We start from the raw sequence: 57671 nt of genomic DNA on the forward strand, positions 1-57671 counted from the left end.
GCGCGCCTTCCCTGGGGCTCCCCCCCGGTGTGGTCGAGCTGGAGCGGCTTTTCCAGTACTGCCTGATCGCCCGCAAACCCGACTGCACGTCGCGCCGGCTGCTGAACATGAACCTGTCGCGCTACGACCGCGGGATCGATGATTTCAAAGCGGTGGTCGTGGTAGACGATCTCCGCCTGGCGCTGGAAACCGTGCATTCCGGTGGAGGGATAGCCTTCGTTTCACGCAGCATTGCGGCACGGGAGCTGGAGTCAGGGGAGCTGCTGCAGCACGACGTAGCCGGATTCGAACACTCGCGCCGGCGCAGCGTGGTGGTGAAGAGCGAGCGCAGGCATGACCCGGCCGTGGTGGAGTTTCTTGGCTGTATCGACGCCGGCTTTCCCCTTAGAGACTCGTGCTGACCCCTCGTTGAACGGCTGGTCCAAAGACAAAGCGGGCTTGGTCACCCTCGGAAAAGAGGGTGGTTCCAAGCCCTTTCTTGTTTTTACGATATACTTTGGCCTGTTTTGGTTGCAGCCGTTCAACCAAAGGAGGCCTTATGAGAAGGGTAAGTGTGGAAGAAGAAATCCTGAAGGACAGGCCGGTGGTGGTAAAAGATGCGACGGAGGTGTGTGCCATTTGCGGCTCCCCGCTGCAAAGGGACAAGGAGAGCGGTGAACTCCTCTGTCCGCTGTGCGACATCGAGGACGTTCCGTGATGCGGTTATTCCCCCCCACGCAGTAAGGCGCCGGAGCCCCCCGGGGGTGCCGGTTGTAGGAGGATGAAATGGCGGAGAAATTGGAAGGCGATCAGCTTGAATTCAGAAATCTGCTGGCCGAGTACAAGCGCCGGCTCTGGGCCGATCTGCGCGAAGAGCTATTTTCACAGACGGGGGAGGACCTGGCGACCCAGTACGACATTCCGCAGGACCCCGGCGAGAAGAGCATGCTCGACGCGCTCTCGGACGCCGGCCTCGCCGTCGCAGACCTCCGGCGGCAGCAGCTTACCGCGTTGGAGGAAGCGCAAAGCCGCGTGGAGTCGGGGACCTACGGCACGTGCGAGGGGTGCGGGGAGCCCATCGGATTGCCACGATTGAAATTGATGCCGTTCACCGCGTTGTGCGTGGAGTGCCAGAAGGAACAGGAAGGCCCATCGAGACCCCCGGGAAACAAGATTTAGAGGCGGGGCTAGGGACTGGGGACTGGAAGCCAAAGAGTAAGGGAGAGAAACGTAGAGACGCAGGGGCTGGGAGCTTGGGATCGGGGGTGTTTTCACTAGCCCCTAGACCCCAGCCCCTAGCCCCTGTTTTTGTACTTACAGCAGCGCGTCGATGGCGGAGAAGTCGACGTCCTTTTCGGCGTTGGCCATGATCCAGTTCAGCTTCTCCTGGTCTTCATAGGTGATCTTGGCCACGTCGTCGGAGAGCGCGGTGAAGACTTCGGCCGTGGTTTCCTCCACCCGGATGTACGGGATGTGCGAGTCGTGCAGTATCTGCTGGGTCACCTCGGAAACCGGCGCATGGCCGGAAATGACGAGGCCGGCGATCCTCTCCTTGTAGGCCGGGATGTGGTACAGCGACGAGAGCGTCACGATGAGTTCGTCCCTGGAGCTGGTGACGATCATCAGGGTCGAGTCGAGCAACCCGTCGACCACCCGCTGCGATGAGGCCGCGCCCAGCTGGATGTTGTGGATGATCCGGCTTTTCTGGTTCAGGTCCCCGTGTAACGGGAGATCGAAAAGCTTGGAGATGTGGCTCAGGGTCGGGTTGGCAAGGACCGGCGAGTAGTTGAAGCCGTCGATCACCTTGATCTGCGGCTCGAAGGCGCGTTTCAGGTACTTGCTGGTGACCTCCTTCTTGCTGGGCATCATCTTGTTGACGATGATCCCCCTCACGTCCGCTCCTTCCCGCTCGTAAAGCGCCAGGTTCAGGTGCACCGCGTCGATCACCTTGCCGATGCCGCTTTCGCTCACGATCATGACCGGCGCTCCGATGAGCTTCGCCACCTTGGCGTTGGAGAGCCCGATCACGGCACCCACGCCCCCATGTCCCGCCCCCTCGATGATGAGAAAGTCGTATTTCTGCTCCAGTTCCCGCACCGCCGCGAGGATGCAGTCCGTCAGGGAGAGGTCGTCGAGCTTGCCGGCCAGGTAGTCCTTGGTGAAATCCCGGTACAGCGCCACCGGCGACATGAGCGCGATGTCCTCTTCCAGACCGAAGGCCTTGGCCATCAATAACGCGTCCATATCCACCATGAAGTCGTCATAAAGGAGCACTTTCGGGCCGAACGGCTTCACGAAGCCGACCCTTTGGTACTTCCTCCTGGCCTGGTGCATGAGCGAAATGCTGATGGTCGTCTTGCCACAGTTTTGTCCGGTCGCCGCAACGAAGATCTTTTTCGCCATGTGCATGCCCCTGTTCGATTGAATGGCGTATGTTTACACCATCACGGAGTATGCCGTCAAGAAAAGTAATACGGCGGGGGGGCGGTCAGGGGATGAATTTGAGCAGGAGCATGGAGATGTCGTCTTCGAAGCTCGCGCTCCCCGCGAAGGCGCGCAGGGCGTCGAGCACGGCGTCGATGATGGCGGCCGAGGGTTTGCGGTGCTCGCGGGCCAGCACCCCCTTCAGCCGCTGCACGCCGAAGAGCTCCCCGGCGTGGTTCTGCGCCTCGGTGATGCCGTCGGTGTACAAAAGCAGCAGGTCCCCCTTTTCCACCTGCATGACCGGCTCGTCGAAGGCGACCCGGCGCTGCACCCCGAGGATGAGCCCTTCCGCGTCGAGCTGGAAGAAGCGCTCCTCGCCGGGGCGGTAGAGCAGGGGAGGGGGATGGCCGGCGTTGCTGTAGCTCAGCTTGCCGGAGGTCCTGTGGTAGCTCAGGTAGGACATGGTTATGAAGAGCTCGGCGCGGGAGAGGTCGTCGTGCAGGATCTCGTTGAGGGCCGCCACCACCTGGGCCGGGCCGTCCAGTGCCGGCATCTGGGCCCGAAGCACGCTGCGGGTCTCCACCATGATGAGGGCAGCCCCCACGCTGTGACCCGAGACGTCGGCGATGACCAGGTCGAGCCTTTCGCCGTGGAGCAGTATGTCGTAGTAGTCGCCGCCGATGTGGCTGGCGGGGACGCAGCGGCCGGCGCAGTCTATCCCGGTCAGCAGCGGCGGCGCGGCGGGAAGGAGCGAGAGCTGGATCTGCCTGGCGATCTCCATCTCCTTGCGCATGCTGGTGTTCTGCAAGAGCGCCTGTTCGGCAAGCTTTCGCTCCGTGATGTCCTGCTTGATGCAGATGAAGTGCCTGATGCGGCCGTCCTGGTCCAGCACCGGCGTGATGGTCTGCTCCTCGGGGTACAACTCGCCGTTCTTCCTCCGGTTCACCAGCTCGCCGTGCCAGATTTTCCCTGCCATGATGGTCGACCAGAGGTCCCGGTATAGTTCGGGGTCCTGCCGTTCGGACTTCAGGAAGCTCAAGTCCCGCCCCGCGGACTCCTCGAGCGTGTAACCGGTCATCCTCGTGAAGGCGTCGTTGACGGAGAGCACCACGCCGCTACTGTCGGTGATCACGATGGCATTGGCCGCCGCCTCCAGGGCCGCACTCTGGACCCGCAGCGACTCCTCCGCCTGCTTGCGCTCGGAGATGTCCGAGATGAGGCCGTCGTAGGCGACCAGGTCCCCCTGCTCGCTGTAGCGCGGCACGACGGTGTTGATGACCCAGCGCAGAGAGCCGTCCTTGTGCCGGATCCTGTGCTCGAGCGAGGGGATCTCGTTTCCGGCCCTGAGCTCCTCGGTGAGGCTCGTCACCGCGGCGCGGTCATCCTCGTGGATCATCTGATACCAGAGGAAGGGGTTTTGCTGGTACTCCTCGTCGCTGTAGCCGGTGACCGAGAGGCACCCCGGACCGTGCGAGGTCTTGACGACCTCACCCTCCTTGATGGTGACCGTGTAGATGTAGTCGGTGACGGCCGCCACCAGCCTCTTGTAGCGCCGCTCGCTTCTCACCAGCGCCGATTCCGCCTCGCGCTTCTTGCGCCGCACCTGCGCTTCCTGCATCTCGCGCTCTATGGCCGGGATCAGCCGCGAGGTGTTCCCCTTGATCAGGTAGTCGTTGGCGCCTTCCTTCATGGCGCCCACCGCGGTGTCCTCGCCGATCTTGCCGGAAACGATGATGAAGGGGATGTCCAGCCCCGAATCGCGCAGGACCTGCAACGCCTCGAGCCCCGTGAAGCCGGGGAGGACGTAATCGGAAACCACCAGGTCCCAGTCCTCCTCCTCCAGCGCCTTGCGCATGGCCTCGGCCGTCTCGACCCGCCTGGAGACCGGCGCGTAGTTGCCGCGTCGCAACTCGAAGATGAGGAGCAGGGCGTCGTCCTCGGAATCCTCAACAATCAGCACGCGGAGCGGTTTACCCATGAAAACACCTTCTGTGGCAAGCACATGATACGCCGGGAGGGTGGCCGGCGCCCTTATGCCGGAAATGCCCTGTCAAGCTGGGTGTTTAGAGTATAGCACAGTTCGTTGGCCGGAAAGGGGCGGGGTGTTAATTAGATGGGGCGGGGACGTCGTGGACCGGCTCCAGGCTGAACTCCTTGAGCCAGTTCTCGAAGATGCGCACCTTCTCCTGTCCGAAGCGCAGCAGGTCGACTCTCACCTGGTCCGTGCTCTTCTCCAGGTCGAGTTGGCCCCCCTTCTTGGAGTAGAAGAGGTCTGCGAGGGCCACGATCCGCTCGCAGTCGGTGACCGGCGACATCTCCCGCGGCGGCAGACGCAGTTTCTGCTCGGCGATGTCCCGGGCGCTGAGCCCCACGCCGATGTGGCGCTCGCAGACCAGGGCGTGGTGCGGCAGCCCCTCGGCGTCCAGTATCTGCCGTCCGATGACGCCATGGCAGATGTAGGGAGCCTTGCCGAAGCAGTTGAGCTTGGGAGCGTAGATGCGGGCGACGCCTATGTCGTGGAGCAGCGCCGCCTCCTCGATGAAGCGCAGTTCCTGCTCGTTTCTCCCGGCGCGCGCGGCGATCGCCAATGCCTTGTCGGCCACGTTGCGGCTGTGATGGTAGACGATCTCCAGCCCTTCGGGGTTGTCGTGGAAGTGTTTTTCAAGGAGTGCTCTGGGATTCAAAATTCGCCTCCGGATGGGGGGTGGTCGGGCTCAAGGGTATAGATTATGCCGATTTGCCCTCCGATTGCAACCCCGCAACTGCCAGGCGTCGAGGCCGCTTCCCCTGACTGCACGGGGAGGTGCATCAAGAAACAGTTGAATATCGGCACGTGACCGGATATGATGTGAATCCTTTAAATAGACCGTTCTATCCCGGGTGACGAGATGAAAGCCACAACGACCACACAACAACACACGCTGCTCGTGGACGACGAACCCGGTATCCTCACCGAGGTGTCGCTGCTGCTCGCCTCGAGCGACATCCCGGAGGTGGCGGCCATCTCTGACAGCCGGCAGGTGCTTCCCTACGTGCGGGAGCACCGGGTGCGCGCGGTGATCCTGGACTGGGTGATGCCCAACGTGACCGGCGCGGAGATACTGCAGAGCCTGACGGTGGAATTTCCGGAGATCCCGGTGATCGTAATGACGGCGATGGGGGACGTCGAGACGGCGGTTACCTGCATGCGCCAGGGCGCCTTCGACTTCCTCACCAAGCCGGTGGACCCCAACCGCCTGGTGGCGAGTGTCAAGAAGGCGCTCCAGGTGAGCGAACTGGGGCAGCAAAACCGGATGCTCAAGGATTACCTGCTGGCGGACACGCTCGGTAACCCCGACGCCTTCGCCGGCATCATCACCACCTCCAAGAAGATGCGGGGCATCTTCCAGTACATCGAGGCGATCGCAAGCTCGAGGCTGCCGGTCCTGATCACCGGGGAGACCGGGGTGGGGAAGGAGTTGCTGGCCCGCGCGGTGCACGACGTCTCCGGCGTCCCCGGCCCCTTCATCTCGCTCAACGCCGCGGGGCTCGACGACTTCATGTTCTCGGACACGCTCTTTGGCCACAAGAAGGGAGCCTTCACCGGCGCCGACAGCAAGCGCGACGGCCTCATCAGCGCCGCCGCCGGGGGAACCCTTTTCCTGGACGAGATCGGCGACCTGAACCTCGCGTCCCAGATCAAGCTGTTGCGTCTTTTGCAGGAGCGCGAGTACTACCGGCTGGGGTCGGACCTGCTGCTTAAAAGCGACGCCCGCATCGTGGCGGCGTCGAACATGGATTTCGCCGCGCTGCGTGCCGCCGGGACCTTCAGAAACGATCTGTATTACCGTCTCTGCGCGCATGAGTTCAAGGTGCCTCCGTTGCGGGAGCGGCTGGATGACATGGAGGCGCTGGTGGACTACTTCGTGCGGCAGATCGCGTCGCAACAGGGGAAACCGGCGCCCAGGGTGCCGCAGAACGTGATCGCCGCGCTGCAGCAGTGCAGGTTCCCCGGGAACGTGCGCGAGCTGTACAACATGGTTCACCACGCCGTCACCTGCAACGAGGGGGCACCCCTTTCGGTGGCCGATTTCCCGGGCGTCGCGGCGGCTCCGGCGCGGGTGGCGCCCCCCGTGGACTGCGCCAATCCGCTGTTCTCCCTTTTCGGGAAGTTCCCGACCGTGCTTCAGGTCGAGGAATACCTGATCGCCGAGGCCATGAAACTCACCAGCGGCAACCAGACGCAGGCGGCCGAGCTGTTGGGGCTGACCCGGCCGACTCTCAACAAGAGGCTGAAGCAGGAACGTCAGTAGGGGGGTGCCGCCGCCTGGACGAATGTGCTCTGGGCGGTGGCCTTTTTCCGGGGGGCGAGATAGGTTAAGTTTTGCAGCACGCTTTTCTCAAGCGTGGCATCGTAGAATGTGCGCCTGCAGTCCACCTCGGTCAGGGAGTTCCCCTGCAGTTTGCTGACGAAACGGCAGCCGCCGAAGCAAAGCGGGAGATAGCTGCAATCCAGGCAGGCATCGACCTGCCAGTTGCCGATCCCGTGTGACACCCGGTAGTCCTGCAACCCCTCATCCAGGCTGCCGACGCTCATCCCTTCCCACCCCATGAACGCCGGGCACTTGTAGAACTTCCCCGTGCAGTCGATCACCAGGTTGTCCTCGAGTTCCACGATGCAGGCGGACGGCTTGAGCGTGGGGGCGCGGTAGCCCCTGGCCAGGGTCGCTTCGCGCAGGAACGGGACCGCCTCCATGAGCCATGGTTCCTCGGAAAGGGCGCAACCGGAGCTCAGGTCCGAACACCCCCCCGTGGAAACGACAGGGGTGAACATCACCGCGGCAAGCTTGTCGGGGGTGATGCCGTAACGGGGGAGCAGGTCGAGCAGGCGCGGGAACTCCCGGTAGTTTTCCGGACGGTAGTTCGCCCCCAGCTGGATGGAAACAAGGTCGCAGACCTGCGCGAGGTTCCCGACGATGATGTCGAAACTCCCCGCGCCCGACGCGTAGGGGCGCTGGGCATCGTGGATCTCCGGGGGGCCGTCAACGGTGAACTTGGCACCCTGCAGTCCCAGCGGTAGCAGCTGCAGGGCCGTGTTCCGGTCCAGCAGCGTTCCGTTGGTCACCAGGTTGAAGGCGTACTTCACCCCGTGGCTGCGGGCCGCCTCCCGCAGTCTTTGCGAGATGCCGCGGATCAGGTCCTGCGACAGCAGCGGCTCTCCGCCGTAGAAGGTGACGGTGACGTCCCACCCCTGCGAGATCCTGTCCCGCACCAGCTTCTCCACCAAAAGGTCCGCAGTGGCGTCCGACATGTACTGCCCGCAGCGGAACTCCCCCTCGAAGCAGTAACCGCAGTCCAGGTTGCAGTCCAGATTGAGCACAACGGAGGCTTTGAAGTGCCGCGTGCGTCCGTTGGCGCGGGCAATGAGCTCGCGCATCTGTTCTCTTTCCGCGTCCGGGTCCTCTATCAGCATCCCTAGACGCCTCAGCGCCTCGCACCCGTCATCGGGGAGCACGCCTTCTTGCAGTGCCGCGAGCGTTTCGGCCGGTATCGCCGCGATGGAACTGCGCAGGGTTGAATAGAGGAGCACATGACCGGGGCGGTCGGGGGAGGGGAAAACCTTCAGGTAGCGAGAGAGTTTCATGGGAGCTATAACCTATTCCTGGCTGCAGGCGCGCAGTCATAAATGCTGTCTTAACGGCAATGGCGGAGTCTCGCCTTCCTTTAAGCAAGGAGGGCGAGACTCTTTCGACTCATACCCAGCCGGCCCAGATGTACATGTAGATGCAGCAGCCAAATCCGTCAGTCATTTCCGCGTTGTTGTTGCCTTCATCTAGAATCTCCACTGCCAAATTTTCCTTTGTCATTGCGCTTTCCTCCTGTGGTGGGTGTGAAAACCTTGGACATTTCTAATAGGCTGTGATAAGTTAACACAACCTTATTTTGCTTGCAACAATAAATTTGAATTTTTTTATGAGGAGGTGCCGTGAGGAAAATGCCCGCAGCTTTGTCAGTGCTTGCCACAGTGAAGCTGGTGCTGCTGACTGTGGCGCTCAGTCTGCTGACAGTTGCGCCCGCGTGGAGCGATGACGACCTCAGTTCAGTTCAGCTTTTCAATGGGGGGGAGACGGAGCTTGTTTCAGCGAGCCGGTCGCCGCGCCCCGCATCGCAGACGGCTGAGAACATAACGGTGATCACGGCTGAGGAAATCGCAGCGCTGAACGCGCACACCCTGCCGGATATCCTCTACGCGGTGACCGGGATCCAGCTGGAGATAAACGGAACCCCGGGCACCAACACCAACATAGAAATACAAGGCTCCGATTTCGACCATGTGCTGGTCCTGATCGACAACGTCCCGATCAACAGTCTTGCAGACAACTTTCCCGATCCCGGCTCCATCCCTGCCCAAATCATCGAGCGGATCGAGATTGTAAAGGGCGCCGCTTCCAGTTCCTGGGGGAGTGCCCTGGGGGCGTTGTCAATGTGATAACGAAGATGCCGCAGCAGGACCGCGTCATAGATGGCACCGTTTCTGGCTCCTTCGGGACCAGGGAGACCGTCGACGGACGTGTCGAAGCGAGCGGCACCGTTGACCGCCTGGGGTATTATCTTTACGGCGGGAAACTCCGCTCGGACGGCCTCTCCCCCAACAACCGCTCCGACCTTAAGAACCTGTACGGCAAGCTGCACTACGAGCTTCCGGTACGCGGAGCGCTCACCCTTTCAACCCTGTACACCACCAAAGAATCGGGGCTTAACGCCAACATCAGCGACCAAAAGCACGAACTGGTCTCGTCGCTCGCCCTGCAGTTGCCGCTGGAGAACCGCCTCACCCTCGACGCCTCCCTGAGGACGCACCAAAACGACATGGATATGTTCATCGTCGGCCTCCCCTTTAGCCCTCTCACCGCCTCGGAGAAGGACCGCAGCAGCGGCGGAAGCATGAAACTTTCCTGGCTCGGGGAGAGCCAGCTGGTTGTCGCGGGGGTGGATTACGACCATGTCAAGGTGGGGCTGCGGGGGGGGCTGTTTCCCGGCGAGATAAGCGAAGCAGCCAACCGTATCGGGCTCTACGTGAACGACACCATCACGGCCGGCAACTTCGCCATAACGCCAAGCGCCCGCTTTGACTGGACCGGTTTCGGGGGGAACCGCTTCAGCCCCAGCTTCGGCATTACCTACGCGTTGAGCGAGAACAGTCTCCTGCGCGGCTATACCGCCCGGGGGTACAGTCTCACCTCGTTGAACCGGGCGGATTCCACCGAGAAGGTGTGGACCTCGCAATTGGGGTTCGAGTCGGGGGAGATTCCCTATCTGTGGCTCAAGGCGACCCTGTTTAGAAACGACACCTGGGACGTCCTCAGCAACGAATCGGGCGCCATCGTCAAGGAGCGACAGCTCAAGCAAGGGGGCGAATTGGAGCTGCGCACCGCCCCGCTCTTCAACACCTCACTTTCCACCGGATACACCTACATACACGCCAGCGGCGGGAATGACGGGGCCGCACCCCAGTACATGCCAGAACACACCCTCAAGCTCGGGCTGCGTTACCGGGACCCGTCACAGCTGCAGGCGCAGCTGACCGGGTACTACATCGACTGGAACACGCCGACCGGACGGAGTGGGGGGATACTCTGGGACCTGCACCTGGGCAGGACATTCGAGTTGTCCGACTCGGGTTCCGTGGAGATCTTCGGCTCGCTCAGGAACATCTTCGACAACAAGCAATACCTCTTCGCACTCTACAAGAACACCGGGCGCTGGGCTGAAGTGGGGGTGAGATGCCACTTCTGAGAGTCCTGCTCCTGCTGTTTTTCACCCTGATACCCACCCTCGCCCTTGCCTACGATGTCCTCGTGCTCCAGTCCATGCACGAGAAGGGATACGACGAGGCGGTGCGAGGCTTCAAGCGCGACTGCCGCGGGTCCGTGCGCCGCATCGTGCTCACCGATTTCGCAGAACTCGACCTGACCCGCATCATCCGCGAGGAGCACCCGAAGCTGATCGTGGCCGTGGGGGACCGGGCACTGGAAGTGGCGCAGAGGCAGCATGGGACCCCGGTACTCTACATGATGGCATTGAACGCGAAGCCGCGCGGGGCCGCGGGAGTGAGCATGCTCCTGGACCCGGGGCGGTACATCTCCGTCTTCGAGGAGATGGGGGTGGAGCGTGTGGGGGTGCTGTACGATCCTGCCCGCAGCGGCGCCTACGTGAAACGCGCGCTTGCCGCTGCCGGGCGCACCCGCGTCCGGCTGGTGCTGCGCGAGGTGCACGCGCCCAAGGAAACACCGGCCATGCTCGCCTCCCTCAAGGGGAAGGTCGACGCGCTCTGGATGCTTCCCGACGCGACGGCGGTTTCACCGGGCTCCACGGAGGCGTACTTCCTCTTCTCCCAGGCCGAACGCGTGCCGGTGGTGACCTTCGCCGAGGTCTACCTCTCCATGGGAGGGGCCGTCGCGCTCACCATCGACCGCTACGATATCGGCAGGCAGGTGGCCGAACTGGCGCAACGCATGCTGGATGGCAACCCGACGGATGAGGGGGGAGCCCCCGACAGGCGCGCGGTCACCAGGACCAACGAGGGAGTGGTGCGCCAGTTGAAGCTGAACGGCGTGGTGGGGCGCTGACATGAGAAAAAGAAAACTGCGTCTCCCACCCTACGCCAAGAGCTTCCGTTTCCGGCTCTACCTGATATTCACCGGCACCATCGCCTTGCTCACCGCCGCTTTCGTCACCTTCTACGTCATCACCGAGTTGAACGCCTACCGCTCCACCATGGAGCGGGAAGGGAAGCTGCTCGCCACCATCCTGGCCCAAAACGCGCGGCTGCCGCTTTTCGCCGAAAACAGGGAGGCGCTCGCCACCTTGGCCGAGGGAACTGCGCGTTACCCCTCGGTGCTGTCGGTCTCCATCGTCGACCGCGAAGGGAGGCTCCTTGCCCAGCAGGTGAAGGCGCAGACGGTCGCCGGTGACGTGATCGACATGCGGGTGCCCATCAGCTCCCCCAGCGGAGTGCTCTCTCCCGAGTCGGCGCTGCTTGGGCAGCCCCAGGGGAACGAGCAGCGGGTCATCGGAGAGGTGCGCCTGACGCTCGAGATGTCCGCTGCGCGCGAGCGGCTGGTTACCCTGGTGGCGGCTTCCCTGGCCATCGGCACGCTGTTCTGGATCGTGGTGTCCCTGCTTTGCTACCAGATCCTCAAGAGGGTCACCAACTCCTTCAACCTCCTCATGGGGGGGATCGAGAACATCGGAAACGGCACGCTCTCCGCCCGGGTGGATCTCGACGGGGACGACGAGCTGGCCCGCGCCGCCAACGCGATCAACGCCATGGCCGCCTCCCTGGAGTTGCGCGAGCTGGAAAACCAGGCGCTGCAGGACGAACTGCTCCGGGCGATGAGGCTCGAGGTGCAGGAGGAGAAGAAGCTGGTCATGGCGCGCCTGATCCAGACCAACAAGATGACGTCGCTGGGGCTGCTCCTTTCCTCCATGGCCCACGAGATCAACAACCCCAACGCCTCGATCCGGTTCTCGGGGCACATGATCGGGAAGATGCTCTTGGACGCGCTGCCTCTTCTGGACGGAGTATGGCAGGAGGAGGGTGAATTCTATCTCGGCGGGGTGCCGTATCAGAAGGCGCGTCAGGTGCTCACGGAGAACGCCGGCAAGATAGTCGAGAACTCCGAGCGCATCGCCCAGGTGGTGCAGGGATTGAGGGATTACGGGGTAGGGGGAAGGGGGCAGCTGCGCCAGAGGCTGGAGATAAACAGCGCGGTTTCCGCGGCCCTTTCGGTGCTCGCGTGCCAGATGAAACGGGATGTGCAGCTGCAGACGTCGCTGGAGACCTCGATACCGGCCGTCGCCGGGAGCCAGCAGCAGATCGAGCAGGTGCTCATCAACCTGATCCTCAACGCCATGCAGTCCTATGCGGGGGGGCGCGGCGAGGTCCACTTGTCGACCCGTCACGACGCCGCCAGGGGCGAGGTGGTGGTCGAGGTACGCGACCATGGCGCCGGCATCGCGCCGGAGATCATGGCGCGTCTCTTCGAACCCTTCTACTCCACCAAGCTCGACCTCGGCGGCAGCGGCCTCGGGTTGTACATCTCGCAGTTCATAGTGTCGGAGCACGGCGGCCGGCTGCAGCTCTCCTCCACGGCGGGGAAGGGGACTGTGGCGACGGTCACGCTCCCGGTGGCCGGCGCCTCAGTGGTGGGCGTGCTCGCCTCCCAGCACGGTCAGCATCCCTCCGATCCGGTCCATCAGGTCGGTTAGGGCTTCCCCCTGCGACCCTTCGCCGCAGATCCTGCGCATCTGGTTCAAAAGTCCCTCGAAGACGTCTTCCCCGCAGGCCCCCGTGACCATATCGTTGGTGAGCCGGTCGTTCAAAAGCAGCCGCTTCATCTGGATCAGCTGTATCTCCACCCGCAGCTTCTTGATGGTAGGCAGGTCGCTTTGCTTTAACAGCTGGAGGCATTGATTGATGATGCTGTACTGGTGGTCCATGGTTTTCTCCCCATCGCATTGACATTGGAACACCATGGGTGTTTCCAATATCCGTGCCAAAAATGCCGCAGAGAAAACACGTGAAAATAGCCAGTTGCACAGCCGGAATTTTCACGGGGAGGGGGGTGGGTGTGCGTTTTTTTACAGCGCGTACCCGCCGCTGGAGGAAGCGTCGGAAACACGGGATGTTAGCCGGGCGCTGTAAAAAAAAGAACTGTTCGTTTTTTTACAGCGCTCCCGGCGCGGCTTTCACCGGGCGAGCGCCGCGCGCACCGCGTCGGTGATCTGTCCCGGCGTGAAGGGCTTCAGGATGTAGCCGTTGGCCTTCGCCTCGTCCACCAACTGGCGCATCTCCCCCTCGCTCTTCGAGGAGAGGAGCAGGATCGGGATGTCCCGGCTTACCTCGTTCTCCTTCAAAAGCTTCGCCTTCTTGTTGCCGTCCAGCATGGGCATCATGATGTCCATGATGATCAGGTCGGGCTTGTCCTTGGAAAAAATGAAGCGGTTCGCCTCAATGCCGTTGGTGGCGGTCACCACCTGGTAGCCGGCCTGGTCAAGAGCGTCCTTGGCCATGGCAAGTACCAGTTCGCTGTCGTCGATGATGAGGATCTTTTCTCTCAAGGCGCATCTCCTTTCTTGGTCAGTCGTGCGGCGCCAAGGCGCCGGGTTCGGGTTCGGGGCGTTGCGCCGCGAACAGCTTGTTCAAAGCGGCCGGTATCAGATCCAGGGGGACCACCTGGTCGGCCGCGTCGAGGGTGATGGCGGCCTTGGGCATCCCGAAGACCGCGCAGGATGGCTCGTCCTGGACGATGGTGGTTCCGCCGGCCTCCCGTATGTGCAGCATCCCCTGGGCCCCGTCGCGTCCCATCCCGGTCAGGAGCACGGCCACCACGTTGTCACAGCGCTGCCGGGCCAGCGAGTCGAAGAAGACGTCGATGGAGGGACGGCAGCAGTTCATGGGAGGGGCGTCGTTGAACCGGATCGTCCCCTCGGCCAGGGTCAGGTGCGTGCCGTCGGGGGCGATCAGCGCCTCGCCCGCCCGGAAGGGGGCGCCGTCGCGGGCGAGCTTGACCGGAAGTGCGCATTCCCGGTCCAGCCAGCTGGCGAACCCTGCCGCGAACCCCTGCGCTATGTGCTGCACCACGAATACGGCGCCGGGAAAATCCGCCGGGAGGGACTTCAAAAGCCGCATGACCGCCTTGGGGCCGCCGGTGGAGGCGCCGATGGCGAGTATGTTGTGTCCGGAACCGCCGGGAAGGGGGGCGAGCGCCTCTCCGGCGCGCAGCTTGCGCCGCGGGTGCCTGATGACCCGGATCCTGGAGAGGAACTGGACCTTCTCCCGCAGCGTGGCGGCGAACCCTTCCAGCGACCCGATCCCGTCGAGAGCCGGCTTCTCCATCACGTCCAGCGCCCCCCTCTTGATGGCCATGAAGGCGCGATCCACCTCGCTTGCCTCCACCGCCGCCGAGAGGACCAGCACCGGGGTGGGGCAAAGCGCCATGATCTCCTCGATGGCGTCCAGGCCGTCCAAAACCGGCATCAGGAGGTCCATGATCACCAGGTCGGGCTTGAGCGCCTGGGCCAGCTCGACCGCCTGCCTGCCGTCGCACGCAGCACCGACCACACGGATGTCGTCCCTGGCCTGCAGCATGTCGGTCAGCAGCTGGCGCGCGAGGAGGGAATCATCGGCCAGCACAACCCTCGTGGTCATAGAAACTTTCCTTCCTTGGCGTGAGGCGGGCGCGTGCCCGCGTGAAACCGTCCCGCGGCGTCAGCCGATCAGCATCTGCACCGTTTCCAGTAAAAGCCCCTGGTCGAAGGCGCCCTTGACGATGTAGGCCTGCGCCCCGGCCTGCAGCGCCTGGCGCTTGTCCTCGTCGCGCGACAGCGACGAGACGATGATCACGGGGATGTCGCGGTACTGCTCGGAGGCGCGCAGGGCCCGGGTCAGCTCGAAACCGTTGATCCCCGGCATCTCCACGTCGGAGATCACCAGGTCGAACTGCTCCTGCGCGCTCTTCTCCAGTGCGTCCTCGCCTGAGACCGCCGTCACCACCGCGTACCCCTGGCTCACCAGGATGCTCTGCTCCATGGTGCGGGTGGTGATGGAGTCGTCGACCACCAGCACCTTGAGGCGCCGTTGGGCCGCCTGCGCCTCCTCGGCCGAGAGCGTGGCGCGCCGCACGCCGCGCCCTGACTCGAACAGGTCCGGGACGTTCAGGATCAGGGCCGGGTTGCCGTCCCCCATGATGGTGGCGCCGAACAAGAACCGGACGTTTCTGAACTGTTTGCCCAGCCCCTTGACCACCACCTCGCTGTAGCCCAGGTGCGCGTCCACGATGCAGGCGATGCGCTGGTCGCAATGCTTTAAAACCACCGCCGAGAGCGTCAGGTCCCCCGCCTCGCGCCGATCGGTGAGCCCCAGCATCCCCGGCAGGCTGTACAGCGGCGTGGTCGCGCCGCGCACCTTGATCACCTCGCCGCTCCCAAGGGTGTCGATCTCGCTTGCGCGCACCTTGACGATCTCCTGCAGGTACGTTGTGGGGATGGCGAAGGTTTCCCCCCCGCAGGCGACGATCAGCGCGTCCAGGACCGACAGGGTGAGCGGAAGCTGCAGGGTGACCTGGGTGAAGCTCCCCGGCACGCTGGCGAGGGTCACGCTCCCCTTGACCCGCTCTATGTTCTTCTTCACCACGTCCATCCCCACCCCGCGCCCCGAGACGTCGGTGACGATGTCGGCGGTGGAGAAGCCGGGACGGAAGGTGAGGTAGAGGGCCTCGTCGTCGCTGAGCGCCTCGGCCTCGCGGGGATCGAGCACGCCGCGCGCGACCGCGGCGGTCTTGATGCCGGCGGGGTCCATGCCCCGGCCGTCGTCGCGCACCTCGACCAGCACCGAGTTCCCCTGGTGGCGGGCCGAGAGCAGGACCGCGCCCTGGCGCGGCTTCCCGGCGGCCGCGCGCGCCTCGGGGCTTTCGATGCCGTGGGAGAGGGCGTTGGTCAACAGGTGGATCAGGATCGGTTTCAATCCATCGAGGAGCACGCGGTCCATCTCGATGGCCTGCCCGACGATCTGGAAGCGCACCTCGCGCCCCAGTTGCTGCGCGAGGTCGCGCACCAGGCGTTCCAGGCCGTCGGAGATGGTGCGCAGGGGGAGCATGCGCAGCCCCATCGCTTTTGCGTGCAGCTCCTGGATCAGGTAGTCGAGGTAGAGGACGTCCTCCTCCAGCTCCCCGCGAAAGGCCGCAAGCTCCGTGACGTGACCGGCGGGGAGCGCGCCGGTTATCTCCTTGAGGCGGTCCAGCTTCGATTCCAGGCGCTTCTTGTTGATGATCAGCTCGCCAACCAGGTTCACCAGGTGGTCCAGGGTCTTCACGTCCGCGCGCACCGTGTCCGCAAGCGCCGCCTCGGGCTGGCTCTCCCGGGGCTCGGTGTGGAGCTGCTGCCCAAGTTCGCCCCGGTCGTACTCCGCGACGAACCGCTCCACGTCCAGTTCCGGCTTCTCGCCGCGCATCAGGGCCGAGGTGATGAGCGCCACCGCATCGGCCCCCCGTAACAGCAGGTCGATGCCCCGGGCGTCCACCTTGCGCTCGCCGCTCTCCATCCCCTTTAACTGCTCCTCCATGGTGTGGGTGATGGCGCTGATGTCGGCGAGCCCCACCATGCGCGCCGACCCCTTCAGGGTGTGCGCGTTGCGCAACAGCTCGTGCAGCAGGTCGGTGCGAGCCGGGTTCTTCTCCAGGACCAGCAGGCCGCTTTGCAGCGAGGCCAGGTGCTCCTCCGCCTCCCGGCAGAAGATCTCCAGGTAACGGTTCCCCATCTAGGCCTCTTCCTCGGTGATCTCCTTAAGCCGCTCGGCGAGTTCCAGTATCTCGGCGATCGCCTTCTCGGTCTCGTGCGCCGAGAGCGCCACCTGCTGCGCCACGTCGCGCACCTCGGTCATGGTCTCCGCCATCTGCTCGCAGGCCGAGGTCTGCTGCTGCGTGGAAAGGGTGATCTCCTTGGCGGTGCGGGCGGTCTCCTGGGCGGTGGACATGATGGAGGCGAAGGAGAACTGCACCTTGTCGACCAGGTGGGAGGCCGCGTCGACCGCCTTGGTCCCCTCCTCGGTGACCATGATGGTGTTGTTGGTGGCGCGCTGGATCTCGCCGATGAGCCCCTTGATCTGGCGGGTCGCCTCGACGGTCCGGTCGGCCAGGCGCTTCACCTCCTGGGCCACGATGGCGAAGCGCTTCCCCGCCTCGCCGGCGCCCGCCGCCTCGATGGCCGCGTTGAGCGCGAGGAGGTTGGTCTGGTCGCTGATCTCGTCGATGATCTCCACGATGCCGCCGATCTTCTGGCTGTTGTCCCCAAGCTCGAGCATGCTCTTCGCGATGCTCTGCACCTGGCTTCTGACCTGTCCCATCCCGTCGATGGCGTTGGTGACGTCCTCGCGGCCGCTGTTGCAGTTCCTGGTGGTGTCCTCGGCGACCGCCTCCACGCTCTTCGAGTTGCCGGTGATCATCTTGGCGGTGATGGCGATCTCCTCGCTGGTCGTCGTCACCTCCTGGACCGCGCTCGCCTGCTGGGTCGAGCCCGACGCCTGCTGCGCGCTGATGGCCATCATCTCGTTGGCGGCGCTGGAGAGCTGGATCACCGCTTCCTTCACCGAGGCGATCAGGCGCCCCGAGCGCCCGATCTCGTCCTTCAGGTCCCTCACGATCACCGTGGTCATCACGTTGAAGGCCTCGGCCAGTTCGCCGATCTCGTCGTTGCTCTCAACGGGGATGGTTTCGTCCAGGTCCCCGCCGGTGATCTTGTGCGCCTTCTCGGTCAGCTTGCGCAAAGGCTGCACCGCGCGGCTCACCACCACCAGGATGGTGATGCTCGCCACCAGGAGCATGATCGCCATGCTCCCGACGATCTGGTTTCTAAGCTCGGCCCCCTTCTGCTCGGTCTTCACCATCGAGAAGCCGATCCGGAAGGAGCCCCAGTGTTTCCCCTTCACGTAGACGGGGGCTGAGAGGTCCCACATGGTCTCGCCTGTGTCACGCTGGTAGACCTGCTTCAGTATCGGCTCCACGTTCTTCGACGCCGCGACCCCCACCGGGTCGTTGAACATCCGCTTGGTGCGGTTGTTGAGCTTGTCCTTCTCCCGGTCGCCGGTGAGCGGGGCGGAATACTTGCTGTTGTGAGTCGGGATGTAGCCGTTTCTGTCGGTCAGGACCGCGAACACGATCTGGTCGTCCTTCAGGAACTCGTCCTCGAGCGCCTGCACCGCCTGGTCCGTGAACCGGTCGAACTGGGTGTGGAACTTCTGGGGCTCCGTGTTCGGAATCGGGATGTAGCGCTCGTCGAAGAGCTGGTCCTGGGTGAGGGTGCCGTTGGCCACCGCCTCCTCCATGATCCGTTCCATCGACCTGGCCCCGGTCTGCGCCAGGATGCGCCCCTTGGAGAGGAGTTCCTCCTCCATGTTGGCGCGTCGCGAACGGACGAAATAGACCGAGAAGGCGGTCATGATGACCACCATGACCATGATGAGAACGCTGACGATCTTTACCGATAGCTTGTTGGACATGTCGAAACCCCAATATCTAATTTTATGTTCGAAACTTCCTTATCCTCGTGCGAAGCCTGCCCCGCGCCCCTTCACGCCTCGCCGGCGACCAGCTCGGGGTCTGCCAGAAGCGTCTCCATGTCGAGCAGGATCACGTTCCCTTCCTCGAGGTTGAAGTGTCCCCTGACGAACTGCGCCTTCATCCCGGAACCGGAGGCGACCGGCTCGAAGCCGTCGAAAGAGAGCCCCTGCACCCCGTGGGCCGCTTCCGCGAGGATGCCGGTGGCGAAGTTCTCCCCCCGCACCACCAGGATCCTCCCCGTGGGACCGATCTCGGGCTGGGGAAGTCCAAGCATGGGGCGGATGTCGATGGCGGCGGTTATCTCGCCGCGCAGGTTGAAGATCCCCCTGATCAGGCTCTGCACGGCAGGTACCCGCACCAGCTTTGGGACACGGATCACCTCGGAGGCGTAGTGGGTTTCGAAGGCGTAGCGCTTGCCACCCAGGGTGAACACCAGGCATTCAAGGGTCTCTTTCGCCTCGCTCTCCTCCCCGGCGAGCGCCTGCCAGTATTCTTCCCGCATCTGGCTCAGGATGGAGCGGATGTCGTAGCTGTTGTCGTCTCCCATCGCAATACCTCTCGTCACGGCGACGGCGGCCTAGGCCACCCGTGCCAGCGTGTTCTGCAGTTGCAGCATGCAAACGGCCCTGGTGAGCCCCCCGGAGAAGGGGACGGTTTCCTCTTCGCGGCTGCGCGACAGGATCTTGATGCTGTTCCTGATCTCCCGTGCCCCGTCGGCGATCCGTCCCTGGCGCAGGTGCAGCCGTCCCATGTGGTAGCGCGGCATGATGAAGTCGTGGTCCAGAAGAAGCGCCTTGCGGTACTCCCGGGCCGCCTCGTCCAGCCGGTCTGCAGCGTCAAGGAGCACACCCTTAAGGAAGTAGGCCTCGGGGAGCAGGTCGTTCAGCGCCAGGACCCGCTCGCTCGTCTCCAGCGCCTGATCCAGAGCCCCCTTGCCGGCCAGGATGAACCCCTTGAGCACCAGGGCGTCGGGAAGGTCGGGAGTGCGCTCCAGCACCAGTTCCAGAAGCTCCTGGGCCGGGTCGAATTCCTCGCGGTCGAAAAGTTCGCGCGCCGCCTGTAAAAGCTGCGCGTCGTCCGGTGCCGCGTCGCGGGGCTCCGCGGGGCACGGCGCGGCGGGTTGCGGCTGCCGCGGCTGCGGCTCCGTCTCCGTCTCCGTCTCCCCCTGCCAGGGCGTCTGCTCGCTCAGCCACGCGGCCGCCAACCGGAGCTGTTCGGCGGTGAGTCCGCAGGGATCGTCGCCTCTTCGCTCCTCCGGGGGGAGGGGGGCGATGACGGCCGCAGGCGCGACGCAGGCGCTCCTCACGTAGTAGAAGCTTTTCTCTTTGCGCTTCAGTTCGAGGTCCAGGCCGCGCTGCAGCAGGGTCTCCGAGTGTCCCAGAAAGAGAAGCCCCGAAGGTTTGAGCGCCCCGGCGAACCTCTCCAGCATCCCCGCCGCGGTCTCGGGAGTGAAGTAGATGAGGACGTTGCGGCAGAAGATGGCGTCGAGGTCCCGCAACTCGTCGCAGACCGGCTCCCGGCAGGGGACGGAGAGGTTCAGGTGGGAGAACTGCACCAGTTGCTTCACCTCGTCCCGGATGAGGAAGCTTTCGCCGACCCGCCTGAAATAGCGGGCGGACTGTTCCGGGGTGGTGATCCTCATGGACCACGGGGAGTAGACCCCTTCGCGCGCTCTCTTCAGCGAGCGGTTGTTGATGTCGGTCGCGATGATCCGGATGTCGCGCTCCCTCCAGTCCGGAAGCGCCTCCATGAGCGTCATGGCGATGGAGTACGGCTCCTCGCCGGTGGAGCACCCCGCCGACCAGATCCTGATCGGGCCGGCGCCGGCGAAACGGGCGGTGCAGTGCTCCTTCAGCACCTCGAAGTGCGCGGGATAGCGGTAGAAATAGGTCTCCCCGACGGTCAGGAACTGAAGCAGCTTCTGGAGCTCGTGCCGGTCCTCGCCGTGCTCTTTCAGGTACTGCAGGTACTCCTTGAAATCGGTCAGGCGCAGTGCCGCCATCCGCTTGAGCAGTCCGCGCGTCAGAGCCGCGCGGTTGCGCTGGTCGAAGTGCAGCCCGCTTCGGGAGAGGATGTGCCGGGAGAATGCTGCCGCCACGCGCGGCTCGAGTTCCTGCTCTTGCGGGGGGACGTCCTTTCTGAGCGTCACCGCCGTGATGTCGTCCATGAGGCGCTTCACGTCCAGGGGCTTGCCGATGAAGTCGAAGACCTGCAAAAGCTCCGCCTCGAGCCTCAGGCACTCCGAGATGACGATGACCGGAACGGAGCGCGGCCCCGACGGCGTCTGCACCCTGTGCTCTATGGCGAGAGGGGGGATTTTCGCCGCATCCAGGGCGAGGATGATCAGATCCGGTTTCTGGCGCCTGATGGCGGGAAAGGCCTCCTTTTCCTGCGCGACGCAACGGATGGTGTGCCCGGCATCCCGCAGCAGCTCACCCAGGTAGGTGGTGAAGGATTCGTTGTCGCTGATGATGAGGATTTGCAGTGGCAAGTGGCTGTCCTCTCCCTGCGTATCCTGGGGGCCGGGTTGAAGCGCCAGAGGTGGCGGAAAGATCCGTGTACATCGTAATAAAACGGTCTGGTAAAAGGTAATAGTCCGAAATCACAACAATACTATTGGTTTAATCTAAACAGGTCAACTAAAATTAATTTCATCCGTAAAATAATGTTCTGATGATTTATCTCCTTGAATTACCATGCAAGATTGCAATCACGGGTGTCGATGTTAAAAACTTACAATGTTTTGCCAGCCCCGAAAAATAACCGCGACAGCGGCTTGACCCGCCTCAGTCTTGGGGCGCTGGTTCACGAGGATACCCATGAACGTCCTGCTGATTGCCGGTGCCAGACCAAATTTCATGAAAATCGCTCCCATCTACCGCGCCTCGCTCGCCTGCCGGTCGGTACGCTGCAGCATCGTTCACACCGGCCAGCACTACGACCAGGAGATGTCCGGCACCTTCTTCGAGGAGCTGGAGATCCCGCAACCGCGCTACTCGCTGAATTCAGGTTCCGGCACCCACGCCGCCCAGACCGCTGCCGTCATGGTGGCCTTCGAGGAGGTCTGCCTCAAGGAGCGCCCCGACCTCGTCCTGGTGGTGGGGGACGTGAACTCGACCCTGGCCTGTTCCATCGTGGCGAAAAAGTGCGGCATAGCGGTGGCACACGTGGAGGCCGGGTTGCGCAGCTTCGATCTGGCCATGCCCGAGGAGATAAACCGGATGGTGACCGACGCCATCTCGGACCATTTTTTCGTCACCGAGGAGAGTGCCGTCGACAACCTGCTCAGGGAGGGGAAGCCGGCCGGGCGGATCCACGCGGTGGGGCACGTGATGGTCGACAACCTGCTGCACCAGGTGGAGTGCCTCTCCCGCCAGGATCAGACGCTCCTCAAGGGGTTCCCGCTGAAGGAGCAGGCGCACCCCTACCTGTTCCTCACCCTGCATCGTCCCTCCAACGTCGATTGCCGCGCGACCTTTTCCGGCATAGTGGAGGCTCTGAACCAACTGGCCCAGAGCCGGACCATTTTCTTCCCGGTGCACCCGCGCACCGCGAAGATGATGCAGGAGCACGGTATCCTCCTTTCCGACAAGGTGGTCCTGTTGCCGCCGCTTGGCTACCGTGACGCACTGTTTCTCTGGAAGGACGCCGAGGCCGTGTTGACCGACAGTGGCGGACTACAGGAGGAAACCACCGCCCTCGGTGTTCCCTGCGTGACCATCAGGGAGAATACGGAGCGTCCCATCACCGTCGAACTTGGTAGCAACGTCCTCGCGGGGACCTCGCCGCAAGGGATCCTCAACGGGTTCCGGGAGAGCCTGGCCAAGAAGGAAACGGCGCGTGTACCGCCGCTTTGGGACGGGCGGGCAGCGCAGCGCATATGGAAAGTGCTTACCGAAGGGTAGAGGAAACGATCATCCCTTGACAGGAAATTATTGCGGATATAGTATATGCAAAAATTTGAATATGAGTAAGACCAGGAGAGACACCATGCCCATTTTCGAGTACGTTTGCAACGACTGCGGTACCCGGTTCGAGAAGCTGCAAAAAGGGAACGCCGCCGAGGAATGCGGTTGTCCGGCCTGCGGTTCGGCCGCGGTGAAGAAGGCGCTATCCACCTTCGCGGCGGGAAGCGGGGCGGCGACGAAGTGCCACAGCGGCGGCTGAAGGGTATGATCGGCCGCCCAGTTGGGCGTCGCACGAAGTGAGAAGGGGAGGTCGCAGGCGACCTCCTTTTTTTTTACCTGCCTCTCCAGCTCTCCCCCTCCCTTGACCCAGGCCTATACAACGGGAGGGGCAGGGGGTGGGTGAACCTGCCATGAGCACGAAGGTGGCACCTACCCCCACCCCCTGACCCCCTCACGCGAGGGGAGGGGGACTTATCCGGATAGTGCGACATCCTAACAACAACGCTGACTTTGGCGCCGCACCGGCGGGGGGCGCCGAGCGTGTTTCCGTAAACAGAGGAATTATCTTGACATGCAAAAAGCCGAATGTGTATTGTGCCGTGGCATGAGGCGCGGTCGAGTGGTCGCGTCTTTTGGGAGGGGCATGTGGGAAAGCTGAAACTGCCGGGATACGGCACCCTGATTCCGGTCGCCGTGCTGCTCGGTCTCGCCCCTTTTGTCCCCGAGCCGCACCTGGTCGGCAAGGTGTGGATGCTTCTTTCGGGGAGCCTGACCAAGCCGTTGGATATATTCGACCTTTTCTGGCATGTCTGGCCTTTCGCGTTGCTGGCCTGCCGCGTCGTGGTGGATTTTCGGGGCGGAGGGAAACCGGCCGCCGGTCACCGACCGTAGCGTGGCGAGGCCGGATGAGCGTTATCCCGGCTGCGGAGCTGCTGCGCTGAGCCTGCAGACGATAGCTGCAAGGAGACGTGGATGAACAAGAGGATAGTGGTTATCGGCGCAAACGCCGCCGGGGCCAAGGCGGCCGCCAAGGCCAGGAGGATCGATCCGCGGGCCGAGATAGTCGTGCTCGATCGTGGCAACTTCATATCGTACGGCGCCTGCGGCATACCGTACTACGTTTCCGACACGGTCAAGGAGCTGAAGGAACTGATGAGCACTCCGGTCGGGGTTGTGCGCGACCCCAACTTCTTCAGCAAGGTGAAGGGTGTCTCGGTTAGGACCAACACCGAGGTGACCGCCATCGACCGCCTGCAGAAGGTGATCCGCCTGCGCGAGGGGGGAGGGGGTGAAAGCGAGCTTCCCTACGACAAGCTGGTCCTCGCCACCGGCAGTTCCCTTTCTGTTCCCGCCTTGGACAACGTCACCTTGCCCAACGTCTTTACCGTCAAATCTATCGAGGACGCCGAGCTGCTGAAGCAAAAAGCTGTCTCCGGAGCCACGGCATGCATCATCGGCGCCGGCCTCATCGGCCTGGAGACGGCCGAGGCGCTGCAGGGGAACGGGATGCGGGTGACCCTGGTCGAGATGCGGAACCAGCTGCTGCCCGGCGTCCTCGACCCGGAGGTGGCGGCGGTGGTGGAGAAGCAGGTGAAGCTGCAGGGGGTGACGGTGCTGACAGGCTGCGCCGTCACAGGGTTCGCCGGCGAGGGAAGGGTGCGGAAGGTGATAGCCGGCGACCATGAGATACCCGCGGACCTGGTGGTGCTGGCGCCCGGGGTCACCCCCAACGTCTCGCTCGCCCGGGAGGCCGGCCTCGCCATAGGGGTGACCGGCGCCATCGCCGTGGACGAGCGGTTACGCACCAGCGACCCCGATATCTACGCCTGCGGCGACTGCTGCGAAACCACGCACCTCGTCACCGGGAAGAAGGTGTTTGTCCCGCTGGGGAGCACCGCCAACAAGCAGGGGCGGGTGGCCGGGATCAACGCGGCCGGCGGCGACGCGACTTTCGCCGGCGTCATTGGCACCAGTATCCTCAAGGTGTTCAACGTCAACGCGGGGAAGACCGGTCTCACCGCGACGGAGGCCCGCAACGAGGGGTTCGACGTTGAGACGGTGCTCTCGCCGGCGCCTGACCGCGCCCATTTTTACCCGGGTGCCAAACCGATCCTGCTGAAGCTTATCGCCGAGCGCGGTACCGGCCGCATCCTGGGGCTGCAGGCGGCAGGGGAGGGGGCCGTGGACAAGCGGCTCGACGCCGCGGCCGCCGCCATCACCTTCCGGGCCACAGCGGAGCAGCTCTCCCAGCTGGACCTCGCCTACGCTCCCCCTTACGGTGCCGCCATGGACAACCTCATCGTTGCCGCCGACATCATGAAGAACAAGCTGTCCGGCCATGCGCGTGGCATCACGGCGCGTGAGGTGAAGCGGAAACTCGACGACGGCGACGACTTCATACTGCTCGATGTCCGCTCCCCCGCCGAGCACGGGGAGATAGGCATAGCGGGAGCGAAACTGATCCCGTTGGGGATGCTGCGCGAGAAGCTGGACGAGCTCCCGAAGGACAAGGAGATCGTCACCTTTTGCAAGGTGAGCCTCAGGGGGTACGAGGCGCAGAAGATCCTCGATGCCGCCGGGTTTACCGATGTCAAGTTCATGGACGGCGGCATCATGGCCTGGCCCTACCGCTTCCGCGACTAATAGCGGGTAAGGGAGCCGCGTTCCGAAAGGGACCGCCCGGCGCGGTCCCTTTTCTTTTTTGCGGTAGCCCACCAAAAGAGCCATCGTCACCTGTAGGGGCGAATAACCATTCGCCCGTCCACTCTTCCCTCTCCTTCTCCCTCTCCCCCTGGGAGAGGGGCGGGGTGAGGGCCCGGGGTGAGGGGATGGAGCATGAACTCGGTGATGGCGGCAGCGCCCTCACCCGGCCTGCGGCCACCCTCTCCCAGGGGGAGAGGGGATAAGGTAATCCCCCCCTGTCTTTACAGTGATCGGCTGCTGGATCGTGTGCTGCTGGATCGTGTGCTGCTGAATATTCTGCAATGTGCAGGGAATATTCTCCAAGGTCCGCGCGAGGGTCCCGATACGTACCGGGGCAGATATCTTTAGAGTCAGCTGGTTAGCAGGAAACGGCGGGGCGGGCACGGTACTTGATACAGGTACGCTGTCTCGAGCATCACATTTTATTACGTCGGGGGGCCAGTGGCCGCAGTACGGCATCTCTTTTCCGCATTGACCATACTCTTCTGCTTGGCGCCCTTTCCCGCTCTGGCCGGTGGCTCGCTGCCGGTGGACGGCGTGGTGACCTCGGGGGTGGGGTGGCGGCTCGATCCATTCGGGAGCGGCAAACTTGTCTTTCACCGTGGCGTCGACATAGCCGTCCCTGCAGGAACGCCGGTGCGGGCAACGCGCGGCGGGAAGGTCGCCTTCGCGGGTCAGCGCCGCGGCTACGGTGCCACCGTGATCCTGGAACACGAAAACGGCGACCGCACCCTGTATGGGCACAACTCCTGGCTGAACGTCCATTCCGGTGATCTGGTAGAGGCGGGAGCGGTGCTGGCCTTATCCGGCAACAGCGGCAGATCGACGGGACCGCACGTCCACTACGAGCGGATTGCGGGGGGCGGCCCGGTGAACGGGGAGAACGAGGAGGCGCCGGACGTTGCGGTGGCCGCGCCGCCACATTCCCAGGGGATGAGCGCGGAGACGCGCCGGGCGCTGGAGCAGCGGCTCGACGAGTCCCTGGGCTCCCTGTTGCAGCACATCAAGTCCGATATCAACGGCGGCTAAACGGTGTTATTGGCACACCCTTGTAAACCTCCTCCGGGGTGTGCCTTTTTTTTCTTCACCTTGGCTGCGCGCATACAGAAAAGGCCCACCCCTCACCGGGGCGGGCCTTTCTATTTGTTCAACCGGATTTAAACGATCCCTTGACTGGTCCCCCCGCCCCTTGCGGGAGGGGGCTAGGGGGAGGTGCCATCATTTCCATTGCGTTGCGGCTTCACCCACCCCCCGACCCCCTCCCGTCAAGGGAGAGGGGGATGAACTGCCCGACAGGGTTGCGCTTCCGTAACGGAGCCGGTTAGCAACCGTGGATGTCGCAGCGTCAAGACCAGCGGTTTTTCCTCACCTTTTCGCGCTGCAGTTTCTCCGCCGGAAGGGGCCTGGGGCGCTCGGCGGGATGCCCGATCCCCAGGATGCACTCCACCTTTACCTCCTCCGGGAGCCCCAGCAGTTCCTGGACGTACCGCTCGGCGCTCGTTTCCGCGTCGTGCTTGCGGTGGCGTATCTGCGCCCAGCAGCTCCCAAGCCCCAGCGATACCGCTGTGCACTGGACCAGGATGGCGGCGATGGAACAATCCTCGACCCAGACGTCGGACTTGGTACTGTCGGCACAGACCACGATGGCCAAGGGCGCCCGCGCCACGAACTCGGAGCCATGCTGTTTGGCGCGCGACAGCTTCTGAAGCAGCTGCGGATCGTCCACGACGACGAACTCCCAAGGGTTGAGACTGCGGGAAGCGGGCGCTCTCAGGGCCGCCTCCGTGAGTATCTCCACGGCCTCGGCCGATACCTTTTCATCGGTGAATTTCCTCACGCTGCGGCGTTTGCGTAACAGTTCGATCATGGTCCTCCCTCTCTCACAGGCATAGCTTGGTCGTTGATCCAAAGGGGGGAAATCTACTCCAAAAGTGCGTGTCCGTCAAATGCGCGCTGATGCTGCGCCCCGTTGCCCTGATAGCGGGTCCTTGGTCGCATTTAATCCTTTTTTTCCACTTCCCTTATTGACATCGGTGCGGGAGGAGGAATATAAGGAATGAAGGTTCATTCCGCAGGAGAGAGACAATGGATAAATCCCACAAGTGTGACAAGTCTGACAAGTGCTTGGAGAAGCGTGAGGCCATCATCCAGGCGGCGCTGGAGCTGGTTGCCGAGCAGGGCTTCCACGGCGCGCCCATGGCCATGATCGCGGAGAAGGCCGGCGTGGGCGCCGGGACCATCTACCGCTACTTCGAGAACAAGGACGACCTGATGCGCTGGATCTACAAGAACGTGGAGGAGCGCTTCGTCGAGGTCATGATGCAGGGGTACCCGGAACACGGGCCGGTGCGCGAGCGCCTGGTGCACATAGGGACCGCGCTGGTGCGCCACCTGATCAGCGAGCCGCTGCAGCTGCGCTTCGTCGAGCAGTTTCACAACTCTCCCTACGGCATCGACCACCGCCGCGAAAAGATCTTCGGCCAGCAGAAGAAGGACATCATCAGCGAACTGTTCGACGAGGCCGTGGCGCAGCAGATCTTCAAGCCGCTGGAGCTGGCCATCCTCTTTTCGCTCTTCTTCGGCCCCTTGGTGGATATCTGCCGGGACCACATCCTCGGCTTCATCAAGCTCGACGATGTCCTGATCGAGCAGGTAGTAGGGGCGTGCTGGGACGCGCTGCGCCGCTAGCTGACGGATCGTTCATTCCATAACGAGGTGGTTTCCGATGCTGATGAAGCTTTGTCTGATCCTGTTCGCCCTTACCTGGGGCGGCATAGTGGTGATAGTTTCCTTTAGACGCAAATAATTACGGCGGGCCAAGCGGTCCGCCTGGATCTTTTTAGACGGCAGCAACCAACCAAACGAGGTGTTTTCATGCAGATCAAGTACAGGGCACAGTTAGTATCCGTCGTTGTAGTTCTGAGCGGCTCCCTGCTTCTCGCCGGGTGCGGCAAGAAGCAACAGGCCGGCGGCCCGCCGATGGGACCCCCCGAGGTGGGCGTCGTCGAGGTGAAGCCTGAGCGCGTGGCCCTGACCACCGAGCTTCCGGGGCGCACCTCCCCTTACCTCATCGCCGAGGTCCGTCCCCAGGTGAGCGGCATCATCCTGAAGCGGGTCTTTACCGAGGGTAGCGACGTCAAGGCCGGCCAGGTGCTCTACCAGATCGATCCCGCGACCTACCAGGCCGCCTACGCCAGTGCCAAGGCCTCCGAGGCGCGCGCCGAAGCCAACGTCCTCCCCGCCAGGCTGAAGGAGGAGCGCTTCCGCGAACTGGTCAAGATCAACGCGGTCAGCAAGCAGGATTACGATGCCGCCTACGCCGCGCTGAAGCAGGCCGAGGCCGACGTGGCCTCCGCCAAGGCAGCCGTGGAAACGGCGCGCATCAACCTGGCCTACACCAAGGTGACCGCCCCCATCTCCGGCCGCATCGGTCGCTCCACCGTGACCGACGGCGCCCTGGTGACCGCCAACCAGCCGACCGCCCTGGCGACCATCCAGCAGCTCTCCACCATGTACGTCGACGTGACCCAGTCGAGCTCGGACATGCTGAAGCTGAACCGCAGCCTCGCCACCGGCCTGTTGAAGCGTGACCAGGCGGGGCAGGCACGGGTCAAGCTCCTCCTCGAGGACGGCACCGCGTACCCCGTGACCGGCTCCCTCAAGTTCTCCGACGTGACGGTTGACCAGAGCACCGGCTCCATCACGGTGCGCGCCCTGTTCCCCAATCCGAAGCAGACCCTGCTCCCGGGGATGTTCGTTCGCGCGGTCCTGGAAGAGGGGATCAACGAGGCGGCGATCCTGATCCCGCAGCGCGGCGTGACCCGCAACGCAGCCGGCCAGGCCATCGTCATGGTGGTGGGTGCCGAGAACAAGGTGGAGCCGAGGCCGATCCAGGTGTCCCGCACCGTGGGCGATGCCTGGCTGGTGAGCTCCGGCCTGAAGCCTGGCGAGAAGGTGATCCTGGAGGGGCTGCAGAAGGCGCGTCCGGGTACCCAGGTGAAGGTGGTTCCGTTCCAGTCCCCCGAAGGGCAGGGCGGCCCCGGCGGCGCACCCGGTGCGGCAGGTCAGGGTGGCGCAGGCGCCGCAGGTGCCGCAGGTGCCAAACCCGCTGCTGCGGGCGCCCCGGCAGCCCCGGCGGCTCCGGCGCAGCCCCAGAAGAAGTAGCCGGCGATCCACCACAGGTACAACAGTAGACGTCCGCGTGGAACGTAGAACGTAGAACGTCCTCTAGATTTAAGGAGCTTATTCCATGTCCAGGTTTTTCATAAACAGACCCATCTTCGCCTGGGTCATCGCCATCGGGGTCATGCTGGCGGGCCTTTTGGCCATGAAGTCGCTGCCGGTCTCCCAGTACCCCCCCATCGCGCCGCCGCAGATCTCGGTCAACGCCATGTACCCGGGCGCCTCCGCCCAGACGGTGCAGGACACCGTGACCCAGGTCATCGAGCAGAAGATGAACGGGATCGACAACCTGCTCTACATGTCCTCCACCAGCGACTCCGCCGGAGCGGTCTCCATCAACCTGACCTTCAGGGCCGGGACCGACCCGAACATCGCGCAGGTGCAGGTGCAGAACAAGCTGCAGCTCGCCACGCCGCTGTTGCCGCAGGTGGTGCAGAAGCAGGGGATCCAGGTGGTCAAATCCACCCGCAACTTCCTGATGATCGTCGGCATCGTCTCCGAGGACGGCAGCCTCAACCGCTACCAGCTGACCGACTACATGGTCTCCAACGTCCAGGACATCGTGAGCCGCATCGAAGGGGTCGGCGAGGTGACCGTGTTCGGCTCCCAGAACGCCATGCGCATCTGGCTCAACCCGGAGAAGCTGAACAACTACAAGCTGACCCCCAACGACGTCACCAACGCGCTGCAGGCCCAGAACGCCCAGGTCTCCGCCGGCCAGTTCGGCGGCATGCCCGCCATGCAGGGGCAGCAGCTGAACGCCACCATAACGGCGCGGACCCTGCTGCAGAACCAGGAGCAGTTCCAGGAGATCGTGCTGCGCACCAACCCCGACGGCTCCACCGTGAAGCTCAGGGATGTGGCCAAGATCGATATCGGCACCGAGAACTACGATACCCTGGCCCGCTACAAGGGTAAGCCGGTCGCCGCCATGGCGCTGCGTCTTGCCGCCGGCGCCAACGCGCTGGATACCGCGGACCGGGTGAAGACCAAGATGGCGGAGCTGGAGAAGTTCTTCCCCGGCGGCGCCAAGGTCGTCTACCCGTACGACACCACCCCGTTTGTGAAGATCTCCATGGAGGAGGTGGTGAAGACCCTGATGGAGGCCGTGTGCCTGGTCTTCATCATCATGTTCCTGTTCCTGCAGAACATCCGCGCCACCCTCATTCCGACCATCGCGGTTCCGGTCGTCCTTCTGGGCACCCTGGGCGTCCTCTTCGCGGCCGGTTTCTCGATCAACACCCTGACCATGTTCGCCCTGGTCATCGTCATCGGCCTGCTGGTCGACGACGCCATCGTCGTGGTCGAGAACGTGGAAAGGATCATGACCGAGGAGGGGCTCTCCCCGCACGACGCCACGGTCAAATCGATGGGGCAGATAACCTCGGCGCTTTGGGGCATCGCCACCGTCCTTTCCGCCGTCTTCATCCCGATGGCGTTCTTCGGCGGCTCCACAGGCGTCATCTACCGGCAGTTCTCCATCACCATCGTCTCCGCGATGATCCTGTCTGTTCTGACGGCGCAGATCCTGACCCCGGCGTTGTGCTCCACACTGCTGAAGCCGGTGGTCAAGGGGCACGAACCGTGCGAGTCCGGATGGTACTGCGGCTTCTTCCGCTGGTTCAACAGGGTGTTCGACAAGGCGCGCCACAGGTACGAGGGCATCGTAGGGAACTCGTTTGGCGAGCCGCTGCGCTACCTCGTCTTCTACGGCTGCCTGGTCGGCGCGATGGTCTTCTTCTTCCTGCGCCTCCCCACCGCGTTTCTGCCGGACGAGGACCAGGGGTTCATCGTCTGCCAGATCCAGCTTCCTGCCGGTGCCACCCAGGAGCGCACGATCAAGATGCTGGAGAAGGTCGAGAAGCACTTCATGGAAAACGAGAAGAAGAGCGTCGACTCCCTTATTACCGTTGCGGGCTTCAGCTTTGCCGGCCGCGGCCAGAACATGGGCCTCGCCTTCGTCAAGTTGAAAGACTGGAAACTGCGTCCCACCCCCGATCTCAAGGCACCGGCCGTTGCCGGGCGCGCCATGGGCGCCTTCTCCCAGTTCCGCGACGGCATGGCCTTCGCCTTCTCGCCGCCTGCCGTGGTCGAACTCGGCCAGGCCAACGGCTTCGACTTCCATCTGCAGGACCGCGCGGGCCTCGGGCACCAGGCGCTCATGGACGCCAGGAACCAGCTTTTGGGCATGGCGAGCCAGAACAAGAAGCTCATGGCGGTGCGACCCAACGGCCAGGACGATACCCCGCAGTTCAAGCTGAACATCGACGACGTCCGCGCCGGTGCGCTCGGCGTGTCGCTCGCTGACATCAACAACACCCTCGGCACGGCCTGGGGCTCCTCCTACGTCAACGACTTCCTGCAAAACGGCAGGGTCAAGAAGGTGTACCTGCAGGCGGATGCCTCCTACCGCATGGTCCCCGAGGACATCAACAAGTGGTACGTGAGAAACGACAAGGGGGAGATGGTTCCCTTCTCGGCCTTCGCCACGGCCAAGTGGGAGCACGCCTCTCCGCGCCTGGAGCGCTACAACGGCATCCCGAGCGTCGAGATCATGGGCAACGCCGCCAAGGGGATCTCCACCGGCGAGGCGATGTCCGAGATGGAGGCCATGGCCGCGAAACTTCCCGCGGGGATCAGCTACGAGTGGACCGGCCTCTCCTACGAGGAGAAGAGCGCGGGCAAGCAGGCACCGGCCCTCTACGCCATCTCGCTCCTGGTCGTGTTCCTGGCCGTCGCCGCGCTCTACGAGAGCTGGACCATCCCGTTCGTCAACATGCTCATGCTTCCCTTGGGCCTGGTGGGTGCGGTGACCGCGGTCACGCTCAGGGTGCTCCCGAACGACATCTACCTGCAGATCGGTCTCCTGACCACCGTGGGCCTGTCGACGAAGAACGCGATCCTCATCATCCAGTTCATCAAGGACCAGATGCACCAGGGGCACGAGCTGGTCGATGCGACACTTGCCGCCGTCAAGATCAGGCTCCGTCCGGTCATCATGACCTCGCTGGCCTTCTTCTTCGGCACGCTCCCGCTCGCGCTCACCAAGGGGGCGGGTGCCGGTGCCCAGAACGCCATCGGCACCGCGGTCACCGGCGGTCTTCTGTCGGCGACCTTCATCGACCTTATCTTCATCCCGTTCTTCTTCGTCATGGTGACGAAGACGTTCTCCAAGAAGCACGGATCGGCCAAAAAGGCCGCTGCCGCTGCGGAGGTGCACTAGCATGACACGCACGATAGCCAGACCGATTGCCCTGGCCGCCTTCCTCTTCCTGGGAGGGTGCGCCTCTATGGCACCCACATACACCAAGCCGGCCCCCCCGGTCGCGGGTAACTGGCCCGCCGGCCCCTCCTACAAGGCGGAACAGCCGGCGCAGAAGCCGCTGGCCGAGATCCCCTGGCAGGAGTTCTTCGTCGAGCCGCAGCTGCAGAAGCTCATCACGCTCGCCCTGGACAACAACCGTGACCTCAAGGTGGCGGTTTTGAACATGGACCGCTACCGCGCCCTGTACCAGATCAAGCGCGCCGACCTCCTTCCCACGGTCACCGGCGACGGCGCGGTTTCCGTCAGGAAAACCGCGGACGACCTGGCCCAGAACGGCAACGGCGGCGTCGGGCACTCCTACAACGTCTCGGTCGGGATCAGTTCCTACGAGCTCGACTTGTTCGGCAGGATCAGGAGCTTGAAAGACCAGGCCCTGGAACAGTACCTCGCCACCGAGCAGGCAAGGCGCAGCGTGCAGATCACCCTGGTCTCCCAGGTCGCCAACGCCTACCTGACCCTCGGCTCCGACCTGGAGCGTCTGCAGCTTGCCAAGGACACCCTGGCGAACCAGCAGGAGTCCTACCGGCTCAGCAAGAGCCGTTTCGAGGCGGGGGTCTCCTCGGCGCTGGACCTGCAGCAGGCCCAGACCAGCGTCGATTCCGCCCGGGTGGACATAGCCCGCTACACCACCCTGGTGGCGCAGGACCTGAACGCCCTGACCCTGGTGGTGGGTTCCGACGTCCCGCAGGATCTCATGCCCAAGTCGCTGACCGAGGCACTGACCGCGGTCAAGGACGTGGCGCCGGGGCTTCCCTCTGACGTGCTCCTCTCCCGCCCCGACATCCTGCAGGCCGAGTACAACCTGAAAGGGGCCAACGCCAACATCGGTGCGGCGCGCGCCGCCTTTTTCCCGCGCATCGCCCTGACCACCAGCGTCGGCTTTGGCAGCGACCAGCTCTCCGGCCTCTTCAAGGGAGGGAACCTCGCCTGGAGTTTCGCACCGAGCATCTCGGTCCCCATCTTCGAGGGGGGGCGCAACAAGGCGAACCTCGAAGTGGCCAAGGTGGACCGCGACATAGCCGTGGCCCAGTACGAAAAGGCGATCCAGATCGCCTTCCGCGAGGTGGCCGATGCCCTGGCCCAGCGCGGCACCATCGACGAGCAGGTGGCGGCGCAGCAGTCGCTCACCGGCGCCACCGCCGAGACCTTCCGCCTCTCCCAGGCCCGCTACCAGACCGGGATTGACAGTTACCTGAACGTCCTGGACGCGCAGCGTTCGCTGTACGTGGCCCAGCAGAACCTCATCACCACCCGCCTCGCGCGCCTGAACAACATGGTCACCCTCTACAAGGTGCTCGGGGGCGGCAGCAAATAAGGCAGAAGACTCATCCCCGGGCCGGCACCGGCCCGGGGAAGCTGTATCTCGCGCAGAGGGGCGAACTGTGTCGAACCCTCAGTGGCTGAAAGGAGCAGAGTTGTCCAGAGCACGCATTACTCTCTACTGCATTGTCGCCGTTGTCGCTTTACTCACCGCCTACTACCTTCTGGCACCGGAGCCTCATCCTGACTGGCCGATAAATCTGGTCCACTTTCTTTTCAAACACTAGATTGGGTTTATAGTTTTACCTGAGAGCTTCCCGCGGCGTAGATAGTGTATTTTCTTCGGGGTAGCCTCGCTGTAGCTTGTGAAGAATTCCTTGTGACAGAGGAGCACATTCATGGCACAGAAGGCAGCAGATGATGACCCGCTGGAACCCCGACCTTCCCGCTGGCTCGGCCGACCTTGCGTCCGGCCGCTCCCCCTTGTTCCGAGCCCCCCCTCACGTTCCGGTACCTTCTCTCTTGCCGTTTTGCTCCTCTTCCTGGCCGCCCTGCCGTGTGGTTGCTCCCTGAAGCCTCCCTACCAGCGCCCGGCGCTGCCGGTGCCGCAGCACTACCCTGGCGCCGAGCGCGACGACGCGGCCGCACTCTCTTTGTCCGACTGGTCCGCCTTCTTCGCCGACCCAGAACTGAAGCGCCTGGTCACCCTTGCCCTGGAGCGGAACCGGGACCTCGCCATGGCGCGCCAAAAGGTCGAGGAGGCCCGCGCGATGTACGGTATCCGCCGTGCCGACCTGCTCCCCGGCATCTCCGCCGGAGCCCTGGCCGAGCGCTCCCGCACCCCGGCGGACCTCTCGCTCACCGGAGCGCCCGTGACGGCCAACGTTTTCCAGGCAGGTCTTTTCCTTGCCAGTTGGGAGCTCGACTTCTGGGGGAGAGTCAGGAGCCTGAAGGAGGCAGCCCTCGAGTCATACCTCGCCAGCCTGGAGGCCAGGCGTGCGGTCCAGGTGAGCCTGGTGGCGCAGGTGGCCCAGAGTTACCTGCAGGAGCGTGAACTCACCGAGCGTGTTGACCTGGCGGAGGCGACCATCAAAAGCCGCGATGAATCCTTCCGTATCGCCCGGCGCCGTTTCGAGGTCGGCTCCGCCTCCAAACTGGACGCGGTGCAGGCGGAAACCCTGCTGAACCAGGCCAGGGCCGAACTCGCGGGGCTCATGCGGCTGCGCGCCCTCAACCTGAACGCGTTGGCGCTTCTCACGGGCGGACCGGTGAGCCTCGTGCCGCTCCCCCTGACCGTGGTGGAACGGGATTTTCTCGCCGTGATCGCGCCCGGGCTCCCCTCGGATCTCCTCCTAAACCGGCCGGACGTGATAGCGGCGGAGCATGAATTGAAGGGAACCAACGCGGCCATAGGCGCCGCGCGCGCAGCCTTTTTCCCGGCCATCGCCCTCACCGGCAGCTTCGGCAGCGCGAGCAGCGAACTTTCCGGGCTCTTCGCCGCCGGAAGCGGCACCTGGAGCTTCACCCCGGCCGTATCCCTACCCATCTTCCAGGGGGGGCGCAACGTGGCCAACCTGGAACTGGCGCGGGCCCGGGAACGGGAGGCCGTCGCAGCCTACGAGCGCGTGCTGCAGCGTGCTTTTCGCGAGGTGGCGGACGCGCTGGCGCAGCGGCACTGGCTGGCCGAGCAGGTCGAGGCGCAGAAGGCGACACTTGCCTCCCAGACCGAGCGGACCCGGCTGGCCCGGCTTCGTTACGACACCGGCGCGGCCACCTATCTCGAGGTGCTCGACGCCGAAAGGGACCGGTTCTCCGCCCAGCAGGCCCTGGTGCAGACCCGCCGCGCCCTGCTCTTTGCCGGGGTCGAGCTTTACGCGGCACTGGGGGGAAGGGGGCAGGCCGCGCCAGGCGAACCAGGCGGCCATGCCGGCGACGTCCGCAACGGGGAGGCCAAGCCATGAGAGGGGTGGGAAACAGGAGGATCCTGATCGCGGCGGCGGTCGTTTTGATGTTGCTCGGCCTGATTCTTTGGCAGCAGTTCGGCCGGCGCAACGTGGACGATGGGATCGTGAGCGGCAACGGCCGCATCGAAGCGGTCGAGATCGATGTCGGTCCCAAGAGCCCGGGGCGGGTGAGGGAGATCCTGGTCCGCGAGGGGGATTTCGTCAGAAGCGGAGAGACGGTGGCGCTTATGGACTCCGAGGTGCTGGAGGCGCAGCACCGGGAGGCGCAGGCCCAACTGGTCAAGGCGCGCAACGCGGTGCTCACCTCCAAAAGCGAGATGACCCAGCGCGCCAGTGAGAAGGCTGCGGCACAGGCCGTCGTGGCGCAGCGGGAGGCGGAACTGGCCCTGGCCGGCAAAAGGGTGACCCGCTCCACCACCCTTGCGCGCGAGGGGGCCACGTCCCAGCAGGAGGCCGACGACGACCTGGCCCGCCTGGCGAGCGCCCGGGCTTCGACGGCGGCGGCGCGGGCCCAGGAGGCGGCGGCCGAGGCCGCCGTGGCCACGGCGCGGCAAAAGGTGCTGGGGGAGGTCTCCAACGTGGCCGCTGTGGGCGCGACGGTGCAGCGCATCGAGGCCGACATGAGGGACGCCCGACTCAAATCCCCGCGGGACGGCCGGGTGCAGTACCGCGTGGCCCAGCCGGGCGAGGTGGTGGCCGCTGGCGGGCGGGTGCTGAGCCTGGTCGACTTGAGTGACGTCTACATGACCTTTTTCCTCCCGACCGCCGCGGCGGGGAGGGTTCCCCTCGGCACCGAGGTGCGGATCGTCCTCGATGCCGCTCCACGGTACGTCATTCCGGCCCGGGTCTCATTCGTTTCCGACGTCGCCCAGTTCACCCCGAAAACGGTCGAGACGGCGAGCGAGCGCGAAAAGCTCATGTTCAGGGTGAGGGCCCAGCTCCCTGTGGAACTCCTCAAAAAGCACATCACCCAGGTGAAGACCGGTCTGCCCGGCATGGCCTACGTCCGCCTCGATGGCAACCGGCCCTGGCCGGCGCATCTTGAGAAGGTGGTCCGGTGACCCCGCGGGCACCAGAGCCGGAGGGACAGGTGACCGGCGGCAAAGGCGGCTGCGCCGTACTCGTGCAGGGGGTAACGCTGCGCTACGGCAGGACCCTCGCGCTTGACGACGTCACCCTCACCTTGCCGGCCGGTTGCATGGTGGGGGCCATCGGCCCGGACGGGGTGGGGAAATCGACCCTGTTCTCCCTGGTGGCGGGCTCCCGCAGGATGCAGGCGGGAAGGGTGGAGGTCCTTGGCGGGAGCATGGCCGACCCCCGACACAGAAGGCGGGTCTGCCCGCGCATCGCGTACATGCCCCAGGGGCTCGGGCGCAACCTCTATCCGACCCTGTCGGTCTTCGAGAACGTGGACTTCTTCGCGCGCCTTTTCGGCCACGGCCGCGCCGAACGGGAGCGCCGCATCGGCGAACTCTTGGCCGCCACGGGACTCGCCCCCTTCGCCTCCCGTCCTGCCGGCAAGCTCTCCGGGGGGATGAAGCAAAAGCTCGGGCTTTGCTGCGCGCTGATTCACGATCCCGACCTCCTCGTCCTGGACGAACCGACCACCGGCGTCGACCCGCTGTCGCGGCGCCAGTTCTGGGAACTGATCGGCCGCATCCGCGGCCGGCAAAGCGGCATGAGCGTCCTCGTCGCCACCGCCTACATGGAGGAGGCCGCGCGCTTTGACTGGCTGGTGGCGCTGAACGCCGGGCGGGTGCTGGCGACCGGGACCCCGGCTGAACTTCTGGAACAGACCGCCAGCCGCACCCTTGAGGAGGCGTTCATCGCGCTCCTTCCCCCTGCCCAGCGCGCGGGGTACCGACCGGTGCGGATCCCGGAGCGGGAAGGGGACCTCGCCGCAGAAACCGCGATCGAGGCGTCGGGCCTCACCATGCGCTTTGGCGACTTCACCGCGGTGGACCGGGTCAGCTTCCGGATCGGGAAGGGGGAGATCTTCGGCTTCCTCGGCTCCAACGGCTGCGGCAAGACCACCACCATGAAGATGCTGACCGGCCTCCTCCCCGCAAGCGAGGGGGAGGCGAGGCTTTTCGGGCGCCCGGTCGATCCCGACGACCTCGACACCCGGCGCCGGGTCGGCTACATGACCCAGTCCTTTTCCCTCTACACCGAACTCACGGTGCGCCAGAACCTCGTACTCCACGCGCGCCTTTTCCGGCTCCCGAAAGCGGCGATACCCGGCCGCGTCGCCGATATGGCCCGGCGCTTCGGGCTCGAGGCGGTGATGGATTTCCTTCCCGATGCGCTTCCGCTCGGCGTGCGCCAGCGGCTTTCCCTGGCCGTCGCCATGATCCACGGCCCGGAACTGCTCATCCTCGACGAGCCGACCTCCGGGGTGGACCCGGTGGCGCGGGACGGCTTCTGGCAGATCATGGTGGACCTGGCCCGCCGCGACCAGGTCACCATCTTCATCTCCACCCACTTCATGAACGAAGCCGAGCGCTGCGACCGGATCTCCCTCATGCATGCAGGGCGGGTGCTGGTGAGCGACGCCCCGGCGCGGCTGGTGCGGGAGAGGGGAGCCGCAACCCTGGAGGAGGCGTTCATCGGCTACCTGGAAGAGGCCTGCGTGGAGCCCGCAGCACAAGGAGGCGCCTTCACCGAGGCAAAGCCGCAGGGGACGGATCTCCCGGTAAACCGGGGGGAACCCGGCGTCCAGGTCGGGCGCAGCTTCAGCCCGCGTCGCCTGTTCAGCTACGCGCACCGCGAGGCGCTGGAACTGCGCCGCGACCCGGTTCGCCTCTGCCTCGCCCTGCTTGGCTGCGTCATCCTCATGTTCGTCATGGGGTACGGCATCACCATGGACGTCGAGGACCTGACCTTCGCCGTCCTGGACCGGGACCAGAGCGCCCTGAGCCGCGACTACGCCTTGAACCTGGCCGGGTCGCGCTACTTCAAGGAGCGTCCCCCGTTAAGGGACTACGCGGAGCTGGACCGCCGCATGCGCTCGAGCGACATCTCCCTTGCCATCGAGATACCGCCGGGATTCGCCCGCGATCTCGAGCACGGCAGGCCGGTCGCCATCGGGGCCTGGATCGACGGCGCCATGCCCTCGCGCGCCGAGACCGTGCGCGGCTACGTCCAGGGGATGCACGCCCATTGGCTCGCTGCCCTGGCGCGGCAACGCATCAGTTCCCCGCCGCCGGCCTCCCCAGTCAGCATCCAGACCCGCTACCGCTACAATCCGGACGTGAAGAGCCTTCCTGCCATGGTTCCCGCCGTCATTCCGCTGCTTCTGATGATGATCCCGGCCATCGTCACCGCACTTTCCGTGGTGCGCGAGAAGGAGCTCGGCTCCATCGTGAACCTCTACGTGACCCCGGTGACCAGGCTGGAGTTTCTGCTCGGCAAGCAGATCCCCTACCTGGTCCTCTCCATGGTGAGCTTTTTGCTGCTCACCCTCCAGGCGGTCTTCATCTTCCAGGTCCCCCTGAAGGGGAGCCTCGCCGCCCTCTGCCTCGGCGGATTTTTGTACGTTGGGGCCGCCACCGGCCTCGGCCTGGTCATCTCCACCTTCATGAAGAGCCAGATCGCCGCGCTCTTCGGGACGGCGCTTTTGACCATACTCCCGGCCGTCGAGTTCTGCGGCATGCTGGAGCCGGTCCGCTCGCTGGAAGGGGTGGGGGCCCTGATCGGGCGCGTCTACCCGACCACCTACTTCCTCCTGATTGCCCGCGGCACCTTCGGCAAGGGGCTCGGGTTCGAGGAGCTGAAGCTGTTTTTCATCCCCCTTGCGCTGGCCGCGCCGCTTCTTCTTTTATTGGGAACGGTCCTGCTCAAGAAGCAGGAGTCCTGACCATGCGCGCCGCCAACGTCCTCCACCTGGGAGTCAAGGAACTCTTCAGCCTGTTGCGCGACCCGGTCATGCTGGTCCTGATCTGCTACGCCTTCTCGCTCGCCATTTACGCCGCCGCCACCGCCATGCCCGAGACCCTGCACAAGGCCCCTATCGCCATCGTGGACGAGGACCGCTCCCAGCTTTCCACCCGGATCACCGACGCCTTTTACCCGCCCCAGTTCTCCCCCCCATCCCTGATCACCAGGCAAGAGATGGACGCGAGGATGGATGCGGGACTCGACACCTTTGCCCTCTCGATTCCCCCCGATTTCCAGCGCGACCTCCTTGCCGGGCGCGGCGCCGAAATCCAGTTGAACATCGACGCCACCAGGATGAGCCAGGCCTTCACCGGCAACAGCCACATCCAGACCATCGTCGCCAACGAGATCACCGGCTTCCTGCGACGCCACCGCCCGGACTCGGGGCAGCAGGTCGACCTGGTCTTGAGGTCGCGCTTCAACCCTGAGCTGAACAAGTCCTGGTTTGGTGCGGTCATGAAGATCATCGACAACATCACCCTGCTATCCATCATCCTGACCGGCGCCGCCCTGATCCGCGAGCGGGAGCACGGCACCGTCGAGCACCTGCTGGTCATGCCCATCACCCCCTTCGAGATCATGATGGCCAAGGTCTGGGCCATGGCCCTCGTGGTGCTGTGCGCCACCACGGCCTCGCTGTACCTGGTGGTCGAAGGGGCGCTGCGGGTGCCGGTCGAGGGATCGGTGCCGCTGTTCCTGGCCGGGACCGCGCTGCACCTTTTCGCGACCACCTCCCTGGGCATCTTCCTCGGCACGGTCGCACGCAGCATGCCGCAGTTCGGCCTTTTGACCATGCTGGTATTGCTTCCCTTGCAGATCCTTTCCGGAGGTACCACGCCGCGCGAGAGCATGCCGGCGCCGGTGCGCGGCGTCATGCTCGCCGCCCCCAACACCCATTTCGTCATGCTTGCCCAGGCGATCCTTTACCGCGGCGCCGGGTTTGACGTGGTGTGGCCCCAGTTCGCGGCGCTCTTTGTGATCGGGAGCGTCCTCTTCGCCATCTCGCTGTCGCGTTTCCGCAAGACCATCGCGACCATGGCGTGAAACGTGTGCCTGCCGGGAAATTTGGTATAACTAAGGCTTGTTGCCGAAATCCGGTTATCTGGAGGAGCATATGCACTCTTTCCGAAATGCCGCACGCCTGGTCGTGCTGGCCGCAGCCGCCGCGCTTCTTTTTCCGTCCCTCCGCGCCGAATGCGCCACAATCAAACCCTTCTCCATCTCCTCGGGCACCACCACCAGTTCCTATTACGCCGCCGCCAGTGCCGTAGCCAAGGTCTTCAACAAGAAGAGCGCGGTCTACGGGGCGAGGCTCGCCACGCTCGCCTCGGCCGGGTCGGTGGCCAACATCGACGCGGTCGCCGAGGGGAAGGCGGCGTTCGGCATAGCCGAGACCGAGCTTTTGAAGCGGGCGGCGCAGGGGGTACGACCCTGGGAGGGGAACGCGAAGGGGCAACTGCGGGCCGTGCTCGGGCTCTACCCGGCAACCGTCACCATCGTTGCCGCGGTGGACAGCGGCATACAGCGCATCGCTGACCTGAAAGGGAAAAGACTTAACATCGGCGCTCCCGGCTCCATTGACAACACCTACGCCAGCGCGCTGTTGCAGATGTCCGGGCTCAACCCCGCGGAGGTGATCACCTCCGGGCACTCTACGGCCATCGCCCCGGAACTGCTGCAAAAAGGGGATATCGACGCCTACCTCTGCATTGTCGGACACCCGAACCTGACGGTGCTGGAGGCGAGTGCCGGGAAACGCAAGGTGCTCCTGGTCCCGCTCGAGGAGAGCTTGATCAGGCAGGTGACAAGCAACAACCCGCTCCTCGCCCCGGTCGTCATCCCCATGCGGTTTTACCCCAACGTGCAGGCGACCGGTACCGTCCAAAGCCTGGGCGTCCGTACCGTCTTGTTCACCTCTGCCGACCAGTCCGACGACTCCGTGTACAGTATCGTGCGCGAGATCCTCGGCAACCTGGACCTGTTCCGGCGCCAGCATCCGATCCTCCAGGATCTGACACCGGAGCAGGCGGCACGAGTGACCGTGATTCCGCTGCATCCGGGAGCGGCACGCTACTTCAAAGAGTCCGGCCTGGTGCCGTAGCGGCCGGCCGTAGGGAGGTCTCCATGAAACGTTTATTGGCGCTGGCTCTGCTGCTTCTTTCCTTCATCGCCGCCGCACCTGCCGCCGCGGCGCCTCCGCAATCCTACTTCTACCCCTTCGTGAACCCCTACGAGGCGACGGTGATGGAGCTCCCGAAGGAATTCGAGGTCAGGCTCCCCGACAAGGTCCCGATCTACGAGTTCGTGGTCCGCCCTTTCCCGAAGCGGGAGATCCCCGAGGTCTTCTGGTACGAAAACGGGCTGATCTGTTCCCTGGTGTACCAGGATCACAAGGCCCCCCTGGTCTTTCTCGTCGCGGGCTCCGGTTCCCGTTTCGACGTGCCGCGCATGTTGAAGTTGCAGAAAGTGTTGTATCAGGCTGGCTTCCATGTCATTTCGGTCACGTCGCCGACCCACATGGATTTCGTGGTGAATGCCGCCCGCGGCCTCCCCGGCATCGCCACCGATGACGCCAAGGACCTGTACCGGGTGATGGATCTCGCCTACCAGAAGGTTCGTGACCGGGTCGATGTCTCCCATTTCATGCTCGCCGGTTACAGCCTGGGGGGCTTCGATGCCGCCTTCGTCGCCAGACTCGACGACCAGGAACATCGCTTCAACTTTAAGCGCGTGCTCCTGATCAACCCGCCGATCTGCCTGTACGATTCCGTCTCGGCACTGGACCGGTTGCTGGTTGATAACGTTCCCGGGGGCATGGACAATTTCGACAACTGGTTCCGCGGCGTTTTCAGCCAAACGATGCAGCTTGCCGAGGCCTGGGAGCCTGGCGGCCTGAGCGGCGAATCGATGTACCGCACCTACAAGCGGATGCAGCCCAGCGAAAGCAACCTGGCGGCGTTGATCGGTCTCACCGCTCGCATGAATGCTGCCGACATGATCTTCACAGCGGACGTCATGAACGGCGGCGGCTACATCGTGCCCAGAAACGTACGCCTCACCTCGACGACCTCGCTCACCCGCTATGCCATCGTCGCCTACAAGACCAGCTTCGTCGACTACTTCGAACAGTGGCTTTTACCGCACTACCAGAAGATGGAGCCGGGGCTTACCCGCGAGGACCTGCTGCGGCGGGAAACCCTGCGGGCGCTCGAAGGGTACCTGAAGGGGTCCAACAAATTCGGGCTCATCCACAACGAGGACGACATCATCCTGGTCTCCGGGGACATCGAGTACCTCGAGCGGGTCTTCGGCGACCGCGCCTGGATCTTCCCCAGCGGCGGGCACATGGGCAACATGTTCCACCCCGACGTCGTCTCCGCCATCACCGGCTTTCTCAAAGGGAAGGAGGAGTGATCATGAATAAGCACGCCGATCACATGCCTTGTTCGATGTCGCGCGTAAAAGGAACACGGAGCCCCATCATGGCGAAGGGTGCCGGCCTGCGGCTTCTGATGCTGGTGCTCCTCGGGCTGTCGCTCTCCGCCTGCAGCACGACGCCCAAGGTGACCGGGCCGGTGGAGCCGCCGCTTAGGCGCTACGAGGATTTCGTGAAGCCGGGCCAGCCCAACATGCTCAACGTGAAGGATTCGGTGGAGGGGTTCAACCGGGGCAGCTACCGGTTCAACTACTACTTCGACGAGTACTTTTACCTTCCCGTGGTGCGCGGCTACGAGTTCATCATGCCCAACTACCTCGAGGACCGGGTTTCCGATGCCATCGACAACCTGGGAGAAATAACGAACTTGACTAATAATCTCTTCCAGTTCAAATTCAAGTCCGCCGGAATCACCGTGAGCCGCTTCGTGATAAATTCGACCATCGGTGTCGGCGGCCTGTGGGACCAGGCCGGGAAGATGGGGCTCAAACGCCAGACCGAGGACTTCGGGCTGACACTTGGGCACTACGGTACCGGGAGCGGGACCTACCTGATGCTCCCCGTGCTCGGCGCCTCCAACGTCCGGGACACCACCGGTCTGGTCGCCGACCTGGCCACCTCCAACTACCTGGGCCCCGTGGCGTGGATCGACGACACCACGTTCACCTACGCCTACTCCGGGATCTACGCCGTGGACCGCAGGCACCGAACCCCCTTCAGGTACCGCCAGACCGGTTCCCCCTTCGAATACGAGCTGATCCGGACCCTGTACACCATGAAGCGTGAATTCGACATCGAGCAGGGCAACGAGACGAAATAATATGGAGGCAGCAGTTGCTTAAGTTTCTTCATTCCATCTTCCGGCGCGGCACCAGGGCGGGTGCCGTGCCGGACGCTTTGGTCAACAAGGCCATCGAGCGCGCGGTTGACGGCACAGATCCCTGGATCCGTGCCGTTTTCGGTTACAAGAAAAAGCTCCGCCCAGCCGTCCTGCACGCCATCAACCACGTGGTGTCGCTGGTGGACGGGACCGGTCCGGTCCTGGTGCTCGACCCGCTGCGCTTCGACCTGGACGCAAACCTGCGCACCTACTTCATCTCCGGCGCGGAGCTGCGGGATTTCCTGGAGCGCGATCCGGGGCTCAGGCAACTGCGCGGCACGACGGGAAGGGGGCAGCACGGGGTGACGGGGCTTCTGGTAATGGAGAAGCGGGAGAGGCTCATACTCGGAGCTGAGGTTTCAGGCGAGGTGGTGCTGCGGGACGTGCCGCAGCTCGCGGTAAGCTTCGAGGCGCACCAGCTCCTCGACCTCAACGGCAAGGAAGAGGATACCCGTTACCAGTTGAAACGCCGCGCTTACGATCATCTGCTTCGCCAAGCGCTGGGGCGGATCACGGAGATCAAGACCCGGCGGGGCAACCTGGAGAAGCACCGCGCCCTCCTGGAGGCGAAGCTCACCGTGCTGCGGCGCGGTGGCTTCGGTTTCGATCCGCGTTCGGGCGAGGAGACAGACGTGATTGCAGTTGAGAAAAGCCTGGCTGATATCGAGGCGCAGGTTCTGGCGATAGGGAAGGACGACAAGATGCTGGAGGTGTACCTTGGCGTGGTGGCAGACGTGTTGGGGCGGGCCGAGGAACATCTGTGGCTGGGCGAGGAGACGCTTATCGTGGACCGGATGGGGATCAAGCGCAAAGAGGCCGGTGCCGGGGCTTGCGAGGTGAAATTCGACGTCCTTCGCGACGCGGAGGGGAGGAGACTGGTGGTCTCCCTGGTGAGCATTCCGGACTAACCGGCATTCCAACGACATGAAGAAAGATCCCCGTACCTTCGCCCCCCGCGGCTTCACTGCAGGGGGCGCTTTGTTTCCTGGCCGCGGGTTCCTATTCGCTCAGCACGATTCCTCCACCGCTGTTTTTATGCAGACCTCGCATTTCCTGCCGAATATGCCACTTGTGTTGTTGAATATTCTCTGGTTTTGATCCGTCCTTATGGCTGATTTTACGTAAAATCAGCTGCTTGTGAGGTTGGCACGTCCGATGCTCTTAGTAGGGCAGACAGTGCATCGAGGCGCTGCAGCAAGAACTTTCACTCAAGGAGGATGTAACGATGAAAAAGAAACTCTTGGTATTTATGGCGGTATCCCTTTTCGCGGCGGCAACGCCGGTTCTGGCTGACGAGGCGGTCACCCACGGCACCATGCACAAGGCCGGTGACGCGCAGTGCGAGAAGGAGTGCGCGATGCTTTTGAAGGACTGCAACAACCAGGTCGACAGCATCCAGGACAGGATCAGGAAGCTGCAGGTCGCCATCAACGAGAAAGGTGCCAGCACCTACACGGTCGAGGAACTAAAGATCCTCAGGAATAAGCTCCAGGAGGCTAACGAAACGCTGCGCGCGCTGAACAGGCACTAAGCCGCGCCGCCACCTGATGCCGGCCTGACCGACGGCCGGTCGCGAGGAAAGGGCACGCTTCGCACGAAGCGCGCCCTTCTTCTTTTCCGCGCGGCAGCTAACGCTGCTTCAGTATCGCCTTTGCCAGCGCCAGGTTGTGGTAGGCGATGCTCCTGATTTTCTTCCCCTCCGCGCCGCTCGCTTTATAACCGGCCAGGAACGCATCAAGCTCGCTTCTGGCGGAATCGGTCTTCCGCTTGTCGTAGGGAAGCGAGAAGTCGATCCCCTTGACGTCCCAGGCGCTTGCGGGCAACAGGGTGAAGGGGGCGATATCCTCCACCTTCCGGGCTCCCGCCATTTCCGGCTGCTCCCACACTTGGTCCGTGAAACGGATGCCGTCCCTGTCGGCCACTACCGTGTAGCTCCCTTTGAATGCCTTCTTTACGTCCGACTTTTCAAAATAGCTCCACTGCGATTTCCCCACCTGCGCGTACGAATCGTGGCAGGTGGGGCAGCCGCGCGGTTTGCCGATGGCGTGGCTCATCTTGTCCATCTGCACCCAGAGTATGGCCTTGTTCCCCGAGGGAAGATCGTTGCGCGTACCGACGCCGATATAGGCGTCGTTGACCTCGCGGACGCCGCGCACCGCCTCGAAGAGCGTCGGCTCGCCGATGGCCGGGTTCCCGGGGATCTCTCTTTTCGGGATGGCCCGGAACAGCAGCCCCGTCGGGGCCAGCTCACGGGTCTGGTTCAGCACCGCCATCGGGTAGGGCTTAACCCCGATCCAGCGGCCGTCAGCGTTTTTGATGATGGTGGGAAGGTCGCGGGTGCCGTAGTACTCCTTGTGTTTGCCGTACGGTGTCTCCACCCCGAAGGTCATGCCGGGACCCCAGAAGGTGTACTGGTAGGCGCCGACCAGGGTGACGTGGCAGGCCGTGCAGTCCACCTTGCCGTGGACCGAGCTTGCCAGCGCCTGGACTATCCCGGCGTGGCAGTTGCCGCATGAGGCGCGGGCCTGGTCGGAGCCGAGATGGCCGAACTTGTGGTTCACCGGCTTGTGACAGTCGGTGCACTGCAGCCCCGCCTTGAAATGTGTATCCTGGGGGAGGTTGGGCGGGAACGAATAATCGCCCCGGAAGTAACCGGCGCCGCGCCTGCGGTCCATCGGTCCCGCATGGCAGATGCTGCCCCGTCCGCCACCGTAGCAACTGGCCGTATCGGGGAGGCCGAAGCTGTGGCTTCCCTTACCCTCGTGCGGCTTGAAATGGCAGTCGTTACAGCCGGGGTGGCACATGTTGCAGCTCCGGTCCGAGGCCGCGTTCTGCGCCTCGCTGTACGGCACGGCGGTCTGACCCTTCAGGTTGTCGTAATTCTGGCCGAACCACATGCCGCAGTTTTGAGGGCCCGGGAGCTGTTCCGACCAGCTGCGGTAGGATCTCTGGTGCTTCAGGCGTCCCATCTCGGAACTGCTGTACTCCTTCACCTCCTGGGCGTGGCACCTGCCGCAGGTCTTCTCCGCCACCGCCGGCGAGAAGGCGAAGCTCTTCGGGTCGCGGTCCTGCCAATGTATGTTGGCGATGGTCTTGATGCCGGCTGCCGCGAATTTCGCCGGATCCCCTTCGGGTATCATGCTCTCCATGTCATTCGCCCGCGGCACCAGCGCCTTCAAGGCCCCGGCGGTTTCCCGGGGCAGCGCCTGTCCCTTCAGCCTGGGGCCGACCCCCACCAGAAAAGGGCGCACCATTCCCTGGTGCGCTCCCTCTTTGCCGGCCTTAGCCCCGTCACCTAAGTGGCAGTCGACGCAGGTCGCACCGGGCATCCTTACCTCCCGGTCTACCTGTGCCGGGTCCAAATACAGTGATTCAGCCCCCAGTGTCTTGATCAGGACTTTGTCACTGTGACAGATGACACACTGAGACTTCGCATCGAAGCCGAAGGCAATGCCCGTCAGTGTGAGAGAGAGAACCAGCGCGAGCATAGTTTTCATTTTTTATTCCCCATACACGGATTCTTTTGGCAGACCTTGGAAATGTTACTGCCGATTTCCGCTATGACAATGCGGGAATATTCAAAAGAGACCCCCGGACAGGAGCCCCAATGGTGCCGGCTTCTGGTTCTTGGAAGATCAAGCGGTTATTCATCATGTTCTGCGGCCATTGGGGCTATCTTCGGTTTTCTCCCGGCGCACCCGGCAGCCGGCCTCAATCCCATAGACGCCTTGCGGCACGAGTGAGACCGGCACAGTTTCGTCAAACTGTCCAATGAGCATGGAACACCCGCAAAGCGAAGTTCAGGGGGCGCACGTGATGCACGCTGGACATGCTTGCCACCGGACCATCAGCACTTGGTGTCATTTCCAGGGGGGGGCTCTCCGGGAGGGGCTGATTGCACGATGCTGAAGAAGTCGGGGTCCTCCAGCTTCTTTACGAATTCGACGGCAGCGTCCTCGTCGGCACCAGCGGGGAGAAAAACTTGCCATTCCAGAAGCGTGTCCAATTCGTCGGTGATGTCCTTCACCTTCACAGCGAGGTTTGGGGTGTCGATTTCGGTGTAATACCATCGGCTCGGAGTCTCGGTGCCCAGCACACGCCCACCGGAGAACTTCTGGCTGAACATGTTGGTTTTCATGTTGTAAAACAATTTCCTCCCATCGACGTTGACCAGCGCGATGTCCTTCTCGGGACAGACAGCGGCTAATAGCGTAATAGTCATGTGTGCGACGGTTGCCGCATTCAAATACTGCTTCACCGCTCGCAGCTTGGTGTTCAGGACGTTTACGATGCCGTCCCCAAAAGCATAGATCTGGCTTTTCCCAGCGTCGATACCGAGGCAATTGAGACCCTGGGTTGATCCTATTCTGCTGCAGCCTCTCGGCGGGTCCAGGTTGCTCTCCAAAACGTGGGTGTAATTTTCGGTGAGTGCCAGGAATCTGTCGGGCTGATATGACAGCCGGAAAGCGTCCAGTTCCTCACACGGTGCTTGGTAGGTTCTCACCGTACTGGTGACAAGGTCGATGGATTGCTTCACTACTCTAAACTTGCTCCCTTCCCGGATGACAGCGTAGTAGGAATTGTCCTTACTGCTGGACATGAATATCCCCTTGAAAACCGCGTCGTCCTGGCAGTCGAAATTCTCATTGATGTCGAAGGCGGCCGTGAATCTGCTTTCCATTTCTGAAAGTGTGGCGCGCCATATCGTGTTGTTGGTCTGAGAGTTGACCAAGAGGAAGACGTCCTTGTCCGGCAAGCAATCTATCACGTCCAGGTCCTTGAAGTTGGGGGACCGGTACTTGGTGGCGCTCATACGCCACATGTTGAGGACGATGATGGTCTCCTCGTCCTCGCGCAACAGCACGTGCCGGTCGGAGAAGTAGAATTTGTTCAGGCCTTCGGCCAATTCCGAGGAGAGATCCACGACCAGGTCCGGCGAAACGATCATCGGGATCGCTTCGGCGGAAATGGCGAACATCTGCGTAACCTCGTTGTCGTACTGATCAAGAAACACTGCATGAAAGGGGCGGGTCAAGGTCTCCCTGATCTGCGCCGCTTTTGTGGAATTTCCTAAAATCAGAGCCTCACGGTAATCCAGTGGGCTCCACCACTCCGTCTCCGGTTCGAGCCGGCGAATTGTGTGTTTGGCATCCTCCTTATAGGCGGCCCTCTCGGTTGCAGGCAACACCGCTAACGACTTTTGCAGTTGGGCGTACAGCTTTCTCGCTGTGGCCAATGCGTCCCTTTCTTCCTCCGCATCCAGTTCATCCATCAAAGAAAGCAACTGATCCGCCTCTCGCCTCGCCTTCGCCGACTCCAGTTCGAGGAGCGTGTCGTATAGTTCCTTGAACAGAGGATAGCCGTAAAAATACTGCTGCAGGTCCTGCACCATCTCCCAGCAACCTTCCGTATTTCCCTGTTGCACCTGCCGCTTGACCCTGATGAACCTGAGCCACTGCTCCATAGCATTTTCGTCCGAAAGCTTCCGAAGCCCCTTGTTGTGGCAGAGTGCGGAAAAATAAGGAGATATGGCGCATGCCCGATGGTAGTCCGCCTCCGCCGCTTGGCGCGACAGCCAGAGCAAATTGTCATAGCACTCCTCCCACCGTTCCTGCGCGGCGAGTGCCCGGAGCGTGTCGAGGCGCTCTTCTACCGCCTCTTGCTTCTGGCGGTTTTTTTCCCGTATCAAAAGGTCCCTGATATGCTCTCCTCTCTCCTTGTCCCGCTCCAGAAGCCGCGCCAGCAAATCGAGTCTCTCGGTGCACTTCTCGCTGGACCCGAGTCGCTCCCAGAGCCGCTCCACTTCCGCTCCAGTCTTCATCGCCTCAACCTCTCCGGCTAATTCGCGCGCCTTCTTGAAGTTCGGGTAATGGGAAAGGGCTCGCTGAAGCAGGGACTGCGCTTGGCTGAGATCGTTGCAGGCAAAAGCCGCCTCCGCCTGTTGCAGATAAGGCTCGGCTTCTGCGAACATGGCCGCCTCCAGCTCCTTTCTCAAGCTGGTATGGGTGGTCACGAATCCTTCTTTTTCCTCTGCCACCTTCAGAAGATAAAAGGCCTGTGACAAGTTGCCATCCTTGAAGGAAATGTCGGCGTAGGCGTACAGAGAGCCTTTCTCGAGATCCCCTGGCTCCGCTGTTTCGAACAGAGCCCTCGCCTCAGCAATAGAGCCGTTGCCGTAATAGGTCATGGCGAGCAGTTCCCGGACGACCTTGTCTTTAAGCAGATGCCTGGGCTGCGCCAGCAAGAGCTCGATAGCCCTTTGGTACGCTCCCATCTGCTCCGTCAACATCCTGGCGGCTTTGATCAGGGTCGGCATATCTCCGGGGGCAGAGATGCGAATGGTGGCCAGGAGTTCCTCCGCCTGAGGGTACTCGTACTGCTCAAGCAGAAGTTCGGCGTTGCTCACGGCTTCCTTAGGCGAACCGCTGGCGGGCTGTTTCCTGCTTTTCGCCCCCTTCGCCTCTTTGGTTGTCGGGGAAGGCGCTGGTGCCGAGGGGATGCTGCCTACCGTGTCGAGCGCTTTCACCGAAAGAGCTTTGAGATCTGCATGGCAGGCGTCGATGGAGGGGAGGGCATTGTGCTTGATGAGGACTATGTCCGCGTTGCAGGGATGAGGCGCCAGGTGGAAGGTTTCTCCGTAGGTCTCCAGAAGCAGGTTTTGCAGCTGGTTTTTGATGCGGTAGCCATGCTCCCTGTCAGTCTCGGGAAGCTGAAGGCAGGTGGGATTGACACGCTTTATAAGTGATATCAGTTCCGGAGAGGACGGAATCCGCGCCGACTCGAGAACGCTCTCCGCCGCTTTGACATGCTGTTGCCAACTCATAACGCCCTCCTTGATAAACATAAAATTATTTTAATTGTAGTGGGTTTTCCTCACTGTGCAAGAAAGTTCCTTTGCAATAACTCGCGGCAACGTCATCTTGTTTTCCATCCTTGTTTTCTCTGGCTGTTGGCGTTATCTTTGCGGATCTGACCGGCTCCCGTCCGGTGAATGTGTGGATGAGCCCCATGGCGCGATTCCGACTCTGACATCAAAAAGGCAGCCCTATCCAGTGACCAACCACGTACCGCGCCTGCTGAAACTGGCAGGCCCCATGATACTCTCGACCTCCGCCATCACGCTGATGCAGATCGTCGACGCCATCGTCCTGTCCCGGCACTCCAGCGCCGCGGTCGCGGCCATCGGCCCGGCCGGCCTCGCCGTCATCCTGTTCCAGGGCTTTCTCTTCGGCACTGCGGGGTATGCCGGCACCTTCGTGGCCCACAACCACGGCAGGGGCGACGCCGCCGGCGTGCGCAAATCGGCCTGGCTCGGTATCCATACCTCGCTTGCCTCCGGCGTCCTCGCCCTGGCCGTCGCTTGGCCTATCGGTCAGCTCTTCCGGCTGGCGGGTCACACTCCTGACGTCGCCGCCGACGAGATCAGCTACTTCACTATCTGCATGGCTGGTTCACTCTTTCCGGTACTGGGCTCCGCGCTGGCAGGCTGGCTTTCCGGTATCGGGCGCCCTGTCATCGGCACCGCGGTGACCTTCTTCTCGTTTGCTATCAACGCGCTGCTCGCCTGGGGACTGGTGCTGGGTGTCTGGGGCTTTCCGCGCCTGGGGATCACCGGCGCCGCGCTGGCCACCGTTTCGGCCCAAGGGGTTGCCGCGCTCCTCTACGTCGCAATTTTCGTTGCCGGCGGGGGATGCACGGACCGTGGCGCCAGGCGCCTGGACGGCGTCGAACTGTCCCGCTTCTTGAAACTGGCCATGCCCATGGGGCTGCGCATCAGCGGGGAGCTTCTTGCCTGGACCCTCTTTCTCGTGGTGCTGGGGCGGCTGGGGACCGTGGAACTCGCCGCTTCCAGCATCGCTTTCCGGATCAACGGCCTGGCCTTCTTTCCCGCCCTCGGCCTCGGCCAGGCGGCCGGCATCCTTGTGGGACACGCCCGCGGGAGAGGGGAGGACGACGAGGTCCCGGCCATCGCCTCCCAGTCGCTGCTCGTGTGCGAGGTCTGGATGCTGGTGATGGCGGTACTGTTCGCCACCTGCTCGGCCCCGCTCATCGCCGTGTTCGCAGGACACGGCCCGGAGAGCGCCCGCATCGTAGAGACCGGCTCGCTAATCATGAAGTTCGTCGCCTTTTACTGCCTGTTCGACGCCGCCAACGTCATGACCGGCTGCGTGCTCTCTTCCGCCGGCGACACCAACTGGGTCGCCCGCACCTTCGTCTATTCCTCCGCCGGTTTCCTGCTCCTCCTGTGGCTGATCGACAGCTTCATGCCTGGCCTGGTTGCCGAGTGGACGCTTGGTACCTGCTTCGTCCTGTTCACCGCCGTAATCTGGTCCCTGCGCTTCCGCTCCGGCGCCTGGAGAACGATCCGGGTGCTGCATGACTCCCATTGAGGCACGCCAGGACAGTCCCCACCATTCCCCACTGACTCCGCTGTAGTATCCTCTTCTGTTTCTACTTTTTCGGCGCTCTATCCCGTTATTTTTGGGTCCGGCACGCCCTCCCGGCTGACGGCGTCTCGTTCGTATTTCTGCAGCTGAATCGGGTTGTTGCAGCGGGCAATGTTTTCCATTTGTTTTGCACTGAAACAAGGTACTACAAAAACCTACCACTATGCTGTGCAATTAAGATAAATTTTCTTGACTGCTTTGGTTGAATAAGCTACAACGTCACACAAGCTTGGATCGGTGGTTTTATGTCGACTGCCGATCGTGCAACCGAATCGCATCTGGAAAGGAAGCCCCCATGAACGCTGTGCCTGAAGTCCCCGCCAACGCAACCGCCCAGGACATCCTTCGCCTCGGTCTTGAAGCAGCTAAAGGACCGGTGAAACTCGCTTGCTCCTTTTCGCTCGAGGATGTCGCCATCATCGAGCTGGCCAAGGAGGCCGGTCTGGAGATCGGCGTCTTCGCCCTCGATACCGGCAGGCTCAATGAGGAAACTTACGAGGTGGCCGACGCCCTCACCGAACGCTACCGCATCCAGATCGACTGGTATTTCCCGAAGCACGAGGCGGTGGAGAAGCTGGAGCGCGAGAAGGGGCTGTTTTCCTTCAGGGAATCTCTTGAGAACCGTCACGAGTGCTGCCACATCCGCAAGGTGGAACCGCTGGGGCGGGCGCTGCAAGGGCTCGCCGGCTGGATCACCGGCATGCGCCGCGAGCACAACGTCACCCGCACCGATCTGAAGGCCATCGAGCTGGACCAGTTGAACGGCGGCATCCTCAAACTCAACCCGTTGCTGGACTGGAGCGAGGCGCAGCTTTTGGAGTTCGTCACGGGACGCCGCCTGCCGCAGAACCGCCTCTTGAAGCAGGGATATCGCTCCATCGGCTGCGCTCCTTGTACCAGGGCGGTCCAGCCGGGCGAGGATGCCCGCGCCGGAAGGTGGTGGTGGGAGAACCCTGAGCACAAAGAGTGCGGTCTGCACCGCAGGTAACAGGGCAGAGGAAGACGCGCCCGGCGCTGTTACAGCTCCGGCACACGAAGATCGATACGGGATAATGCCATGAAGAAAAATCTGACCCATCTGCAGCAACTCGAAGCCGAAAGTATCCACATCATCCGCGAGGTGGTGGCCGAGTTCGACAACCCGGTGATGCTTTATTCCATCGGGAAGGACTCGGCCGTCATGCTGCACCTGGCCCGCAAGGCCTTCTACCCGGCTCCGCCGCCGTTTCCGCTTCTGCACGTCGACACCACCTGGAAGTTCCGCGAAATGATCGAGTTCCGTGGACGGATGGCAAAGGAGTCCGGTATGGAACTACTGGTGCACGTGAACGAGGAAGGTGTGAAAAAAGGGGTATCGCCCTTCACCCACGGCTCCGCGCTCTACACCGACGTGATGAAGACCGAGGGGCTCAAGCAGGCGCTCGACAAATACAAGTTCGACGCGGCCTTCGGCGGCGCCCGCCGCGACGAGGAGAAGTCCCGCGCCAAGGAGCGCATCTTCTCCTTTAGGAGCGCGAACCACCGCTGGGATCCCAAGAACCAGCGCCCCGAGCTCTGGAGCCTGTACAACACCCGCATCAAGCCGGGCGAGAGCATCCGGGTCTTCCCGCTCTCCAACTGGACCGAGCTGGACATCTGGCAGTACATCCACCTGGAAGAGATTCCCATCGTGCCGCTCTACTACGCGGCGGTGCGCCCGGTGGTCGAGCGCGACGGCATGCTGATCATGGTCGACGACGACCGGCTGGAGCTTAAGCCGGGCGAGAAGGTCGAGTACAAGCCGGTCCGTTTCCGCACCCTGGGGTGCTATCCGCTGACCGGTGCGGTCGAGTCCGAGGCCGACACGCTCCCCGAGATCATCCAGGAAATGCTGCTCACCCGCACCTCCGAGCGCCAGGGGCGCCTGATCGACCACGACCAGGCCGGTTCGATGGAGAAGAAGAAACAGGAAGGGTACTTCTAATGGCACATCAATCTGAACTGATCGAGAAAGATATCCTTGCCTACCTGAAGAGCCAGGAGGAGAAGTCGCTGCTCCGTTTCATCACCTGCGGCAGCGTGGACGACGGCAAGAGCACCCTGATCGGGCGCCTGTTGTGGGACTCCAAGATGGTCTTCGAGGACCAGCTGGCCGCGCTCGAGGCGGACAGCAAGAAGGTGGGGACGCAAGGGGGCGCCATCGACTACGCGCTCCTTCTGGACGGCCTGCAGGCGGAGCGGGAGCAGGGGATCACCATTGACGTCGCCTACCGCTTCTTCTCCACCGACCGGCGCAAGTTCATCGTCGCCGACACCCCGGGGCACGAACAGTACACCCGCAACATGGTGACCGGCGCCTCGACCGCCAAGGTCGCGGTGATCCTGGTCGACGCCAGGAAGGGGCTTCTGACCCAGACCCGCCGTCACAGCTTCCTGGTCTCCCTGGTGGGGATCAAGCACATCGTCCTGGCCATCAACAAGATGGACCTGATCGGCTACGACGAGGAGAAGTTCCGCGCCATCGAGGCGGATTACCGCGAGTTCGCCGCACCGCTCGGCTTTACCAGCATCACCGCGCTCCCGATTTCCGCGTTGAACGGCGACAACATCATCGAGAAGAGCAGCGAGACTCCCTGGTACCAGGGACCGCCCCTGCTGCATTTCCTGGAGACGGTGCAGGTCGAGGACGACCGCGACGAGCAGCCTTTCCGTCTCCCGGTGCAGTGGGTAAACCGCCCCAACCTCGATTTCCGCGGCTTCTGCGGCACCGTCGCCTCCGGCACCGTCCGTCCCGGCGACGAGATCAGGGTTGCCTCCTCGGGCCAGACCAGCAAGGTTGCCCGGATCGTCACCTTCAACGGGGACCTGGAAGAGGCGGTGGCGGGGCAGGCGGTCACGCTCACCCTGGAGGACGAGATCGACATCAGCCGCGGCGACATGCTGACCCGTCCCGAGGCGCCGCCCTTGTACACCAGGCATCCCGAGGCGCACCTGGTCTGGATGCACGACGAGCCGCTTCAGCCCGGGCAGCTCTACCTGGTGAAGACCGCTACCGGCGTGACGCCGGGACGTGTCACCGCCGTGCAGTACGCGGTGGACGTGAACACCCTGGAGCAAAAGCAGGTGAGCACCCTGGGGCTGAACGAAATCGGCCTCGCGCGGATCGAACTGGACCGCCCAGTGTCCTTCGACCCGTACGGCGCCAACCGCGATACCGGCAGCTTCATCCTCATCGACCGTTTCACCAACGCGACCGTGGCGGCGGGCATGGTGCTGAACGCGCCGGACGAGTCGCAGAGGGCGCATCTCTCGGAAAGGGAGAGCAACCCTTGGGCTCCGCGGCACATTACCCTTGACGCCGTGGCCGCGACCAACCTGAACGTCGTCGATCTCACCGGGGAGAAGGGGCTTTTCATCCTCGATCTCGCCCAGAGCATCCACGACTATCTGGGCAAGGGGAACCGTATCCTGATCCGGCTGCGTGACCTCTCCCAACTGGAGCCGGTGGCGCAACTGGCCTACGAGCATGAACTTGCCTTCGAATTCGACCGCAGCGGCGACGGGGCGAGCATCCTGCTCTTCAAGCGAGGAAGTACCCCGCTGAAGGGATACGGCGACGACGGCACCGGCATCTAAGCAACAAGAGGCAAAAGGAGAGGCCAAGGAGCAAAACATTGCCCCTTGGCCTCTTTTTGTTTAACATTCAGCAGTCCGACCATTGACGGCAGCACCAGCCAGAAAACCGGAGGCACCCATGGACCCCATCTACCTGGACTACAACGCGACCACCCCGGTTGACCCGGCAGTGGTCGACGAACTCCTTCCTTTTCTCACCACGCACTTCGGCAACCCTTCCAGCAACCACCCTTACGGCACGGCCGGCAAGGAGGCGGTGGAACTGGCGCGGGGGAGGGTGGCGGCTGCGCTTGGCTGCACCCCCGGCGAGGTGATCTTCACCAGCGGCGGGACCGAGTCCGACAACCAGGCCCTGATCGGGACCGCCTTCGCCAACCGGGCGCGTGGCAACCACATCATCGCCTCTGCGGTGGAGCACCCCGCGGTGCTCAAGCCGCTGAGCTGGCTTGAAGAACAGGGCTTCGCGGTGAGCTACCTGCCGGTGGACGGCGCAGGAATGGTCGATCCGGATGAGGTCCGCAAGGCCATCACCGGCCGGACCATTCTGGTGAGCATAATGCACGCGAACAACGAGGTAGGTTCGATCCAGCCCCTGGCCGAGATCAGCTCCATCACCAGGGAAAGGGGCGTTCTGTTGCACAGCGACGCAGCTCAGTCGGTGGGTAAGGTCCCGACCCTGGTAGATCAACTGGGGGTTGACCTGCTCACCGTTGCCGGTCATAAGCTCTATGCCCCCAAAGGGGTCGGCGCACTCTACATCCGCAAAGGAGTGCGCGTGGCGCCTTACCTGCACGGGGCGGGGCATGAGGGTGGCATGCGGGCCGGGACCGAAAACGTCCCCTACATGGCGGCACTCGGTAAGGCAATGGAACTGGCAGCGGAGCGTATCTCCGCCGGCGAGCCGGGCAAGGTGGAAGCCTTGCGTGATCGCCTGCACGCGCAACTCCAGGAATTGGCCGGCGGGGTGGTTCTGAACGGGCCGGAAAAGGAGCGCCTCCCCAACACGTTGAACGTAAGCTTCGAAGGCGTGGTGGGAGCGGATCTCCTGGCGCGTCTTCCTGACATCGCTGCCTCCACCGGTTCCGCCTGCCATGACGGCAAAGGTGAGCTTTCGGGCGTGCTGAAGGCGATGGGACTTTCCAGCGCGCAGGGGTTCGGCGCGGTGCGGCTGAGCCTTGGCCGTCTTACCACCGCCGAAGAGGTGGACCGTGCGGCCGCACTCATCGCCGCCAAGGTTAAGGAGATCCGCGTCTCGTGATCATCACCCGGGCAGACGTCACCGATGCCGCCGAGATCCTGGCACTGCAGAAGACCGCCTACCTGAGCGAGGCGGCCATCTACCAGGACTACGCCATCCCGCCGCTCACCCAGACCCTGGCGGAGCTTAAGGACAGCTTTTCCCGCAACACGGTCCTCAAGGCGGTGGAGGACGGCAGGATCGTTGGGTCGGTTAACGGAAGGATGAGCAAAGGGCGCTGCCTCATCGGCCGACTGATGGTGCACCCGGAAAGGCAG

General features: G+C 63.3%; 47 protein-coding genes (2 of these 47 only partly in view). 32 read left to right on the top strand and 15 right to left on the bottom strand.

The features are described from left to right. From KP001_RS04275 to KP001_RS04285, 3 genes are all read left to right on the top strand, one after another. Positions 1–401, top strand: the end of a protein-coding gene (locus KP001_RS04275; RefSeq protein ID WP_217288339.1) for a LysR family transcriptional regulator. It extends 508 nt beyond the left edge of the window; the window shows 401 of its 909 coding nt (coding positions 509–909); the start codon falls outside the window, past its left edge; it ends in the stop codon at positions 399–401. Positions 402–538: 137 nt separating this feature from the next. Then, positions 539–697, top strand: a complete 159-nt coding sequence (locus tag KP001_RS04280; RefSeq protein ID WP_217288340.1) for an Sjogren's syndrome/scleroderma autoantigen 1 family protein — start codon at positions 539–541, stop codon at positions 695–697. 68 nt (positions 698–765) lie between these two features. Then, positions 766–1158: a TraR/DksA family transcriptional regulator gene (locus tag KP001_RS04285; protein ID WP_217288341.1), complete on the top strand. Its 393-nt coding sequence runs from the start codon at positions 766–768 to the stop codon at positions 1156–1158. Positions 1159–1293: 135 nt separating this feature from the next. Here the strand turns inward: KP001_RS04285 and KP001_RS04290 are convergent, their stop codons facing one another. From KP001_RS04290 to KP001_RS04300, 3 genes are all read right to left on the bottom strand, one after another. After that, positions 1294–2382: a dethiobiotin synthase gene (locus tag KP001_RS04290; protein WP_217288342.1), complete on the bottom strand. Its 1089-nt coding sequence runs from the start codon at positions 2380–2382 to the stop codon at positions 1294–1296. A gap of 85 nt (positions 2383–2467) precedes the next feature. After that, complete coding sequence (locus KP001_RS04295; RefSeq protein ID WP_217288343.1) at positions 2468–4381, bottom strand: SpoIIE family protein phosphatase; 1914 nt, start codon at positions 4379–4381, stop codon at positions 2468–2470. A 127-nt stretch (positions 4382–4508) separates the two neighbouring features. Next, the gene (locus KP001_RS04300) at positions 4509–5087 is read right to left on the bottom strand and encodes an HD domain-containing protein (RefSeq protein ID WP_217288344.1); all 579 of its coding nucleotides are present in this window, start codon (positions 5085–5087) and stop codon (positions 4509–4511) included. A gap of 204 nt (positions 5088–5291) precedes the next feature. On the opposite strand from KP001_RS04300, the gene KP001_RS04305 reads away from it, so the two are divergent. Further along, on the top strand, positions 5292–6695 hold the full coding sequence (locus tag KP001_RS04305; RefSeq protein WP_217288345.1) for a sigma-54-dependent transcriptional regulator: 1404 nt from the start codon (positions 5292–5294) through the stop codon (positions 6693–6695). Here the strand turns inward: KP001_RS04305 and gptM are convergent. Together gptM and gptA are read right to left on the bottom strand one after the other, a co-directional pair. Further along, a complete protein-coding gene (gene gptM / locus KP001_RS04310; RefSeq protein WP_217288346.1) occupies positions 6689–8026 on the bottom strand; it encodes a geopeptide radical SAM maturase in 1338 nt (445 codons plus the stop codon). The genes KP001_RS04305 and gptM overlap by 7 nt on opposite strands. A gap of 109 nt (positions 8027–8135) precedes the next feature. Beyond that, entirely contained in the window at positions 8136–8249 is a 114-nt protein-coding gene (gptA, locus tag KP001_RS04315) for a geopeptide (RefSeq protein WP_217288347.1), read from the bottom strand. 128 nt (positions 8250–8377) lie between these two features. Between gptA and KP001_RS21900 the strand changes: the two genes are divergently transcribed. From KP001_RS21900 to KP001_RS04330, 4 genes are read left to right on the top strand one after another with little or no spacing between them, the layout of a single operon-like run. Further along, positions 8378–8872: a TonB-dependent receptor gene (locus KP001_RS21900; protein ID WP_239027973.1), complete on the top strand. Its 495-nt coding sequence runs from the start codon at positions 8378–8380 to the stop codon at positions 8870–8872. After that, a complete protein-coding gene (locus KP001_RS04320) occupies positions 8869–10179 on the top strand; it encodes a TonB-dependent receptor domain-containing protein (protein WP_239027889.1) in 1311 nt (436 codons plus the stop codon). Before KP001_RS21900 ends, KP001_RS04320 begins: the two co-directional genes overlap by 4 nt. Further along, a complete protein-coding gene (locus KP001_RS04325) occupies positions 10167–11012 on the top strand; it encodes an ABC transporter substrate-binding protein (protein ID WP_217288348.1) in 846 nt (281 codons plus the stop codon). Before KP001_RS04320 ends, KP001_RS04325 begins: the two co-directional genes overlap by 13 nt. A gap of 1 nt (position 11013) precedes the next feature. After that, the gene (locus KP001_RS04330) at positions 11014–12654 is read left to right on the top strand and encodes an ATP-binding protein (protein WP_217288349.1); all 1641 of its coding nucleotides are present in this window, start codon (positions 11014–11016) and stop codon (positions 12652–12654) included. Here KP001_RS04330 and KP001_RS04335 read toward each other — a convergent pair. The 7 genes from KP001_RS04335 to KP001_RS04365 all read right to left on the bottom strand — a co-directional run bounded on the left by KP001_RS04335 (position 12586) and on the right by KP001_RS04365 (position 20991). Beyond that, entirely contained in the window at positions 12586–12885 is a 300-nt protein-coding gene (locus KP001_RS04335; protein ID WP_217288350.1) for a hypothetical protein, read from the bottom strand. The genes KP001_RS04330 and KP001_RS04335 overlap by 69 nt on opposite strands. 249 nt (positions 12886–13134) lie before the next feature. Continuing rightward, the gene (locus tag KP001_RS04340; RefSeq protein WP_217288351.1) at positions 13135–13506 is read right to left on the bottom strand and encodes a response regulator; all 372 of its coding nucleotides are present in this window, start codon (positions 13504–13506) and stop codon (positions 13135–13137) included. Between the two features lie 19 nt (positions 13507–13525). Further along, on the bottom strand, positions 13526–14596 hold the full coding sequence (gene cheB, locus KP001_RS04345) for a chemotaxis-specific protein-glutamate methyltransferase CheB (protein ID WP_217288352.1): 1071 nt from the start codon (positions 14594–14596) through the stop codon (positions 13526–13528). Between the two features lie 60 nt (positions 14597–14656). Next, a complete protein-coding gene (locus KP001_RS04350) occupies positions 14657–16702 on the bottom strand; it encodes a hybrid sensor histidine kinase/response regulator (RefSeq protein ID WP_217288353.1) in 2046 nt (681 codons plus the stop codon). Next, positions 16703–18439, bottom strand: a complete 1737-nt coding sequence (locus KP001_RS04355; RefSeq protein ID WP_217288354.1) for a methyl-accepting chemotaxis protein — start codon at positions 18437–18439, stop codon at positions 16703–16705. Positions 18440–18510: 71 nt separating this feature from the next. After that, positions 18511–19047: a chemotaxis protein CheW gene (locus KP001_RS04360; RefSeq protein WP_217288355.1), complete on the bottom strand. Its 537-nt coding sequence runs from the start codon at positions 19045–19047 to the stop codon at positions 18511–18513. Between the two features lie 30 nt (positions 19048–19077). Continuing rightward, complete coding sequence (locus KP001_RS04365; RefSeq protein WP_217288356.1) at positions 19078–20991, bottom strand: CheR family methyltransferase; 1914 nt, start codon at positions 20989–20991, stop codon at positions 19078–19080. A gap of 328 nt (positions 20992–21319) precedes the next feature. Here KP001_RS04365 and wecB point away from each other — a divergent pair, with 328 nt between their 5' ends. The 5 genes from wecB to KP001_RS04390 all read left to right on the top strand — a co-directional run bounded on the left by wecB (position 21320) and on the right by KP001_RS04390 (position 26140). Beyond that, positions 21320–22405, top strand: coding sequence for a non-hydrolyzing UDP-N-acetylglucosamine 2-epimerase (wecB, locus tag KP001_RS04370; protein WP_217288357.1), 1086 nt, complete (start codon positions 21320–21322; stop codon positions 22403–22405). 85 nt (positions 22406–22490) lie between these two features. Then, complete coding sequence (locus tag KP001_RS04375) at positions 22491–22667, top strand: FmdB family zinc ribbon protein (RefSeq protein WP_217288358.1); 177 nt, start codon at positions 22491–22493, stop codon at positions 22665–22667. A gap of 386 nt (positions 22668–23053) precedes the next feature. Further along, a complete protein-coding gene (locus KP001_RS04380; RefSeq protein ID WP_217288359.1) occupies positions 23054–23299 on the top strand; it encodes an RND transporter in 246 nt (81 codons plus the stop codon). Positions 23300–23380: 81 nt separating this feature from the next. Continuing rightward, the gene (locus tag KP001_RS04385) at positions 23381–25051 is read left to right on the top strand and encodes an FAD-dependent oxidoreductase (protein ID WP_217288360.1); all 1671 of its coding nucleotides are present in this window, start codon (positions 23381–23383) and stop codon (positions 25049–25051) included. Between the two features lie 501 nt (positions 25052–25552). Beyond that, a complete protein-coding gene (locus tag KP001_RS04390; RefSeq protein ID WP_217288361.1) occupies positions 25553–26140 on the top strand; it encodes a M23 family metallopeptidase in 588 nt (195 codons plus the stop codon). A gap of 316 nt (positions 26141–26456) precedes the next feature. Here the strand turns inward: KP001_RS04390 and KP001_RS04395 are convergent, their stop codons facing one another. Beyond that, on the bottom strand, positions 26457–26978 hold the full coding sequence (locus KP001_RS04395) for a nitroreductase family protein (protein WP_217288362.1): 522 nt from the start codon (positions 26976–26978) through the stop codon (positions 26457–26459). Between the two features lie 218 nt (positions 26979–27196). Between KP001_RS04395 and KP001_RS04400 the strand changes: the two genes are divergently transcribed. The 13 genes from KP001_RS04400 (at position 27197) to KP001_RS04460 (ending at position 45625) form a co-directional block, all read left to right on the top strand. Further along, positions 27197–27799 (top strand): TetR/AcrR family transcriptional regulator, encoded by a 603-nt coding sequence (locus KP001_RS04400; RefSeq protein ID WP_217288363.1) that lies wholly within the window; start codon positions 27197–27199, stop codon positions 27797–27799. A gap of 186 nt (positions 27800–27985) precedes the next feature. Continuing rightward, entirely contained in the window at positions 27986–29275 is a 1290-nt protein-coding gene (locus KP001_RS04405) for an efflux RND transporter periplasmic adaptor subunit (RefSeq protein ID WP_217288364.1), read from the top strand. Positions 29276–29360: 85 nt separating this feature from the next. Beyond that, positions 29361–32516 (top strand): efflux RND transporter permease subunit, encoded by a 3156-nt coding sequence (locus KP001_RS04410; protein ID WP_217288365.1) that lies wholly within the window; start codon positions 29361–29363, stop codon positions 32514–32516. A 1-nt stretch (position 32517) separates the two neighbouring features. Then, a complete protein-coding gene (gene adeC, locus KP001_RS04415; RefSeq protein WP_217288366.1) occupies positions 32518–33933 on the top strand; it encodes an AdeC/AdeK/OprM family multidrug efflux complex outer membrane factor in 1416 nt (471 codons plus the stop codon). Positions 33934–34276: 343 nt separating this feature from the next. After that, on the top strand, positions 34277–35839 hold the full coding sequence (locus KP001_RS04420) for an efflux transporter outer membrane subunit (RefSeq protein ID WP_217288367.1): 1563 nt from the start codon (positions 34277–34279) through the stop codon (positions 35837–35839). Further along, a complete protein-coding gene (locus tag KP001_RS04425) occupies positions 35836–36903 on the top strand; it encodes an HlyD family secretion protein (protein ID WP_217288368.1) in 1068 nt (355 codons plus the stop codon). The genes KP001_RS04420 and KP001_RS04425 overlap by 4 nt, the downstream gene beginning before the upstream one ends. 29 nt (positions 36904–36932) lie before the next feature. Beyond that, positions 36933–39698 carry a ribosome-associated ATPase/putative transporter RbbA gene (rbbA, locus tag KP001_RS04430; protein ID WP_217288369.1) on the top strand — a complete coding sequence of 922 codons (2766 nt, stop codon included), beginning with the start codon at positions 36933–36935 and terminating at the stop codon, positions 39696–39698. A 2-nt stretch (positions 39699–39700) separates the two neighbouring features. Next, on the top strand, positions 39701–40822 hold the full coding sequence (locus tag KP001_RS04435; protein ID WP_217288370.1) for an ABC transporter permease: 1122 nt from the start codon (positions 39701–39703) through the stop codon (positions 40820–40822). A gap of 70 nt (positions 40823–40892) precedes the next feature. After that, positions 40893–41879: a TAXI family TRAP transporter solute-binding subunit gene (locus KP001_RS04440; protein ID WP_217288371.1), complete on the top strand. Its 987-nt coding sequence runs from the start codon at positions 40893–40895 to the stop codon at positions 41877–41879. A gap of 23 nt (positions 41880–41902) precedes the next feature. Continuing rightward, positions 41903–43192, top strand: a complete 1290-nt coding sequence (locus KP001_RS04445; protein ID WP_217288372.1) for an alpha/beta fold hydrolase — start codon at positions 41903–41905, stop codon at positions 43190–43192. Between the two features lie 68 nt (positions 43193–43260). Then, positions 43261–44034 carry an MlaA family lipoprotein gene (locus tag KP001_RS04450; RefSeq protein ID WP_217288373.1) on the top strand — a complete coding sequence of 258 codons (774 nt, stop codon included), beginning with the start codon at positions 43261–43263 and terminating at the stop codon, positions 44032–44034. Positions 44035–44048: 14 nt separating this feature from the next. Further along, complete coding sequence (locus KP001_RS04455; protein ID WP_217288374.1) at positions 44049–45002, top strand: hypothetical protein; 954 nt, start codon at positions 44049–44051, stop codon at positions 45000–45002. A gap of 317 nt (positions 45003–45319) precedes the next feature. Continuing rightward, entirely contained in the window at positions 45320–45625 is a 306-nt protein-coding gene (locus tag KP001_RS04460; RefSeq protein WP_217288375.1) for a hypothetical protein, read from the top strand. 97 nt (positions 45626–45722) lie between these two features. Here the strand turns inward: KP001_RS04460 and KP001_RS04465 are convergent, their stop codons facing one another. Both KP001_RS04465 and KP001_RS04470 read right to left on the bottom strand, forming a co-directional pair. Beyond that, a complete protein-coding gene (locus KP001_RS04465) occupies positions 45723–47423 on the bottom strand; it encodes a cytochrome c3 family protein (protein ID WP_239027890.1) in 1701 nt (566 codons plus the stop codon). Positions 47424–47941: 518 nt separating this feature from the next. Further along, a complete protein-coding gene (locus KP001_RS04470) occupies positions 47942–50917 on the bottom strand; it encodes a hypothetical protein (protein ID WP_217288377.1) in 2976 nt (991 codons plus the stop codon). Positions 50918–51146: 229 nt separating this feature from the next. On the opposite strand from KP001_RS04470, the gene KP001_RS04475 reads away from it, so the two are divergent. From KP001_RS04475 to KP001_RS04500, 6 genes are all read left to right on the top strand, one after another. Continuing rightward, positions 51147–52484, top strand: coding sequence for an MATE family efflux transporter (locus tag KP001_RS04475; RefSeq protein ID WP_239027891.1), 1338 nt, complete (start codon positions 51147–51149; stop codon positions 52482–52484). A 352-nt stretch (positions 52485–52836) separates the two neighbouring features. Beyond that, positions 52837–53529, top strand: a complete 693-nt coding sequence (locus KP001_RS04480; RefSeq protein WP_217288378.1) for a phosphoadenylyl-sulfate reductase — start codon at positions 52837–52839, stop codon at positions 53527–53529. A gap of 69 nt (positions 53530–53598) precedes the next feature. After that, entirely contained in the window at positions 53599–54504 is a 906-nt protein-coding gene (gene cysD / locus KP001_RS04485; protein WP_217288379.1) for a sulfate adenylyltransferase subunit CysD, read from the top strand. After that, positions 54504–56156: a sulfate adenylyltransferase subunit CysN gene (gene cysN / locus KP001_RS04490; protein WP_217288380.1), complete on the top strand. Its 1653-nt coding sequence runs from the start codon at positions 54504–54506 to the stop codon at positions 56154–56156. Before cysD ends, cysN begins: the two co-directional genes overlap by 1 nt. Before the next feature lie 118 nt (positions 56157–56274). Then, on the top strand, positions 56275–57414 hold the full coding sequence (locus KP001_RS04495; RefSeq protein ID WP_217288381.1) for a cysteine desulfurase family protein: 1140 nt from the start codon (positions 56275–56277) through the stop codon (positions 57412–57414). Beyond that, a protein-coding gene (locus tag KP001_RS04500) for a GNAT family N-acetyltransferase (RefSeq protein ID WP_217288382.1) crosses the window boundary here: on the top strand, positions 57411–57671 show its 5' portion. The gene runs 204 nt beyond the window's last position; only the first 261 of its 465 coding nucleotides appear in the window; it begins with the start codon at positions 57411–57413; the stop codon falls past the right edge of the window. Before KP001_RS04495 ends, KP001_RS04500 begins: the two co-directional genes overlap by 4 nt.

The organism is Geomonas subterranea, from assembly GCF_019063845.1.
Classification (GTDB): Bacteria; Desulfobacterota; Desulfuromonadia; order Geobacterales; family Geobacteraceae; genus Geomonas; species Geomonas subterranea.

Coding starts and splice junctions, on each gene's coding strand:
- KP001_RS04355 (WP_217288354.1), bottom strand. CDS start 18,439: ATGTCCAACAAGCTATCGGTAAAGATCGTCAGCGTTCTCATCATGGTC.
- KP001_RS04470 (WP_217288377.1), bottom strand. CDS start 50,917: ATGAGTTGGCAACAGCATGTCAAAGCGGCGGAGAGCGTTCTCGAGTCG.
- cheB (WP_217288352.1), bottom strand. CDS start 14,596: ATGACCACGAGGGTTGTGCTGGCCGATGATTCCCTCCTCGCGCGCCAG.
- KP001_RS04385 (WP_217288360.1), top strand. CDS start 23,381: ATGAACAAGAGGATAGTGGTTATCGGCGCAAACGCCGCCGGGGCCAAG.
- KP001_RS04330 (WP_217288349.1), top strand. CDS start 11,014: ATGAGAAAAAGAAAACTGCGTCTCCCACCCTACGCCAAGAGCTTCCGT.
- cysN (WP_217288380.1), top strand. CDS start 54,504: ATGGCACATCAATCTGAACTGATCGAGAAAGATATCCTTGCCTACCTG.
- cysD (WP_217288379.1), top strand. CDS start 53,599: ATGAAGAAAAATCTGACCCATCTGCAGCAACTCGAAGCCGAAAGTATC.
- KP001_RS04395 (WP_217288362.1), bottom strand. CDS start 26,978: ATGATCGAACTGTTACGCAAACGCCGCAGCGTGAGGAAATTCACCGAT.
- KP001_RS04325 (WP_217288348.1), top strand. CDS start 10,167: ATGCCACTTCTGAGAGTCCTGCTCCTGCTGTTTTTCACCCTGATACCC.
- KP001_RS04410 (WP_217288365.1), top strand. CDS start 29,361: ATGTCCAGGTTTTTCATAAACAGACCCATCTTCGCCTGGGTCATCGCC.
- KP001_RS04420 (WP_217288367.1), top strand. CDS start 34,277: ATGGCACAGAAGGCAGCAGATGATGACCCGCTGGAACCCCGACCTTCC.
- gptM (WP_217288346.1), bottom strand. CDS start 8,026: ATGAAACTCTCTCGCTACCTGAAGGTTTTCCCCTCCCCCGACCGCCCC.
- KP001_RS04440 (WP_217288371.1), top strand. CDS start 40,893: ATGCACTCTTTCCGAAATGCCGCACGCCTGGTCGTGCTGGCCGCAGCC.
- KP001_RS04280 (WP_217288340.1), top strand. CDS start 539: ATGAGAAGGGTAAGTGTGGAAGAAGAAATCCTGAAGGACAGGCCGGTG.
- wecB (WP_217288357.1), top strand. CDS start 21,320: ATGAACGTCCTGCTGATTGCCGGTGCCAGACCAAATTTCATGAAAATC.
- KP001_RS04350 (WP_217288353.1), bottom strand. CDS start 16,702: ATGGGGAACCGTTACCTGGAGATCTTCTGCCGGGAGGCGGAGGAGCAC.
- KP001_RS04435 (WP_217288370.1), top strand. CDS start 39,701: ATGCGCGCCGCCAACGTCCTCCACCTGGGAGTCAAGGAACTCTTCAGC.
- KP001_RS04460 (WP_217288375.1), top strand. CDS start 45,320: ATGAAAAAGAAACTCTTGGTATTTATGGCGGTATCCCTTTTCGCGGCG.
- KP001_RS04445 (WP_217288372.1), top strand. CDS start 41,903: ATGAAACGTTTATTGGCGCTGGCTCTGCTGCTTCTTTCCTTCATCGCC.
- KP001_RS04360 (WP_217288355.1), bottom strand. CDS start 19,047: ATGGGAGACGACAACAGCTACGACATCCGCTCCATCCTGAGCCAGATG.
- KP001_RS04290 (WP_217288342.1), bottom strand. CDS start 2,382: ATGGCGAAAAAGATCTTCGTTGCGGCGACCGGACAAAACTGTGGCAAG.
- KP001_RS04480 (WP_217288378.1), top strand. CDS start 52,837: ATGAACGCTGTGCCTGAAGTCCCCGCCAACGCAACCGCCCAGGACATC.
- KP001_RS04285 (WP_217288341.1), top strand. CDS start 766: ATGGCGGAGAAATTGGAAGGCGATCAGCTTGAATTCAGAAATCTGCTG.
- KP001_RS04375 (WP_217288358.1), top strand. CDS start 22,491: ATGCCCATTTTCGAGTACGTTTGCAACGACTGCGGTACCCGGTTCGAG.
- KP001_RS04405 (WP_217288364.1), top strand. CDS start 27,986: ATGCAGATCAAGTACAGGGCACAGTTAGTATCCGTCGTTGTAGTTCTG.
- KP001_RS04450 (WP_217288373.1), top strand. CDS start 43,261: ATGGCGAAGGGTGCCGGCCTGCGGCTTCTGATGCTGGTGCTCCTCGGG.
- KP001_RS21900 (WP_239027973.1), top strand. CDS start 8,378: ATGCCCGCAGCTTTGTCAGTGCTTGCCACAGTGAAGCTGGTGCTGCTG.
- KP001_RS04400 (WP_217288363.1), top strand. CDS start 27,197: ATGGATAAATCCCACAAGTGTGACAAGTCTGACAAGTGCTTGGAGAAG.
- gptA (WP_217288347.1), bottom strand. CDS start 8,249: ATGACAAAGGAAAATTTGGCAGTGGAGATTCTAGATGAAGGCAACAAC.
- KP001_RS04465 (WP_239027890.1), bottom strand. CDS start 47,423: ATGCCCGGTGCGACCTGCGTCGACTGCCACTTAGGTGACGGGGCTAAG.
- KP001_RS04425 (WP_217288368.1), top strand. CDS start 35,836: ATGAGAGGGGTGGGAAACAGGAGGATCCTGATCGCGGCGGCGGTCGTT.
- KP001_RS04335 (WP_217288350.1), bottom strand. CDS start 12,885: ATGGACCACCAGTACAGCATCATCAATCAATGCCTCCAGCTGTTAAAG.
- adeC (WP_217288366.1), top strand. CDS start 32,518: ATGACACGCACGATAGCCAGACCGATTGCCCTGGCCGCCTTCCTCTTC.
- KP001_RS04495 (WP_217288381.1), top strand. CDS start 56,275: ATGGACCCCATCTACCTGGACTACAACGCGACCACCCCGGTTGACCCG.
- KP001_RS04295 (WP_217288343.1), bottom strand. CDS start 4,381: ATGGGTAAACCGCTCCGCGTGCTGATTGTTGAGGATTCCGAGGACGAC.
- KP001_RS04305 (WP_217288345.1), top strand. CDS start 5,292: ATGAAAGCCACAACGACCACACAACAACACACGCTGCTCGTGGACGAC.